63 protein-coding genes and 1 tRNA gene (2 of these 64 cut by a window edge) are annotated in these 53,886 nt (G+C 63.2%); 27 read left to right on the plus strand and 37 right to left on the minus strand.

Annotated elements, in window-relative coordinates; genetic code table 11:
• A protein-coding gene (gene rsmI / locus AC1Q6C_RS01555) for a 16S rRNA (cytidine(1402)-2'-O)-methyltransferase (RefSeq protein WP_003946264.1) crosses the window boundary here: on the minus strand, positions 1-19 show its 5' portion. It extends 812 nt beyond the left edge of the window; only the first 19 of its 831 coding nucleotides appear in the window; its start codon is at positions 17-19; its stop codon lies off the left edge, out of view.
• 74 nt (positions 20-93) lie between these two features.
• Here rsmI and AC1Q6C_RS01560 point away from each other — a divergent pair, with 74 nt between their 5' ends.
• Positions 94-1,602, plus strand: coding sequence for a dolichyl-phosphate-mannose--protein mannosyltransferase (locus AC1Q6C_RS01560; RefSeq protein WP_003946230.1), 1,509 nt, complete (start codon positions 94-96; stop codon positions 1,600-1,602).
• A gap of 72 nt (positions 1,603-1,674) precedes the next feature.
• On the opposite strand, the gene AC1Q6C_RS01565 is transcribed toward AC1Q6C_RS01560, so the two are convergent.
• From AC1Q6C_RS01565 to AC1Q6C_RS01580, 4 genes are all read right to left on the minus strand, one after another.
• Entirely contained in the window at positions 1,675-3,309 is a 1,635-nt protein-coding gene (locus AC1Q6C_RS01565) for a BCCT family transporter (RefSeq protein ID WP_003946258.1), read from the minus strand.
• Positions 3,310-3,393: 84 nt separating this feature from the next.
• A complete protein-coding gene (locus tag AC1Q6C_RS01570; RefSeq protein WP_003946228.1) occupies positions 3,394-3,825 on the minus strand; it encodes a DoxX family protein in 432 nt (143 codons plus the stop codon).
• 48 nt (positions 3,826-3,873) lie between these two features.
• The gene (locus AC1Q6C_RS01575; protein ID WP_492666345.1) at positions 3,874-4,233 is read right to left on the minus strand and encodes a GntR family transcriptional regulator; all 360 of its coding nucleotides are present in this window, start codon (positions 4,231-4,233) and stop codon (positions 3,874-3,876) included.
• Between the two features lie 42 nt (positions 4,234-4,275).
• A complete protein-coding gene (locus AC1Q6C_RS01580) occupies positions 4,276-4,959 on the minus strand; it encodes an SDR family oxidoreductase (RefSeq protein WP_003946268.1) in 684 nt (227 codons plus the stop codon).
• A 94-nt stretch (positions 4,960-5,053) separates the two neighbouring features.
• Between AC1Q6C_RS01580 and arsC the strand changes: the two genes are divergently transcribed.
• A complete protein-coding gene (gene arsC, locus AC1Q6C_RS01585) occupies positions 5,054-5,407 on the plus strand; it encodes an arsenate reductase (glutaredoxin) (protein WP_003946209.1) in 354 nt (117 codons plus the stop codon).
• 13 nt (positions 5,408-5,420) lie between these two features.
• Here arsC and arcA read toward each other — a convergent pair whose 3' ends face one another.
• Positions 5,421-6,638, minus strand: coding sequence for an arginine deiminase (gene arcA, locus AC1Q6C_RS01590; RefSeq protein WP_003946210.1), 1,218 nt, complete (start codon positions 6,636-6,638; stop codon positions 5,421-5,423).
• 99 nt (positions 6,639-6,737) lie between these two features.
• Here arcA and AC1Q6C_RS01595 point away from each other — a divergent pair, with 99 nt between their 5' ends.
• Together AC1Q6C_RS01595 and soxR are read left to right on the plus strand one after the other, a co-directional pair.
• Positions 6,738-7,226, plus strand: coding sequence for a heme-binding beta-barrel domain-containing protein (locus tag AC1Q6C_RS01595; protein WP_003946270.1), 489 nt, complete (start codon positions 6,738-6,740; stop codon positions 7,224-7,226).
• A gap of 5 nt (positions 7,227-7,231) precedes the next feature.
• Positions 7,232-7,711, plus strand: a complete 480-nt coding sequence (gene soxR / locus AC1Q6C_RS01600; RefSeq protein WP_050654499.1) for a redox-sensitive transcriptional activator SoxR — start codon at positions 7,232-7,234, stop codon at positions 7,709-7,711.
• Here soxR and AC1Q6C_RS01605 read toward each other — a convergent pair.
• The 3 genes from AC1Q6C_RS01605 to AC1Q6C_RS01615 all read right to left on the minus strand — a co-directional run bounded on the left by AC1Q6C_RS01605 (position 7,697) and on the right by AC1Q6C_RS01615 (position 9,374).
• Complete coding sequence (locus tag AC1Q6C_RS01605) at positions 7,697-8,179, minus strand: DUF2505 domain-containing protein (protein ID WP_030536322.1); 483 nt, start codon at positions 8,177-8,179, stop codon at positions 7,697-7,699. The genes soxR and AC1Q6C_RS01605 overlap by 15 nt on opposite strands.
• A 48-nt stretch (positions 8,180-8,227) precedes the next feature.
• A complete protein-coding gene (locus AC1Q6C_RS01610; RefSeq protein WP_050654498.1) occupies positions 8,228-9,073 on the minus strand; it encodes an SDR family oxidoreductase in 846 nt (281 codons plus the stop codon).
• 145 nt (positions 9,074-9,218) lie between these two features.
• Entirely contained in the window at positions 9,219-9,374 is a 156-nt protein-coding gene (locus AC1Q6C_RS01615; RefSeq protein ID WP_003946253.1) for a hypothetical protein, read from the minus strand.
• A 479-nt stretch (positions 9,375-9,853) separates the two neighbouring features.
• On the opposite strand from AC1Q6C_RS01615, the gene AC1Q6C_RS01620 reads away from it, so the two are divergent.
• Positions 9,854-10,270, plus strand: coding sequence for a helix-turn-helix domain-containing protein (locus tag AC1Q6C_RS01620; RefSeq protein ID WP_003946231.1), 417 nt, complete (start codon positions 9,854-9,856; stop codon positions 10,268-10,270).
• A gap of 60 nt (positions 10,271-10,330) precedes the next feature.
• Here AC1Q6C_RS01620 and AC1Q6C_RS01625 read toward each other — a convergent pair whose 3' ends face one another.
• Positions 10,331-11,332 carry a hypothetical protein gene (locus AC1Q6C_RS01625; protein WP_003946245.1) on the minus strand — a complete coding sequence of 334 codons (1,002 nt, stop codon included), beginning with the start codon at positions 11,330-11,332 and terminating at the stop codon, positions 10,331-10,333.
• Complete coding sequence (locus AC1Q6C_RS01630) at positions 11,329-11,829, minus strand: ImmA/IrrE family metallo-endopeptidase (RefSeq protein WP_003946241.1); 501 nt, start codon at positions 11,827-11,829, stop codon at positions 11,329-11,331. Before AC1Q6C_RS01630 ends, AC1Q6C_RS01625 begins: the two co-directional genes overlap by 4 nt.
• Before the next feature lie 178 nt (positions 11,830-12,007).
• On the opposite strand from AC1Q6C_RS01630, the gene AC1Q6C_RS01635 reads away from it, so the two are divergent.
• Both AC1Q6C_RS01635 and AC1Q6C_RS01640 read left to right on the plus strand, forming a co-directional pair.
• Entirely contained in the window at positions 12,008-12,766 is a 759-nt protein-coding gene (locus AC1Q6C_RS01635) for a hypothetical protein (RefSeq protein ID WP_492666346.1), read from the plus strand.
• A gap of 2 nt (positions 12,767-12,768) precedes the next feature.
• The gene (locus tag AC1Q6C_RS01640; RefSeq protein ID WP_158656603.1) at positions 12,769-13,023 is read left to right on the plus strand and encodes a hypothetical protein; all 255 of its coding nucleotides are present in this window, start codon (positions 12,769-12,771) and stop codon (positions 13,021-13,023) included.
• A gap of 292 nt (positions 13,024-13,315) precedes the next feature.
• On the opposite strand, the gene AC1Q6C_RS01645 is transcribed toward AC1Q6C_RS01640, so the two are convergent.
• The 5 genes from AC1Q6C_RS01645 to AC1Q6C_RS01665 all read right to left on the minus strand — a co-directional run bounded on the left by AC1Q6C_RS01645 (position 13,316) and on the right by AC1Q6C_RS01665 (position 17,449).
• Positions 13,316-13,391 (minus strand) — tRNA-Ala (locus AC1Q6C_RS01645).
• A gap of 102 nt (positions 13,392-13,493) precedes the next feature.
• On the minus strand, positions 13,494-14,228 hold the full coding sequence (gene sepX / locus AC1Q6C_RS01650) for a divisome protein SepX/GlpR (protein ID WP_007727521.1): 735 nt from the start codon (positions 14,226-14,228) through the stop codon (positions 13,494-13,496).
• Between the two features lie 267 nt (positions 14,229-14,495).
• Entirely contained in the window at positions 14,496-15,131 is a 636-nt protein-coding gene (locus AC1Q6C_RS01655) for a GNAT family N-acetyltransferase (RefSeq protein ID WP_007727523.1), read from the minus strand.
• 21 nt (positions 15,132-15,152) lie between these two features.
• On the minus strand, positions 15,153-16,412 hold the full coding sequence (glp, locus tag AC1Q6C_RS01660) for a molybdotransferase-like divisome protein Glp (RefSeq protein ID WP_007727526.1): 1,260 nt from the start codon (positions 16,410-16,412) through the stop codon (positions 15,153-15,155).
• A 125-nt stretch (positions 16,413-16,537) separates the two neighbouring features.
• Positions 16,538-17,449, minus strand: a complete 912-nt coding sequence (locus AC1Q6C_RS01665) for a UTP--glucose-1-phosphate uridylyltransferase (RefSeq protein WP_003946415.1) — start codon at positions 17,447-17,449, stop codon at positions 16,538-16,540.
• Between the two features lie 59 nt (positions 17,450-17,508).
• Here AC1Q6C_RS01665 and AC1Q6C_RS01670 point away from each other — a divergent pair, with 59 nt between their 5' ends.
• The 4 genes from AC1Q6C_RS01670 to mscL all read left to right on the plus strand — a co-directional run bounded on the left by AC1Q6C_RS01670 (position 17,509) and on the right by mscL (position 19,856).
• A complete protein-coding gene (locus AC1Q6C_RS01670) occupies positions 17,509-18,087 on the plus strand; it encodes a 5-formyltetrahydrofolate cyclo-ligase (RefSeq protein ID WP_193595062.1) in 579 nt (192 codons plus the stop codon).
• A 111-nt stretch (positions 18,088-18,198) separates the two neighbouring features.
• On the plus strand, positions 18,199-18,510 hold the full coding sequence (locus AC1Q6C_RS01675; protein WP_042921300.1) for an FmdB family zinc ribbon protein: 312 nt from the start codon (positions 18,199-18,201) through the stop codon (positions 18,508-18,510).
• A gap of 77 nt (positions 18,511-18,587) precedes the next feature.
• On the plus strand, positions 18,588-19,334 hold the full coding sequence (locus AC1Q6C_RS01680; RefSeq protein WP_073512730.1) for an SAF domain-containing protein: 747 nt from the start codon (positions 18,588-18,590) through the stop codon (positions 19,332-19,334).
• Positions 19,335-19,433: 99 nt separating this feature from the next.
• A complete protein-coding gene (mscL, locus tag AC1Q6C_RS01685) occupies positions 19,434-19,856 on the plus strand; it encodes a large conductance mechanosensitive channel protein MscL (protein WP_030536328.1) in 423 nt (140 codons plus the stop codon).
• A gap of 59 nt (positions 19,857-19,915) precedes the next feature.
• Here the strand turns inward: mscL and AC1Q6C_RS01690 are convergent, their stop codons facing one another.
• The 9 genes from AC1Q6C_RS01690 to mrf form a co-directional block, all read right to left on the minus strand.
• A complete protein-coding gene (locus AC1Q6C_RS01690; RefSeq protein WP_165639126.1) occupies positions 19,916-20,092 on the minus strand; it encodes a hypothetical protein in 177 nt (58 codons plus the stop codon).
• 6 nt (positions 20,093-20,098) lie between these two features.
• Complete coding sequence (locus AC1Q6C_RS01695; RefSeq protein WP_176720912.1) at positions 20,099-20,596, minus strand: MogA/MoaB family molybdenum cofactor biosynthesis protein; 498 nt, start codon at positions 20,594-20,596, stop codon at positions 20,099-20,101.
• An 80-nt stretch (positions 20,597-20,676) separates the two neighbouring features.
• Positions 20,677-22,203 (minus strand): S1C family serine protease, encoded by a 1,527-nt coding sequence (locus AC1Q6C_RS01700; protein WP_234551792.1) that lies wholly within the window; start codon positions 22,201-22,203, stop codon positions 20,677-20,679.
• Between the two features lie 226 nt (positions 22,204-22,429).
• On the minus strand, positions 22,430-23,809 hold the full coding sequence (locus AC1Q6C_RS01705; protein WP_020908630.1) for a HAMP domain-containing sensor histidine kinase: 1,380 nt from the start codon (positions 23,807-23,809) through the stop codon (positions 22,430-22,432).
• A 65-nt stretch (positions 23,810-23,874) separates the two neighbouring features.
• On the minus strand, positions 23,875-24,561 hold the full coding sequence (locus AC1Q6C_RS01710) for a response regulator transcription factor (RefSeq protein ID WP_003946387.1): 687 nt from the start codon (positions 24,559-24,561) through the stop codon (positions 23,875-23,877).
• A gap of 70 nt (positions 24,562-24,631) precedes the next feature.
• Entirely contained in the window at positions 24,632-25,243 is a 612-nt protein-coding gene (locus tag AC1Q6C_RS01715) for a trimeric intracellular cation channel family protein (RefSeq protein WP_003946409.1), read from the minus strand.
• Between the two features lie 18 nt (positions 25,244-25,261).
• Positions 25,262-25,435 carry a 50S ribosomal protein L32 gene (gene rpmF / locus AC1Q6C_RS01720; RefSeq protein WP_007727540.1) on the minus strand — a complete coding sequence of 58 codons (174 nt, stop codon included), beginning with the start codon at positions 25,433-25,435 and terminating at the stop codon, positions 25,262-25,264.
• Positions 25,435-25,689, minus strand: coding sequence for a type B 50S ribosomal protein L31 (locus AC1Q6C_RS01725; RefSeq protein ID WP_003946367.1), 255 nt, complete (start codon positions 25,687-25,689; stop codon positions 25,435-25,437). The genes rpmF and AC1Q6C_RS01725 overlap by 1 nt, the downstream gene beginning before the upstream one ends.
• Complete coding sequence (mrf, locus tag AC1Q6C_RS01730) at positions 25,686-26,939, minus strand: ribosome hibernation factor-recruiting GTPase MRF (RefSeq protein WP_003946410.1); 1,254 nt, start codon at positions 26,937-26,939, stop codon at positions 25,686-25,688. The genes AC1Q6C_RS01725 and mrf overlap by 4 nt, the downstream gene beginning before the upstream one ends.
• 104 nt (positions 26,940-27,043) lie before the next feature.
• Here mrf and rpmB point away from each other — a divergent pair, with 104 nt between their 5' ends.
• From rpmB to AC1Q6C_RS01765, 7 genes are all read left to right on the plus strand, one after another.
• A complete protein-coding gene (gene rpmB, locus AC1Q6C_RS01735) occupies positions 27,044-27,280 on the plus strand; it encodes a 50S ribosomal protein L28 (RefSeq protein ID WP_373937974.1) in 237 nt (78 codons plus the stop codon).
• A gap of 4 nt (positions 27,281-27,284) precedes the next feature.
• Positions 27,285-27,449 (plus strand): 50S ribosomal protein L33, encoded by a 165-nt coding sequence (gene rpmG / locus AC1Q6C_RS01740; protein ID WP_003946358.1) that lies wholly within the window; start codon positions 27,285-27,287, stop codon positions 27,447-27,449.
• 2 nt (positions 27,450-27,451) lie between these two features.
• A complete protein-coding gene (rpsN, locus tag AC1Q6C_RS01745) occupies positions 27,452-27,757 on the plus strand; it encodes a 30S ribosomal protein S14 (protein WP_003946379.1) in 306 nt (101 codons plus the stop codon).
• 9 nt (positions 27,758-27,766) lie between these two features.
• A complete protein-coding gene (gene rpsR / locus AC1Q6C_RS01750) occupies positions 27,767-28,024 on the plus strand; it encodes a 30S ribosomal protein S18 (RefSeq protein ID WP_003946414.1) in 258 nt (85 codons plus the stop codon).
• A gap of 129 nt (positions 28,025-28,153) precedes the next feature.
• Complete coding sequence (locus AC1Q6C_RS01755; protein WP_003946401.1) at positions 28,154-29,092, plus strand: AEC family transporter; 939 nt, start codon at positions 28,154-28,156, stop codon at positions 29,090-29,092.
• Between the two features lie 19 nt (positions 29,093-29,111).
• Positions 29,112-29,576, plus strand: a complete 465-nt coding sequence (locus tag AC1Q6C_RS01760) for a hypothetical protein (protein ID WP_007727550.1) — start codon at positions 29,112-29,114, stop codon at positions 29,574-29,576.
• A 154-nt stretch (positions 29,577-29,730) separates the two neighbouring features.
• Positions 29,731-31,092, plus strand: a complete 1,362-nt coding sequence (locus AC1Q6C_RS01765) for a flavin monoamine oxidase family protein (protein WP_007727552.1) — start codon at positions 29,731-29,733, stop codon at positions 31,090-31,092.
• Between the two features lie 36 nt (positions 31,093-31,128).
• Here AC1Q6C_RS01765 and AC1Q6C_RS01770 read toward each other — a convergent pair whose 3' ends face one another.
• On the minus strand, positions 31,129-32,646 hold the full coding sequence (locus AC1Q6C_RS01770; RefSeq protein ID WP_230358945.1) for a PucR family transcriptional regulator: 1,518 nt from the start codon (positions 32,644-32,646) through the stop codon (positions 31,129-31,131).
• A 169-nt stretch (positions 32,647-32,815) separates the two neighbouring features.
• On the opposite strand from AC1Q6C_RS01770, the gene AC1Q6C_RS01775 reads away from it, so the two are divergent.
• The 3 genes from AC1Q6C_RS01775 to AC1Q6C_RS01785 all read left to right on the plus strand — a co-directional run bounded on the left by AC1Q6C_RS01775 (position 32,816) and on the right by AC1Q6C_RS01785 (position 36,759).
• A complete protein-coding gene (locus AC1Q6C_RS01775; protein WP_003946421.1) occupies positions 32,816-34,246 on the plus strand; it encodes a gamma-aminobutyraldehyde dehydrogenase in 1,431 nt (476 codons plus the stop codon).
• A gap of 90 nt (positions 34,247-34,336) precedes the next feature.
• The gene (locus tag AC1Q6C_RS01780) at positions 34,337-35,236 is read left to right on the plus strand and encodes a universal stress protein (RefSeq protein WP_007727555.1); all 900 of its coding nucleotides are present in this window, start codon (positions 34,337-34,339) and stop codon (positions 35,234-35,236) included.
• Complete coding sequence (locus AC1Q6C_RS01785) at positions 35,233-36,759, plus strand: APC family permease (protein ID WP_003946397.1); 1,527 nt, start codon at positions 35,233-35,235, stop codon at positions 36,757-36,759. The genes AC1Q6C_RS01780 and AC1Q6C_RS01785 overlap by 4 nt, the downstream gene beginning before the upstream one ends.
• Here AC1Q6C_RS01785 and AC1Q6C_RS01790 read toward each other — a convergent pair.
• Positions 36,756-37,373: a TetR/AcrR family transcriptional regulator C-terminal domain-containing protein gene (locus AC1Q6C_RS01790; protein ID WP_030536334.1), complete on the minus strand. Its 618-nt coding sequence runs from the start codon at positions 37,371-37,373 to the stop codon at positions 36,756-36,758. The genes AC1Q6C_RS01785 and AC1Q6C_RS01790 overlap by 4 nt on opposite strands.
• 149 nt (positions 37,374-37,522) lie before the next feature.
• Between AC1Q6C_RS01790 and AC1Q6C_RS01795 the strand changes: the two genes are divergently transcribed.
• Both AC1Q6C_RS01795 and AC1Q6C_RS01800 read left to right on the plus strand, forming a co-directional pair.
• On the plus strand, positions 37,523-38,470 hold the full coding sequence (locus AC1Q6C_RS01795; protein WP_230358946.1) for a nitrilase-related carbon-nitrogen hydrolase: 948 nt from the start codon (positions 37,523-37,525) through the stop codon (positions 38,468-38,470).
• The gene (locus AC1Q6C_RS01800; protein WP_007727577.1) at positions 38,467-39,492 is read left to right on the plus strand and encodes an agmatine deiminase family protein; all 1,026 of its coding nucleotides are present in this window, start codon (positions 38,467-38,469) and stop codon (positions 39,490-39,492) included. The genes AC1Q6C_RS01795 and AC1Q6C_RS01800 overlap by 4 nt, the downstream gene beginning before the upstream one ends.
• A gap of 11 nt (positions 39,493-39,503) precedes the next feature.
• On the opposite strand, the gene AC1Q6C_RS01805 is transcribed toward AC1Q6C_RS01800, so the two are convergent.
• From AC1Q6C_RS01805 to AC1Q6C_RS01815, 3 genes are read right to left on the minus strand one after another with little or no spacing between them, the layout of a single operon-like run.
• Positions 39,504-41,441, minus strand: a complete 1,938-nt coding sequence (locus AC1Q6C_RS01805; protein ID WP_042449031.1) for a VWA domain-containing protein — start codon at positions 41,439-41,441, stop codon at positions 39,504-39,506.
• A 9-nt stretch (positions 41,442-41,450) separates the two neighbouring features.
• Positions 41,451-42,827 carry an ATP-binding protein gene (locus AC1Q6C_RS01810; protein WP_102999408.1) on the minus strand — a complete coding sequence of 459 codons (1,377 nt, stop codon included), beginning with the start codon at positions 42,825-42,827 and terminating at the stop codon, positions 41,451-41,453.
• A 54-nt stretch (positions 42,828-42,881) separates the two neighbouring features.
• Entirely contained in the window at positions 42,882-43,298 is a 417-nt protein-coding gene (locus AC1Q6C_RS01815) for a VOC family protein (protein ID WP_003946398.1), read from the minus strand.
• Between the two features lie 85 nt (positions 43,299-43,383).
• Here AC1Q6C_RS01815 and AC1Q6C_RS01820 point away from each other — a divergent pair, with 85 nt between their 5' ends.
• From AC1Q6C_RS01820 to AC1Q6C_RS01830, 3 genes are all read left to right on the plus strand, one after another.
• Positions 43,384-43,956 (plus strand): DUF4126 domain-containing protein, encoded by a 573-nt coding sequence (locus tag AC1Q6C_RS01820; RefSeq protein ID WP_007727593.1) that lies wholly within the window; start codon positions 43,384-43,386, stop codon positions 43,954-43,956.
• 27 nt (positions 43,957-43,983) lie between these two features.
• Positions 43,984-44,952 carry an alpha/beta hydrolase family protein gene (locus AC1Q6C_RS01825; RefSeq protein WP_230358947.1) on the plus strand — a complete coding sequence of 323 codons (969 nt, stop codon included), beginning with the start codon at positions 43,984-43,986 and terminating at the stop codon, positions 44,950-44,952.
• A gap of 450 nt (positions 44,953-45,402) precedes the next feature.
• Positions 45,403-45,624 carry a hypothetical protein gene (locus tag AC1Q6C_RS01830; RefSeq protein ID WP_003946391.1) on the plus strand — a complete coding sequence of 74 codons (222 nt, stop codon included), beginning with the start codon at positions 45,403-45,405 and terminating at the stop codon, positions 45,622-45,624.
• Between the two features lie 76 nt (positions 45,625-45,700).
• On the opposite strand, the gene purH is transcribed toward AC1Q6C_RS01830, so the two are convergent.
• The 4 genes from purH to AC1Q6C_RS01850 form a co-directional block, all read right to left on the minus strand.
• Positions 45,701-47,260 (minus strand): bifunctional phosphoribosylaminoimidazolecarboxamide formyltransferase/IMP cyclohydrolase, encoded by a 1,560-nt coding sequence (purH, locus tag AC1Q6C_RS01835; protein WP_003946407.1) that lies wholly within the window; start codon positions 47,258-47,260, stop codon positions 45,701-45,703.
• Positions 47,253-47,972, minus strand: coding sequence for a phosphoribosylglycinamide formyltransferase (purN, locus tag AC1Q6C_RS01840; RefSeq protein WP_030534875.1), 720 nt, complete (start codon positions 47,970-47,972; stop codon positions 47,253-47,255). Before purN ends, purH begins: the two co-directional genes overlap by 8 nt.
• A gap of 6 nt (positions 47,973-47,978) precedes the next feature.
• Positions 47,979-49,511 (minus strand): cell division protein PerM, encoded by a 1,533-nt coding sequence (locus AC1Q6C_RS01845; RefSeq protein ID WP_492666347.1) that lies wholly within the window; start codon positions 49,509-49,511, stop codon positions 47,979-47,981.
• 121 nt (positions 49,512-49,632) lie between these two features.
• Positions 49,633-50,688: a DUF5336 domain-containing protein gene (locus tag AC1Q6C_RS01850; RefSeq protein ID WP_042921326.1), complete on the minus strand. Its 1,056-nt coding sequence runs from the start codon at positions 50,686-50,688 to the stop codon at positions 49,633-49,635.
• An 86-nt stretch (positions 50,689-50,774) separates the two neighbouring features.
• Here AC1Q6C_RS01850 and AC1Q6C_RS01855 point away from each other — a divergent pair, with 86 nt between their 5' ends.
• Complete coding sequence (locus tag AC1Q6C_RS01855; protein WP_003946418.1) at positions 50,775-51,410, plus strand: IMPACT family protein; 636 nt, start codon at positions 50,775-50,777, stop codon at positions 51,408-51,410.
• Positions 51,411-51,452: 42 nt separating this feature from the next.
• Here AC1Q6C_RS01855 and sucD read toward each other — a convergent pair whose 3' ends face one another.
• From sucD to AC1Q6C_RS01870, 3 genes are all read right to left on the minus strand, one after another.
• Positions 51,453-52,355, minus strand: a complete 903-nt coding sequence (sucD, locus tag AC1Q6C_RS01860; RefSeq protein ID WP_003946432.1) for a succinate--CoA ligase subunit alpha — start codon at positions 52,353-52,355, stop codon at positions 51,453-51,455.
• A 15-nt stretch (positions 52,356-52,370) separates the two neighbouring features.
• A complete protein-coding gene (sucC, locus tag AC1Q6C_RS01865) occupies positions 52,371-53,540 on the minus strand; it encodes an ADP-forming succinate--CoA ligase subunit beta (protein ID WP_003946426.1) in 1,170 nt (389 codons plus the stop codon).
• A 179-nt stretch (positions 53,541-53,719) separates the two neighbouring features.
• On the minus strand, positions 53,720-53,886 hold the final stretch of the coding sequence (locus AC1Q6C_RS01870; RefSeq protein ID WP_492666348.1) for a hypothetical protein. Its footprint extends 1,675 nt past the window's final position; 167 of the gene's 1,842 nt are visible here — the last part of the coding sequence; the start codon falls outside the window, past its right edge — the gene reads right to left on this strand; its stop codon occupies positions 53,720-53,722.

Here is a 53,886-nt window from a genome sequence, read left to right on the forward strand (position 1 = left end):
GTACCAAGCGACCAGTCATACCTGACAGCCTACGATTGCCAGGTGACTGTGCAGACGGACGAGCGGCCAACGCCCGCCACGAGCGATCGGGTAATGCGTAGTCCCGGCCCGCTGGTACCGGATCCTGATTTCGGCCCGACCGACAGATTGCGCGGCTGGATCGTCACCGCTTTCGTCACCGCTATCGCGGCGATCACACGCTTCACGATGCTCGCCTACCCGACCGACGCCGGCACACCTGTCTTCGACGAGAAGCACTACGTTCCGCAGGGCTGGCAAGTTCTGACCGGTGGCGGCATCGAGGACAATCCCGGTTACGGATTGGTGGTACACCCGCCGATCGGTAAGCAGATGATCGCGATCGGCGAAGCACTCTTCGGTTACAACGGTTGGGGGTGGCGATTCTCGTCGGCCCTGGTCGGAACCCTGATGGTCCTGCTGATCATCCGGATCGTGCGCCGCATGACGCGCTCCACGCTGATCGGCGCGATTGCCGGAATCCTGCTCATCGTGGACGGCGTCACCTTCGTCTCCTCACGCCTGGGGATGCTCGACATCTTCCTGGCTTTCTTCGTCCTCGCTGCTCTCGGATGCCTGGTGGTCGATCGCGACCAAGTCCGCGAACGGATGGCGAAGGTATACGAAGAGGGCCGAATCGGCGACTCTGCCTGGGGTCCGCGGCTGGGTTTCCGGTGGTGGAGGTTCGGCGCCGGCATCCTGCTCGGCCTGGCCTGCGGCACCAAGTGGTCCGGCATGTACTTCATTCTGTTCTTCGGATTGCTCAGTGTTGCCTTCGACCTGTCAGCGCGCCGCGCCTACCGCGTGCAGCGCCCATGGGTCGGCACTGCAGTTCGCGACATCGGGCCGGCTCTGTATGCGTTGGTGATCATTCCGCTCGGTGTGTACCTCGCGAGCTACTGGGCCTGGTTCACCAGCGAGACCGGCGTCGACCGTCACGCCGTCGGGAACGAGATCGGTGAGGGTGGCACATGGAGCTTCATTCCCTCCGCACTGCGTTCACTCTGGTACTACAGCGGAAACGTTCTCCAGTTCCACGCCGGTCTGACCAACTCCGCCGGAAACCACCACCCGTGGGAGTCGAAACCGTGGACGTGGCCGATGGGGCTACGACCGATGCTCTACTACTACGCCGACGGCGAGCAGGTCACCGGTTGCGGGGCCGCCAGCTGCGTCAAGGCCGTGATGCTGATCGGCACACCGGCGATGTGGTGGCTGGCCCTACCGATGTTGGCGTGGGCGATCTGGCAGACGTTCGTGCGCAGGGACTGGCGATACGCCGTGGTCCTGACCGGCTACGGTGCCGCTTACCTCCCGTGGTTCGCGACGCTCGACCGCCAGATGTACTACTTCTACGCAGTTGCACTCGCCCCGTTCATGGTCATGGGATTTGCGCTGGTCCTCGGCGATGTACTGGGCAAGGCGAGCGCGTCCGTCGAGCGTCGTACCACCGGACTTCTGGCAGTCAGTCTGTACATCGGTCTGGTCGTGGCCAACTTCGTCTACCTCTGGCCGATACTCACCGCCATGCCGATCACGCCGGAATCGTGGCAGAACCATCTGTGGTTGCCCAGCTGGAAATAACCGGACGACAAAAGGGGCACCGAACCGCAGTTCGGTGCCCCTTCACGGTTCAAGTCCTACTCCGCTCAAGTCCTACTCCACTGACTTACCCACACGGCGTCCTCGGCGCGGGCGTAGGAGAGCACGTTTCTGCTCCTTCGCCGCAATGATGATCGGGTCGTGCGAAAGATCCTTGTACAGCGAGAAGCACAATCCGATCATGACCAGCACGAACGGCGCCGCAGCGATGATCGTCATGGTCTGCAAGCCGTCGAGCGCTTCGGAACCACCGGTCCACAGCAGAAGCGCCGCGACGCCACCGGTCAACATGCCCCAGAACACCACGACCCAGCGACTCGGTTCGAGCGTTCCGCGCTGCGAGAGCGTCCCCATCACCATCGACGCAGCGTCGGCGCCGGAGACGAAGAACACTGCGACGAGCAGCATGACCAGGACAGTCGTCACTCCGGCCAACGGCAGATTGTCGAGCATGCCGAACAGTTGAGCCTCTTCCGAGCCTCGGCCGGACAAGCCGATTCCGTCGCGTTCCTCGCCGATGCCTGCGCCGCCGAAGATCGCGAACCAGAGCAAGCTGACAGTCGTGGGAACGGCGATGACGCCGACGATGAACTGGCGGATCGTGCGGCCGCGGCTGATGCGGGCCAGGAACATGCCGACGAACGGCGTCCAGGACACCCACCATGCCCAGTAGAAGATCGTCCACGACGAAAGCCACGCGCCGGTTTCAGGATTCGACGATGCACCCGTGCGGGCCGACATCTGGGCGAGGTCGGAAACGTATGCACCAATGGTCGTCGGGAGCAGATTGAGAATCAGCACGGTCGGCCCGAGAACGAACACGAACAGGGCCAAGATCAATGCGAGCACCATGTTGATGTTGGAGAGCCACTGAATTCCCTTGGCCACACCGGAAACTGCCGAAGCGACGAACGCCAGGGTCAGTACCGCAACGATGGCCACGAGCAGGAATACGCCGGCTTCTTCCATCCAGCCGACTACCTCGAAACCGGAGCCGATCTGAAGTGCGCCGAGCCCCAAAGATGCTGCGGTGCCGAAAAGTGTCGCAAAGATTGCCAGGATGTCGATGACCTTGCCGATCGGCCCTTCGGCTTTGCGACCGAGCAACGGGATGAAGGCCGAACTGAACAGTTGCTTGCGTCCTCGGCGATACGACCCGTACGCAATGGCAAGGCCCACAACGGCATACATCGCCCAAGGATGAAGACCCCAGTGAAACATGGTGGTAGCCATGGCAGTTCCGACGCCACCGTCGGTGCCGGGAGGCGGAGTCACGTAGTGCGCAAGCGGCTCCGCGACACCGAAGAACATCAGGCCGATGCCCATGCCGGCACTGAACATCATGGCGATCCAGCTGACGGTTCGGAACTCGGGCTTCTCACCGTCTTTGCCCAGCGGAATGTCGCCGAATCGACTGACAGCGAGGTAGATGGAAAACAGCACGAAAGCAGAAGCTGCGAGTACGAAGAGCCAGCCGATGTTCGTCACCAACCAGCCGAGAACACTTCCGGTTACCGAGTTCAGGTTGTCGGGAGCTACGAGACCCCACACGACAATAGCCAGCACCGCTGCGGCCGCCACGGAAAACACCACGTAGTCGGTCCGAACGCCTACCCGAGTAAAGCCCGTCTCCGGGCGCTCTTCGTTGGCCCCGGAATCTTGTTCGGATCGATCAGATTTCGTCACCATAGATGACTACGTTCGTCACTTTGTGGGCCAAAAGCAAGCTGGAAGGCGGGCTCAACAGCCGTTGAACCCGCCTTCTCACCCCGATCAAGCTGGGGTTTTAACCCAACCGTTGCCCTTGCCGATCAATCCGTCGATGCTGATGCGTCCTGCGCCGATAACAGCGATCAAGAGCGAACCGACACCGAGTGCGACGACGAGTTCATAGCCGCCGTTGTCTATGAAGACGCCCTTGTCGGCGTGCACGATGAAGAACGCGCCGACCATGTCGAGGAACAGCAGTGCGCCGACGAGCGGGGTCAGCAGACCCGCGATGAGCAGGATGCCGCCACCGAGTTCGATGGATGCTGCCAGAACTGCAGAAATCTTGGGGAGCGGGGCGCCCATCCCTTCGAATGCGGCCTGCGTTCCGGCGATCTTGTAGGTGAAGAACTTCTGCCAACCGTGGGCGATGAAGATGATCCCGAGGCCGACACGGGCGATGAGGAGTCCGAGGTCACGAGCAATCGACGAATTCATGAGCCAAGACTGACAGCTTTAAGTTGAAGCGTCAACTTAATCAATGTGTCACGCACCTCTCAATGCCGACTCCACCATGGCGACGATCTCAGTGTCGGAGTACCCGAGCGAGCGGACCTTATGCGCAAACGCGTTCGCCGCCTGCTCCGCCTGCGCCTGCACCGGATCGGTCCCCGAAGCGATGAACGTCCCTTGCTTTCCCCTAGTCTCGATCACGCCCTGATCGCTGAGCGCGCGATAAGCCTTCGCGACGGTGTTGGCCGCCAATCCCAGCTCCGAGGCCAATGCACGCACCGTCGGGATCTTGGTTCCCGCAATCAATCCGCCGCCGTGAACCTGCTCGATAATCTGTTGCCGCAGTTGGTCGTACGGAGCTGTGGAGGAATCGTGTTCGATCGCGATCTTCATCGTCACCCTCGTCGTATCTTCTCGGTCACAGCATCTTCTCTCTCACAAACCCTCGATCGCTTCGCGGATCGTATGCGGGCCGGAGGTCAGAACCAATATCTTGCCGACACTGGACGGCGCGTCGATGAGCGCTTCGATCACTGCGGCGACATCTGCACGAGGCACAGAGCCTCGATCGACGGGTGGCTCTGCAAGAAGGACTTCACCGGTGGGGTCGTCGTCTGTCAGAAGGCCTGGCCGAAGAATCGTCCAATCCAGCGAAGTCCTTGTCTTCAGGTCTTCCTCTGCTGCAGTCTTCGCCCGCAGGTAGGCGGCAAAAACCTCGTCGGTGTTCTCCGGTATTTCGTCACCAGCACCCATGGCGCTGATCTGTATGAACCGACGCACTCCCGCTTTCTCGGCGGCATCGGCCAACAGCACCGCCGCAGCTCGGTCTACGGAGTCCTTCCGCTCGATCGAGCTACCAGGTCCGGCGCCCGCGGCGAAGACCGCGACGTCGGCACCGTCGAGTACCTTCGCAACTTCCTCGACCGTGGAGGATTCCAGATCGATCACCACGGGGAACGCGCCGAGTGTGCGGACCGCACCCTCGTGCGCGGAGTTGCGGATCAGCGCTACCGGCCGATCACCATGTCCTGCCAGCAGGTACGTCAGGTGCTGCGCGATCTTGCCGTGCCCACCGGCAATGACCACGCGCCGTTCGTCCACACTTCGATGTTCCGTCATCGTTTTCTCCTCACAAGTCGGTACTTCAAGTGCAGCGCGCCGGAGGTGTCCGTTGTTCCCCTGTTTGTCCCACGAGTTCGGACACAGAGGCAGAATGACGGACATGGCATCTGCAACCATCTTCCACAATCAACGGTGCAACACGTCGCGGACTGTTCTCGGACTTATCCGCGACGCCGGCATCGAACCGACCATTGTGAAGTACCTCGATACTCCGCCTACCCGATCCGAGCTGGAAAAACTCCTCGCCGACGCCGGCCTCGAGCCCAGCCAAGCCGTTCGCAAGCGCGAAACGCAGTACAAGGAACTCGGGCTCGCCGATGCATCCGAATCCGAGATCCTCGACGCGATGATCGAGCACCCAATTCTGATCGAACGCCCGTTCGTGGTCACCGACAAAGGCACCGTCCTCGCGCGGCCTGCAGCCAAGGTGGAAGAAATTCTCTGACAGCGTCGACGGCTTACAGCGGATCGCGGGCGATCGGGCAGGACATGCACCGAGGACCACCTCGGCCGGACCCCAGTTCCGAACCCGCGATTCGCAAAACCTCGATACCCGAGGCCTCCAGCCTGGCGTTCGTTTCGACGTTGCGCTCGTAAGCGACGACGACGCCAGGCTCGACGGCGAGGGTGTTGTTTCCGTCGTCCCACTGCTCACGCTCGGCAGTCACCGTGTCGAGTCCGGTGTCGATCACACGCAGTTTTCCGATTCCCATGGCGTCGGCCGCCGCTTCGAGGAACGGCGTCGCACCGCGAATACTCACCCCGTCGTCTTCCTTGCGCAGAGTGAACGCCGCCAGGGTGTCCTGAATGGCCGGATACATGACGACCGCGTCGGCCTCGACCATGGTGCAAACCGTGTCGAGATGCATCGACGCTCGGCGTTGCTCGATCGGAACAACCAACACCGTGTGGGCGAGGCCGTCGTCGAACACGCTACGCGCCAATGCTTCTGCTCCGGCGGGTGACGTACGTTCACCGACACCGATTGCGATCACCCCCGGCGCGAGAAGCAGCACGTCACCTCCCTCGACAGGAGCCGTGTGCGACTCGTACGCGCGGCGCACGCCTTTGAATCGAGGGTGATGCGCGTAGACGAGATCCGTTATCGAGGATTCGCGAGCTCGCGCTGACAACGCCAAGGACGTGATGATGACCCGTGGCCCGACCCAGAACGACGAATCACGGGTGAAGAGCAAGTTGGGCAACGGGTCGATCACGAAGTCACCGCCGTGATGCATCCTGCGCACCAACGAGGTCGAGTCGGCATCGATCGGCAATTCGTCGAACGTCATTCCTGCAGTAAGGATCGACGAAAGCTCCTTCGGCTCCACCTTTCGCAGGTAGGCGGCCAGGTGTTGCCCGAGCGCGTGGCCGATCTTGCGTGCGTCGACGGCGGCCGCGATTCCCTGGATCCTCGCTGCGCCACTGACCTCGAGCGCCTCGGTGAGGAGATCGGACAAAAGCAGTACCTCGACGCCGCGCTCACGAAGGACGGTCGCAAACTGATCGTGTTCTTCCTGCGCGCGGTCCACCCACGGCAACGCGTCGAACAGCAGCTCGTCGTTGTTGCGCGGAGTCAATCGTTTCAACTCGTCGCCAGGACGATGAAGAATGACCGATCGCAATCGGCCCACCTCGGAATCGACACCGAGGGGGACGGAGCCAGAAGCGTTCATGAGTGAACACTAATCCCGTAGGCCCCACCCAGCAGGGACAAGCAGCTGTCGTACCGGTCCGCGTAACGTCTGATCCGACGCAGGCGAGAGGACCAGGCAATGAGTAGTACGGATCAGGCGGCGCTGAACGGCGCCGGAATCGAGAGGTTCACCGGGCGCTGGGTCGGCGCTGGAGCCGGACATTTCCCCACCATCGACGACTTCGAGTACTCCGAGGAGATCGAGTTCGCGCCCACCCCGAAACCGTTTCTCACCTACTCGTCGCGCACTCGTGGGCTCCCCGACGGACGACCGCTTCACATGGAATCGGGATACCTGCGCCCAACACCGGGTGGTGAGCTCGAATTGCTGGTCAGCCAGCCCACCGGATTCGTCGAGATCCATCGCGGCACCCTCGACTCCGAAGGCACTCTCGCCTTGACCCGTCTCACGCTCGCAGCATCACCCGACGCAAAACCGGTTCACGACGTCCGGCGAGTCATGCGCGTTCAGGGCGACACGCTGACATACGACTTGTGGATGGCGCACGGTGACACCCCGCTGACACATCATCTCCACGCCACCCTCCACCGGGCGACGGACCGGTAGTCGCCATGGAGATGCCGTCGTGGAAGGCAAAGGAACTCACGCCCGGCCAGCTCTCCGAGCGCAGCGGTGTCGCCGTCTCGGCCCTGCATTTCTACGAACGAGAAGGCCTCATCGTCAGTCGCCGGACCAGCGGAAACCAGCGCCGATACCAACGAGACACGCTTCGACGCGTCGCCTTCATCAGAATCTCGCAACGCGTCGGCATTCCGCTGTCGGAAATCAGAGAGGCCCTCGGCACACTTCCTGAAGGCCGTACCCCGAACCGCGCAGATTGGGAAAGATTGTCGACCGGGTGGCGGCGCCACCTCGATCTACGCATCGAGCAACTGGAACGTCTACGGGACAACCTCACCGGTTGCATCGGTTGCGGGTGCCTCTCGTTGGAGGGGTGCGCCCTCGCCAACCCGCACGATCAACTCGCATCCGCCGGCCCGGGTGCGCGCGTTCTGGAAGTAGATTTCGGTGCAGACTCAGGCGAGAAATGACTCGACGGCGTCCCGATCGCGCCCCAACAAGTCCTCGACGGTCTTCTTCAGCAACTTCTCGATCTGGCCGCCGATGATCGGCATCTTCACCTCAGCCGTTCCGTCGACGACCAACCGCGTGCAGGACTCGGCGGCGGTGAGATCGAGCGTCGTCTCGATTCGGATCGGCAGTCCCCGCGCGATTCCGGTGACCGACCCTGCTGCACGCCCGTCCGACAGAGGTCCCCACCGATCGACCCGTTTCAGACCGAGCCGACTCGGCGCAACCTTGGCGACCAGGCTCGGGAGGGAGGCGGAGTCGATTTCCTCGGACACGGATACTTCGATCGATCCGTCTCGAACTTCGATGTCCGAGGTGGCATAAAGGTCTCCGAGTCTGCCTTTCCAATAATTCGGGTCGGTCAAAGTTCGATGCACGTCGTCGATCGGATATTTGAATTCGATATCGAAGTGAAAACTCTTCGGCATGACTTTGGTCCCTATTCGACTAGATAAAAGTCCCGGCGGAGTTAACGCTCATCGCTTGAGCAATTTACTGAACTGGTCGTTCGCTTTTTGCATCACGAACTCGTAAGGCAGGGCGAATTTGCGCGCCCACCAGTATCCGAATCGGATGTCATTGGACGTATATACGAGGTACGTATTCTTCTCGATTCCCCGCAGAATGCACGACGCCACCTTCTCCGGGGAGACAGCACGCGCCTCGAACCGGTGCGTGAGTTTTTCGACCCGCGGGTCGTTCCTGTCGATACCCGCTATTTCCACGGTCCCCACCAATGGCGTCTTCACCCCACCCGGCACAACCAGACTGACCCCGATTCCGTGCCGCTTCAGATCGAATCGCAGCACCTCGGACACCCCGCGAAGGCCGAACTTGCTCGCACTGTAGGCGGCGTGCCACGGCAGGGCCAAAAGTCCGGCAGCCGAAGACACGTTGACCAGGTGTCCACCCTTGCCGGCACGAATCATGGGTGGAACAAACGTCTCCATGACATGTATCGGCCCCATCAGGTTGACGTCCACCATGGACTTCCAATGCCGATGTTCGAGGTTCTCGATAGTTCCCCACGCTGAAATGCCGGCGATATTCATGACGACATCCATCGCAGAGAATTGAGTGTGAATCTCGGTACCGAATTTCACGACCTCGTCGTAGTCCGAGATATCGAGTGCCTTCGCCATGCTGACCGTGCCGCCGCCGGCGCCGACCATCGCGACCGTCTCTTCCAATCCGACGCTGTTGATATCGGTGAGAAACAATTCGGCGCCGACCTCTGATGCACGCAGCGCAGTTGCACGTCCAATTCCACTACCGGCGCCGGTGATCAGGCATTTCTTGCCGTCGAGCGACCTTACAGACATGGATGAACACTCCCCCGCACTCGTACTGTGGACATGCGGGAAAGTCTACGCACGCACGGTGCGGCCGCCCTGAAACACGCAAGACGACCTGCGGGGCACGGCCGTACTCCGCGCAAACACCGCACAGAGACGACCGCAGCGAGCATTAGAGACGCTGCATCATCTGCTCTTGATAGCCCTTGACCGTACGGTCGAGTTCTTCCGCCGCTACATCGTCCCCACGCTTGCGTGCGTCGTGGGCTCGATCCTGAATTTCACGGATTGCGCGGCGCAATTCATCATCGCTCATCGTGTGTTTCATGTCACAATTCTGCACCCACTCGGAGGGTTTAGCTAGCACAGATCGCAATCCGGCAAACCGTTCAAGGTTCAACCCCGAGGTGATCCGCATGACATCGCAACCAGCCACCCTGATCGCGACCCCAAACCTTCAAACATCGCTTGAACTGCAGTTTTTCAATCGAAATAGTTGTGAAAAACCAGGCTAACGCATAGCTAATATCGCCAAAACGGGTAAAAGGTTTGATATTGGGCGGATTGGCCAAGTACTGGAAGGTTCGAATAGCGCAGTCGTAGCTGCACATTTCCGTGTGGCGGAAACTCAATGTGCGCTGAGACATAGCTGAGCACTCATTGGGCGGACGAATCGAATCTCGGACACATTTGACAACTAGTCCACTAAACAGACTACGGTGAGCTACCGATCGGTTATCCGCGTGATACCGTAGGATTCACTGAACGGACAATTGCTAGCTAGAGAGGATTACGGGGCGGTTCACAATGGCTGACTTTGCAGAACGATTGAACAAACTGTTCGACAGTGTTCATCCTCCGGGGCGCAAACCCCATACCAACGCCGAGGTTGCGGCAGCGCTCATCGAAGACGGCCATCAGATCTCCAAGCCGTACATCTCGCAGCTCCGCTCGGGACAGCGCACCAACCCCTCAGACGAGACAGTCGCAGCCTTCGCCCGGTTCTTCAAGGTGAAGCCCGACTACTTCTTCAACGACATCTACGCAGCCAAGATCGATCACGATCTCGAACTGCTCTCACAGCTCCAAGGCTACGGGCTTCGCCGCCTCTCGAGCCGTGCATTCGACCTCTCGGAAGAATCGCAGAATCTACTCACCACGATGGCTGAAAAGCTCCGCGCGAGTGAAGGTTTGCCAGAGGTTCCGCCTGACGCGTCACGCTGATGTGAACGTGCTGAAGCACTGACTCGATCTCGAGCACTGCAATGACATGGAGTAGGTCGACTACGAACGTCGACCTACTTTTGTCGTTTCATCGAGTTCTTTCGCCAACAACAACACCCATCGGCGCGCCGACATCTTCTCAGGAGGCGCAATCCACCTGGTGTCCAACACATCCGAGGCCAAGGGATCGGCGATCCACCCCGCCAAAATCCCCGCGTGTGCAGTGACGGCCCGCGGCGGTTCCTGACCACCGACGTCGAACATCCCGGCGCCGGACTGGATGTACATCGCATCCATGATCTGCGCGATCATGTCCGATGCCCGCAGCACAGACGTACTCCCGGCGCTGTCCGCGTCGACTACCTCGGGGAATCGCTTGACGAGAAGCGCGTGCATCCGCCGCAGCCGGTACAGATCTCGTCGCGCACGTAACCAGGTCTCGAGAAGCACCCACGTGATGCCCAGCGCAATCAGAACACTCGAGGCAGCGATGAACCACACCCCTGCGCCCGTCCAGATATCCGATTCGAGTGCGCCGGTGCCACCGATCGATTCGACAAGCATCACGACGACCACGACGAGCAGGATCGACGAACCGGTCACGATCAACGCGATTCCGCGCCCCAACGGCGCCCACGCAACGTGCCGTAGCCCCGTCGAAATGACAAGGGACAGAGCGACGATGATAAAGATCAGAGCCGGCGCCGGGTAGCCGAAGAGAACCGCGATCGCCACCAGGAGCCCCACCGAGTACAGCACGGTGGCGAGGCCGCGCATAGCCGGACGTGACATCACCGGCCACGCAGACACGGCGCCGACTGCACTGGCCGCAGACAACGCTGTCCACAAGACGATGACGATCATCGCGGCGGCATGCTGCTCCGGCGCAATGCGATCGACGATGTCCCATACCGCAGGCACCATGACCGTCGACGACAATGCGACCGAGAAGCCGGCGAAGACCATCGACATTCGCAACGGCGTCGCGGTGCGCGCGACAACTCGACCCAGTCTCGCGCCGGCTGCAACCCAGACGAGAAGGGCCACAGCCCAAAAGATCATCCGATCGCCTCGTCGTACCGCAACACCGACAGCGGTGTCCCACGGCCACTCATCGTTCGCAGACGCATGATCAACATCGACGCAAACGTCTCGGCTTCCCACTCCGCGATGTCGTCCATCGGCACGGGTTCGTTGCGCCGCAGAGAACGTTGACTCAACATGTAGGCGATCAAATCGTCACTGACCTCGAGCGTCGCCTCGGCGATCTCGGCACCCTCGTGGCGAAACACTATGTGCCCCAACTCATGTGCCAGAGTTCGCTCGACATTGGGAAGTCCGGGGGCCAAGACGATGACGTCGTGGTCGTCGTAGGCTCGGCGCTGACCGCACACTCCGGTGGCGAGAGGGGTTTCCAGATCGATCTCGATCGGGCGCCCACGCTCGCGGGCGACTGTCTGCACTACCGTCAGCAGTGACACTGCCTCCGACGACGCTGCTGCGTCGCATACGGCATCCACCGCGGCCAGAACGCGGCGATGTGAACGTCTGTCCGGCACGACTCACGCACCTCCCTGTGATCCGGGTGCCAGGAATTCGGCACGCGCGGCAGCCAATCGTGCCTTCTGCAGCGATGCTCCGCGGAAAGTCAGTGCTCCCGCACCGGCCGCTACCACTGCCATTCCGCCTACACCGCCGGCGACGGCGGCGGCGTTGAGAATCGGCGGAAGCCCTTGAGTGAACGCCGTCGGAAATGCCTGCGGGTTGTCAGTCGGAGCCGCGACGTTCGGAACGTTCGACGGTACCTGCGGAGCTACGGGTGCGGGTGCGGCCAGAACCTCGGGTGCGGAAGGGGCTGCGACTGCGCCCGGCGCAGCGTTTGCCGGTCCACCGGCAGAGGGTGCAGGCGCTCCGCCGCCCGCTGACGGTCCCTGCGGATCAGACGGTCCAGCCGGCGGAGCCGCTACCGCGGACGACTGCTCGGAACTCGGCTGCGATTCGGAAGGAGACTGTGTCTCGGAGGGTGCTTGGCTCGAAGGACTCTCGGTCTGCGAAGTTGCGTTGGTCGCGGGGGAAGCGCTGCTGCTCGGACGTTGCGACGCCGAAGGGTTGGTCGTGGGCTCAGTCGTCGTGGGCTCAGTCGTCGTGGGCTCAGTCGTGGTCGTGGGCTCAGTCGTCGTGGTCGGCTCAGTCGTGGTCGTCGGCTCAGTCGTCGTGGTCGGCTCAGTCGTCGTGGTCGGCTCAGTCGTCGTGGTCGGCTCAGTCGTCGTGGTCGGCTCAGTCGTGGTCGTCGGCTCAGTCGTGGTCGTCGGCTCAGTCGTGGTCGTCGGCTCAGTCGTGGTCGTCGGCTCAGTCGTCGTCGGCTCAGTCGTGGTCGTCGGCTCAGTCGTCGTCGGCTCAGTCGTCGTCGGCTCAGTCGTCGTGGTCGGCTCAGTCGTCGTGGTCGGCTCAGTCGTCGTGGTCGGTGTCGGAATTACGGTCGTGCCGCAGTTGTGACGGTGACAATGCCAGCCATAGTTGCCGTTGCCGTTGTTGCCGCCACCGTTGCCGTTGTTGCCGCCACCGTTGCCGTTGTGACCGCCACCGTTGCCGTTGTTATTGCCGCCGTTGTTGCCGTAATTGCCGTTTCCATTGCCGTTGTTGCCACCACCGCTGTTGCCGCCAGGTTGGGCGGCGACGATGGCGGGGAAGACCGATACGGCAAGGACGCCGATACCCATCAGGCACATCACAGCAACAAGCATGATCGCTAGCCGTCGTGGCTGGCTCATCGACATTCCTCCCCGACACATACGTCCGACCTGCGGAAAACTGCGGCAGACTCACCGTGCCTATCGCACCGGACACACCCTCGTTACATTTCCGGCAAACATGTATCCGCCCAAGGATCATCCCTCACTTGGAAGCTCAACGGTCCGGATCAGCGGTCGCAATCGTATGAAACGGCGCACACTCAGATCGAATCTTCGCAATTCGGGCAGGCCCTGAAAATGCAGGAAAGGGTCGTTCAACTTTCGTTGAAAGACCCTTTTCGCTGGTACTTCTTGGTGGAGCTGAGGGGAATCGAACCCCTGACCTCTTCGATGCGAACGAAGCGCGCTACCAACTGCGCCACAGCCCCGTGCCACCGCCTCAGCGGTGCTCGGCAACTCTAACAGGAACGAATACTCCCGTTGGAATCACCCGACACGAACTTTCGGCCCGACAAGATCGGCCCAGAAGATCACTGACCGGACGCGCGACGCATCTCGGTGTGCCTGATCTCTTCTTCGTAGTGATCCAGGTGATCGAACACCGGATCTTCGTCGTCGACCTCGAGGACAACCGCTCCTGGCCGACGCAGTCGCGCCGGAATCAGGCGAAGCTCTTCGTCGGTGTGCGATTCGACTCCGAGTCGCGATCGGTTGAGGCGTTCGGTACGACGGCGGCGAATCTCCTGCTCGATCCGAACCTGCCGACGCAAGTACGCCATGTACCCGCCGAGGCCGCACACGGTCAGCGCAAACAACCACCACACCATCGGCGAGATGATCAATGCGAGAGCGCCCGAGAGAATCGCGACGAACGCAAGGCCCAGCAACGTCCGCTGACGGAATGCATACCGCGCCTCCCGGGCGATGGCATCCGCTTCGGGGTCGAATCCGCCTCGGCCGCGCCGAACCGGAACAAATTCTCCGACCGGTGCACGACCGCCGGCGTAGTCGTCTTCTGCGTGAGTGTCCATCTGGTCCTCCGCGTCGTAGCTGCTGCGCACTGGTTCTGGTTGCCAGTTCGGATCGCTTCGATGTCCTGCTGCCGGCCCGCGCTGAACAGGGTTGCTGTCGCCGCGGTGGAGTACTCGAGTCGCGAGTGCCGCGTCACTCGTCTGCCGGATCCTGGGGCGCTTGTTGACAAGCATCGGCACCAGGACGAACAGCCACACGGCCACCAGCCCGATCCACACGAATGAGCTAGGCATGCCGCGGCCTCCTCCCGATCACCTACCAGCACCTATGCCAGCCGTTGACGAGTCAAGGTTAACGGCCGACGCCCTCGCATCGTTGCCGACGCGCCGAACCCCACCATACTCATGTGTCACACGCGTACCGAACTGAACTTCCGGTTCAGTCCCAAAAGTCTCAAGTTCTGGTTGAATCAAAAACCACATTTTCCCGACCGAAAGTAGGACTACTCAGCGGTAACTGCTGTTTAGCTCGCGTTTCTCACGCTTCTGGCGCCGTCTTCGTCACACCCACGAAGCGCGTCCGGACCGCACCAATCTGTCGACGACGGTGGTGGGTACTTCCTCGATGGTCATTCCGACCAGAAGATGATCACGCCATTGGCCGTCGACATCGAGGTAGCGCTTGAGAAGACCTTCCTCCCGGAACCCCACGTTTCGTAGGACTGCGCGACTCGACGCGTTCTCCGGCCGAACAGTGGCCTCCACTCGATGCAGACCGACCTTCGAGAATGCGTGATCGAGTGTGAGTGCAACGGCAGCTGTGGCTACGCCCCCACCGGTCACGTGCGAGGCGACCCAATAGCCCACCCAGGCGGACCGCAGAGCGCCGCGCACCACATTTCCGATGGTGACCTGCCCGCAGTACTTCCCGTCGAGTTCGATCACCAGGGGAAGGATCCTGCCCTTGCGCGCTTCGGAGCGAAGGTTTCCGCACAGGGACGGCCAGACGGTGATGTGGTGGCGAGCATCCCAGGGCGATTCTCCGGTGGGCTCCCACGGCTCGAGGTGCTCGCGATCGCGAATGCGGAGACGACTCCACACAGCAGCGTCACGGAGCTTCACGGGGCGGACGGTCACCACTCCCGCGGGCACTCGCAGCGGGCCGAGATCTTCCGGCCATCCTGGATGGACTGACATCACACCCCACTCGGGTCGGCGTTACCCACGTTGGGCGAGAAAAGCTACGTCGACTTCTTCACCGATGTGCACTTCGGTGACGTCTCGATCGACCAGAACCAAGCAATTGGCTTCCGCCAAGGTCGCGAGGAGATGTGAGGACGCACCGGGCGCACCCCCGAGGGCCTGCACCAGGTACTCCCCTGTCGCTTCGTCACGCATCAGCTGACCACGCAGAAAACCCTTGCGATCGGCAATCGACGTGATCGTTCCCACTGTCCGCGCCTTCACTACTCGCCGCATCGGCTGGCGGCGTCCGAGCGCGATTCTGATCAGCGGGCGAACCATGACTTCGAATACCACCAGTGCGCTGACCGGGTTGGACGGTAGGAGAAAGGTCGGAACCTCGTCCCTTCCCAGCTTTCCGAAGCCCTGCACTGATCCCGGATGCATGGCAACGCGCTCCACCTCGAGTGTCCCCAGGTCGGCAAGCGCCTCACGAACCTCGTCGGACGCTCCGCCGCCCACGGCACCGGCGATGACAACGATTTCCGAGCGAATCAGCTGTCCCTCGACTACTTCGCGAAGACGACGCGAGTCGTTGCCTGCGATTCCCACACGGTTGACGTCGGCGCCGGCATCGCGCGCTGCGGCGGCGAGGGCATACGAATTGACGTCGTAAACCTGACCAGGTCCCGGCGTGCGATCCACGTCGACGAGTTCTCCACCGACGCTGATGACGGAGAGGCGCGGACGCGGATGGACGAGTACTTTGTCGCGGCCGACCGCGGCAAGCAACCCGACCTGTGCGGCTCCGATGATGGTGCCTGCCCGAACGGCCACGTCGCCCGGCTGGACGTCGTCGCCTGCACGGCGAACGTAATCGCCCGAACGCACCGGCTCGAAGATCCGAACGCGAGCGCGACCACCGTCGGTGTTTTCGAGCGGGAGCACGGCGTCGGCCAGCGTGGGCAGCGGCGCGCCCGTGTCGACTCGAACGGCCTGACGCGGTTGCAACCGGATCGGTTGGCGTGAGCCCGCCGTCACCTCACCGACCACCGGCAAGGTGAGATCGGTAGGCTCGCCGTCCTCGCCTCGGAGGTCGGCTCCGGCGCCGGCGACATCGACACTACGAACCGCGTAACCGTCGATGGCAGCTTGATCGAATCCCGGCAATGGGCGTTCGGTCACCACTTCCTCGGCACACAGCAGTCCCTGCGCCTCCGAGATGGCGACCCGAACCGGACGGGGTGCCACTGCAGCAGCGGTAACCCTGGTCTGCTGCTCCTCAACCGACCGCATCTGGTCCGCGTCCTCCTGTGTCTGGAAATTCGGTGATATCCGTCAGCTCATGATGCCTTGCCGCCGAAAAGGGACAAGCACATTGATACTGCGTTATCGGGCGATCAACCACCGTGGCGACACGCTCAGCGGTCGAGCCGATCCGCGAGCCACTTACGCAAGGACGGGCCGTAATCGTCACTGTCGAGCGCCAGGTCCACCGAAGCGCGGAGGTACCCGCCGGGGTTGCCCAGGTCATGACGCGTTCCGCGGTGCACCACCACGTGAACCGGATGGCCCTCGGAAATCAGGAGAGCGATGGCGTCGGTGAGTTGCAACTCACCGCCGGCTCCCGGCTCGATGCGACGAAGTGCGTCGAAGATCGCACGATCGAGCAGATAGCGACCTGCAGCGGCAAAGGTCGACGGCGCGTCTTCCACAGCCGGCTTCTCGACCATGCCGACGACCTTGAGGACGTCGGGATTGACCGCGTCGGGAACGATCTCGACGTCGAAGACGCCGTAAGCGCTGACTGCGTCTTTCGGGACGTCGATTGCACAGAGAACGGACCCGCCGCGCTTGGCCCGAACTCGCGCCATGATCTCCAGGACGCCACGCGGTAGTACGAGATCATCGGGCAGAAGGACCGCGATGGCGTCTTCGTCGTCGTCGAGAACCGACTCGACGCAACCGACTGCATGCCCGAGGCCGAGGGGCTGCTCCTGAATCACGGAGTCGACTTCGAGCAAACCCGGCGCTTTGCGCACCTTCGCCAGGGCAGCGAGTTTTCCGCTTGCTTCCAGCTTGCTTTCGAGCACGAGATCCTCGACGAAGTGGGCAACCACGCCGTCTTTGCCCGGGGACGTCACGATGACGAGCCGCTCGGCTCCCGAGTCCGCAGCTTCACCTGCCACCAGTTCGATACCCGGTGTGTCCACGACCGGCAGCAATTCTTTCGGAACCGTCTTGGTGGCAGGCAGGAAACGCGTACCAAGTCCGGCTGCGGGAACCACGGCCGTACGGAAGGCCCTCGTGCTGCTAGCGACAACGTCTGTCATGCCAACACCTTAGCCGCCGCTTGTTACCGCTCGGTCAGCACGACGAATATCGTTGCGGGGTGACACCTCAGACAAAAGCACAATGGCGACAAATCACACTCGCAGCACGTGATGCAGTCTCCGAGCACACTCGAAACACGGAAACTGCGGCGTTGATCACGCACATACGTTCAGTGATTGTCGACGGCTCGGTCGTCTGTGCGTACGTCCCCACCCGCACCGAACCAGGATCCACCGATTTGCTCGACGCCGTTGCCGAGATCGCTCAGCGTGTACTACTTCCGATCACCGGGGAGCCGGGACCGTTGTCCTGGGTCGAGTACAGCGGCGCGGACGGTTTGCGTCCCGCGAAGTACGGCATTCGGGAGCCTGTCGGACCCGTCTTGCCACCGGAGGCCCTGTCCGACGTGGAATGCATGCTTGTCCCTGCTCTCGCGGTGGATCTTCGCGGAACACGCCTCGGCCGTGGCGCAGGCTTCTACGACCGGACGCTCGGGTCGGTCGGACCACAGACTCGGCTCGTGGCAATTGTCAGAGACTCCGAACTCGTCGAGGCCTTGCCTGCCGACGACCACGACATTCCCATGGGCTGGGCATTGATGCCAAGCGGCGGTCTCACGCCGCTCCAAGGCGATTGATCTGCGGGAATAGATCCCTGATTAGCGCTGTTGGCACTGTCACTTGTAGAGTGCTAAAGGCTGCGGTGTAAATACGCGGCTGCTCGAACATCACAGTGCGGAGGAAGCCCGGTGCCCACCTACTCATACGCATGTACGGAATGTGACAACCGTTTCGACATCGTCCAGTCCTTCAGCGAAGATTCGCTGACGGTCTGCCCAGCTTGCTCAGGCAAGCTCCGCAAGCTGTTCAACTCTGTTGGCATCGTGTTCAAGGGCAGCGGCTTCTACCGCACCGACAGCCGCGGCGGCTCCGGGACTGCGAGCGAGCCCGCCAAGAGTGATTCGGCACCCGCTACGAAGTCCGAGTCCAAGTCGGACTCCTCTTCGACATCGAGTTCGTCGACCAGCACGCCGGCGCCCGCAAAGGCTGCCGCAAGCTGATTTCCACAACCTCCGGGTTGTCCACAGGTTCACATTGTCAGGGCCGGAAGCACCGCTTCCGGCCCTAACGTGCATGAATGCCGTCAGTACGTTCTCGTTCGCCGAGGCGCTCCCATCCATTGCGCGCCCAGCTCGATCTCACGCCGAACACCTTCGATCGCGTCGTCGAACTGACACGCGGCACACGGTTTCGCTCAGCGACCGTCCGCAAGATCGCAGCGGTCGTCCTGGCCACACTCGGCGTTGTTCTCTTCTTTCGAGGCGATCCCGCGACTGACACCGTCGCCGTAGTTGTCTCGAGCCGCGATCTCACTCCGGGGCAGGTGATTGCGGATTCGGACGTCGAGGTCCGCGAGATCGACTCGAAACAACTTCCCGAAGGAGTTGTCTCCGACACCGACCTGGTAGTCGGGAGAACCGTTGCCGGCCCGATTCGCTCCGGAGAAACCGTCACCGACGTGCGCGTTCTCAGCCCACGGCTGGCCGGGTTGTCGGTAGGAACCGACGACGCCCGCATCGTCCCCGTCCGATTGGCCGATGCGGCCGTCGCGGACATGTTGCGCAGCGGGGACGTCGTCGACGTCCTGACCGTCGGCCCTGACACATCCCGCCCAGACACACCCCACCCCGACACACCCAACGAATCAATTGCCGACAAGGCCCCGCAGATTCTTGCAGCGGGAGCAGTAGTCGCGTTGGTCACCACGTCGGAAAGTACACGTAACCAGCAGGAACAGGTGATTTTGCTGGCCCTGCCGACACCAGCAGCCAACGTCGTAGCCGCGGCATCTCTGTCCAATGCGATCACCGTGACATTCCGCTGACCGCACAAAGCGTCCGAAGCTCCTCTAGGATTTTTCCAGTCGGTTCGGTATCAACGGACCATCTGGCACTTGCCATCGGAGACTCGAGGGGACACCGACATGCTCAAGGGATTCAAGGACTTCCTGCTTCGCGGAAACGTGCTCGACCTGGCCGTCGCAGTGGTCATCGGCGCGGCCTTCACCGCCATCGTGACTGCCTTCACCAGCAATATCATCAACCCACTTGTCGCTTCGATTGGCGGAGCCAACGAATACGGGTGGGGCATTCAGCTGACGGGTGACTCCGCTGAGACGTTCCTGAACTTCGGTGCGGTCGTCACCGCGATCATCAACTTCATCATCATCGCAGCGGTCGTCTACTTCGTGCTGATCGTCCCTGCGAATGCGGCGAAGAAGAAGTTCGTCTCCGAGCCCGAGGACAAGGAAGCCAGCGAAACCGATCTGCTCATCCAGATCCGCGACATCCTCTCGGCCAATGCCGGTGGCGCCGACACGGGAGCGCACGCCAAGACTCTCGAATAGGCAGTGCCCACAGATCAAATCAGGCCCTCGGACAATTGTCCGGGGGCCTGATTTACTTCTCAACCCCCGTGGTGCGGGGGCCGCTGACTGCGCAGCCAGTCGTCGTCCGAGGACCGCGAGGATCCCTCGGGACCCCGCTCGTCCGACGTCGTCTCGGGAAAGACGTCCCCGAAGATGCGCGCCAGGCGCTTCTTGTCGACTGACGGCTTCTTCGGGGTATCTCGTTGCTCCGACAAGCTGTCTCAGCCCTCGAGGCTGGAGAGCTCGGCGATCACGTGACTCGCCAAAGCCGTCAGGGTTGCCATGCCGTCGCGAATTGCCGGCCTGGTCGACGCCAGATTGGCGACCACGGTGCTTCCCGAAACTCCGACGAGGCCGCGGGACAAGCCTGCTTCGAGCGATCCGGCCGAAAGACCGGAAGCACGAAGTGCTTCGGCAATTCCCGGGATCTCGCGATCGAGAACCTCAGCGGTCACGTCAGGAGTGACGTCACGCGGGGATACCCCGGTACCGCCGACCGAGATGACGAGGTCGACGCCACCGATGACTGCGGTGTTGAGAGCGTTGCGGATCTCCACTTCGTCGGCGGCGACGGCGACCGTCGCATCGACGAGAAAACCCGCTTCGTTCAGCAGTTCCGTGACCAGTGGACCGATGGAGTCGGTGTTGTCGCCGTGGGCTGTGCGATCGTCGACGATGACGACCAGAGCGCGGCCGGCCGATGTGGCTTCGAGTTCCATGACTCCTACCGTAGTGTCCGATCCCGACGCCGTTGCGATCTGGCCGAAGATCGGGTCGATCGTCTGCTGATCGCCGAACATCATCGACCGCCCTGCGCTGCCGCGGTTCCCAACGTGACGTCGACGGTCTTGGTCTGCCCGCCGTCGCTGTACGTGATCGAGACCTTGTCGCCGGGAGCATGTGAACGCACTGCCGCGATCAGCGAATCACCATCTGCGACAACACGATCGTCGACCTTGGTGATGACTGCACCCTTCGGGATACCGGCCTTGGCTGCCGGCCCGTCAGCAGTGACATCCATGACGGTTGCGCCGTCGGCGTTGTCCTGCGACGGCACGGTCACGCCGATCATGGCCTGAGTCGCCTTGCCGGTCTTGATCAGTTCGTCGGCGACGCGGCGTGCCTGATCGATCGGGATGGCGAAACCGAGGCCGATCGAACCGCCTTGGGTACCCGACGACGCTCCGAGCGAGGCGATCGCCGTGTTGATGCCGATCAGCTGGCCGTCCATGTTGACGAGGGCGCCACCGGAGTTGCCGGGGTTGATCGCTGCGTCGGTCTGCAGAGCGTCGATGACGGTGTTCTGGTTGCCGGACTCGCCGCTCGTGGACACCGGGCGATCGAGTGCGGAGATGATGCCTTCGGTGACCGTGCCGGCCAGGCCGAGTGGGGACCCGACGGCAACCACCTGCTGTCCGACCTGGACGTCGCCGGAGTTGCCGAGATCGATGGGGGTGAGGTCGTTGCGACCGTCGACCTTGATGACGGCGATGTCGGAGACGGGGTCGGCACCGACCAGAGTGGCCGAGGCCTTGGTTCCGTCGGAGAACGCAACGCGAAGTTGCGCTCCCTGTGCGCCGGCAACGTGGTTGTTGGTCAGGATCAGACCGTCGGAGGACAGGATGACACCGGAGCCCTCACCCCCCTGTCCCTGCGCGGTGGCTACCTCGATCTGCACGACGCTGGGCACGACCTTCGAGGCAACGGCCTGAACCGAGCCGGCGGGAGCGTTGGACGTGTTGGTCGCAGTGGGCTTCGGAGCGTTCAGAGAGTTGGTGACCGTCGCGGTTCCACCGTTGCGGTCCGCGACGACTGCGCCGACCACGCCACCGACACCACCACTGACCAGGACCAGGGCGAGAGCGCCGGCAACCAGCGCCATGCGTCCCGACTTCGGCTTTGTGGTGGTCGAACCGGAGTTCGGCCCCTGCAGCGGTGCGGGGATCTGGTTGTGGCCGCCGCCCGGGCCGTTCGGACCGCCGGGGCCACCAGGGTTGGGTGCGCCGTACGGGGCGCTCTGCTGGTACGCGGCCTCATGGGCACCGTGCGGGTGGCCGAAAGCCTGCGTGGGCTGCTGCTGCTGCGCCTGCCCGAAGGCTTCGGTGGGCCGGCCTTCAGTGGGTCGGGCTTCGGCGGGTCGGGCGAACGATTCGGTCGGCTGGTACGGCTGCTGAGGCGCCTGCCCCTGAGGCTGCTGCGGCGGCACGGGAGGCTGTGCCTGAGGTGCTGTCGGCTGTGCTTGAGGTGCTGTCGGCTGCGCCTGGGTGGTGGGCTCGCTGTTGGGCTGCTCGGGCCGGGTCGGCCCGACGTTACGGTCCTCGGTCATCGGCTCGCTTTCGTCTACGGTGACCACCGGACGGGCAGTCACAACTGTTCTGCCGACAATGCTGCCTTGCGCTGCTGAGAAGGCGCTGAGACGTGCCTGTCACTTTACCCAGAGTTCGACGTGAAAAACCGGTGTTGTCGGTTCGGCCCGAAAGACTTTCGGGCCGAACGCATTAAGCCGTGACGTCAGTCACCGAAGCGAGGGACCAACGGGTCTACAGAACACGCTACTCGGCACTCGGCCCCGGTTCACCGGGAAGCACGATACGAACAAGCGCTCCCCCACGATCGGATTCGTCGATCGCGATGGTGCCGCCGTGCTTGACGACGACCTGACGCACAATCGCAAGTCCCAGACCCGATCCCGGCATCGAACGTGCCGCAGTCGACCGGTAGAAACGATCGAACACCAACTCCCGATCCTCCTCCGGAATGCCAGGTCCCGCATCACTTACGGTCAATTCCAACAATCCTTGACCCACCGGACGCATTTCGACGCGTACCTGTTCGCCCTTCGGACTCCACTTCGCAGCGTTGTCGAGGACGTTCAGCACGGCACGCGACAGGCCCGCTTGATCTCCGTAGACGTACCACGGAGTGGTGACCGCCTCGAACTCGATTTCGTTGCGCCTGCGCCGCGCTCGTTCGAGCGCACGCTCGACGACGTCGCTGACGTCGACGCGCTCGTACACGGTTTCGGGTGCGTCTTCACGGGCCAGGTCGACGAGGTCGCCGACCAGAGTCGAGAGTTCCTCGATCTGCGCGACGACGTCGGCACGAAGTTCTGCCATGTCCTCGTCGGGAATCTGCGGCGCACCGGGGCGACTTGACGCGATCAGCAATTCCATGTTGGTGCGCAACGAAGTCAACGGCGTCCGCAACTCGTGTCCGGCGTCCGCGACGAGGCGCGACTGACGCTCACGGGACTCGGCGAGCGCCCGCAGCATCGTGTTGAAACTCTCTGTCAGGCGCGCCAATTCGTCGCTGCCGGTAACGGGGATCTGCGTCAGATCGTCGGTCCGAGCGACTCGTTCGGTGGCGGCAGTCAGCCTGGCAATGGGTCGTAAACCGGTGCGGCCCACGGTAGTACCCGCCACCGCAGCCAGGATGACACCACACCCACCGACCACGAAGAGCACCCAGGCCAGCCGATCCAGTACCGCAACGGTCGGCGCGAGCCGCTGACCGATCACCAAAGTGCTTCCGTCATGCGTTCGTTGAGCCAGCACTCGCTGGCCGTCGACGGTTCGCAGCGAAGAATCCGATTCACCACGCGCAACGGCATCTTCGGCTTCGCCGATCGGCACGTCGGAACCGGGCGGCTGGTACGTGCTCAGGTCCGAGAAGATCAGGGCCACACTGATGTCGGTGGTGTACAGCGTCGCACCGGAGATGTAGCGAGGATCGAATCGCACGACATTGCTGTCGATCAGCACCGCCGCCCTGGTACGCAACTGGTGATCGACGTCCGCGTAGAGCGCACGCGAAACCACCGCGTAGGCAGCGATCGCCATGACTGCGACGGCAATGGCCACCACCGATGCAGCGAGGAGCGTCACACGCCAACGCAATGACACCGAACGGGTCAGTGGCATCGGCGGGCGCATTTCGACGGACGCTTGGGTGGTGGAGGATTTCTTCGGTTCGGCGTTCTTGCCGAACGGAGCGGTGATCACGGAGGCGTCTCCCGCAGGACGTAGCCGACTCCGCGGACGGTGTGGATCAACCTCGGTTCGCCGTCGGCTTCCGTCTTGCGACGCAGGTAGCCGACATACACCTCGAGGGCATTGCCGGACGTCGGGAAGTCGTATCCCCACACTTCTTCGAGAATGCGTCCACGGGTCAGCACGCGGCGTGGGTTGGCCATGAGCATTTCGAGGAGGGAGAACTCGGTGCGCGTCAGGCTGATCGATCGTTCGCCGCGCTTGACCTCACGGGTGACCGGGTCGAGGGTGAGGTCCTCGAACGCCATCATTTCGGAATCGGCGTCCAGATCGGGCGCGGTGCGGCGAAGTAGTGCACGCAACCTGGCAAGCAACTCTTCCAAAGCGAAGGGCTTGGGCAGGTAGTCGTCCGCTCCGGCATCGAGACCGGCCACTCGCTCGCTGACCGAATCGCGGGCGGTGAGCACGAGGATGGGCAGGTCGTCGCCGGCACTGCGAAGACGACGGCACACTTCGAGTCCGTCGAGTCGCGGCATCATGACGTCGAGCACGACGGCGTCGGGCCGGTTGGCGAGGATCTTCTCGAGTGCGTCGAGTCCGTCGACCGCGAGCTCGACCGTGTAGCCGTTGAAGCTGAGCGACCGCCGAAGCGACTCGCGAACCGCCCGGTCGTCGTCGACCACCAAAATACGCATACCGACAGTTTGGACTGAAGTGCTGAGATGCGGCTGAGAGGGTCCGATTCCGGCCTCCGGCGTGTCGCGGTCAGTCCCGGGTTCGCCTCGGCCCGGGCAGGCTCCAATGACGCCATAACGCAAGCAGTCTGAACACCGCGGCGAACGCTGTGCCGCACACCAGCGCGGCGTTGGTGGACAGTCCGGCTTGCGAGACTGTGACCACCAACGCAGCGCCGAGCAGTGCGGGAACCGCGTACAGGTCCTTGTGCAGGAGCAGTGGCACCTCGTTGACGAGAACGTCGCGGATCACGCCGCCGCCGATCGCCGCGGTCGCACCGATCAACGTCGCCGCCAGCGAACTGGCGTTGTTGTCCAGCGCGATGACGGCGCCGGTGCTCGCGAACAAGCCCATCCCCAGTGCGTCGAGCGCCAGGATTTCACGACGCAGTCGATTGAGCGGCTCGTGGAGGTAGAACACGGCGAGTGAGGTGGCGGCGGCCGTTCCGAAGTACGGCCAACTGCTCAGAGAGCTGGGCGGATGGACGCCGAGGAGAACGTCGCGGACGATACCGCCGCCGATGCCGGTGAACACACCCACCGAGCACACCCCGAAGATGTCGAGTCGCTTGGTGACGCCCACCAGGGCACCCGAGGCCGCGAACGCCACGATGCCCACCAGTTCGAGGATCCTCAGCAGCACCGGCCAAGGATCGCACGGTCAGATGCGGCTCGGGTCGATCACCCCGAGTCGAACTGCTTTGACCAGTCGCCGAGGGACTCGGTGGGTCTGGCCGAAGGCCGTGACCTCGACCAGATCGGGCGCCGTCGCCTTCCACTGGGCACGACGGCTGCGAGTGTTGGAACGGGACATCTTCCGCTTGGGAACGGCCATCAGAGTGCCTTGCGCTTTCCGTAGCGCCGCTCGAACTTCTCGACGCGTCCGGCGGTGTCCATCACACGTTGCGCTCCGGTCCAGAACGGGTGAGAGTCGCTCGTGACGTCGACGACCAGCAGCGGGTACGTGCCACCATCTTCCCATTCGACGGTGCGCTCACTCGTCACGGTCGATCGGGTCAGGAAGCTCTTGCCGGTGCTGGCGTCCTGGAAGACCACCGGGTGGTAGTCGGGGTGCATCTGCTTCTTCATTCGTTTCCCTCTCGCGTTGATTCGGTTTCGGCATAAGGTGATTCGGATTCGTCACACGGGTCTTCGTGAAACTCGCCGAACGGGTCTTCCCACGTTGCCCACGACGCTTCGTCCGCCAATTCGTCGTCGGTGACCAAGGCGTGCTGCAGTGTTCGGTCGATCTCGAGCGGGTTCGCACCGCACGTCAGAACGACCATCGAGGTGTCGCGATCACCGAAACGCTCGTCCCATTTCAGGGCCGCGAGTGCACGGCGTTCAGCTGGAACGCGGTCTCGTTCCTCCGGCGTCATCGCGGCAAGCCAGGTGTCCGCGCTGGCAACTCGCAGGCCACCGCCCGCCGATTCGAGCCAGAGCGCTTCACCCGGTTGCGTTGCCACCCAGACTCGTCCGCGGGAGTACACGACGCCTTCGAGCAGGACGTCGATCGCCTCGTGCAGACGACCGGGGTGGAACGGCCGGTTCGCGGTGAACTCGACGAGCATCACTCCGCCGTCGTCGTCGAGCGGCGGCTGGCGACGCAACAGCGGTGAGTGAGCGTCGGCCAGTTCACCGCGTCGCGCATCCGCAGGCACCTCGAGGAGCAGTGCCTCGATGTCGTCTCCCTCATCGAAGACGGGTACCCGTGGAGCGATGCGCGCGAGAACCGCGTTCAAGCGGGACCGCTGCCAGCCGTCGAGCGCATCGGACCCGCGTAGGACGAGCGCGTCGGCGAAGTCGACCTGCCCGACGACGACCTGAGCCAGGGTGCGGTCGTCGTCGAGAGCTTCGTCGCCGGTGGCGTCTGCCAGCCAGGTCGCCGCGTCGATGCACGTCACGACGGCATCGACGCGGACGTCCCGCTGCGCCGGTCCGTCCAGTTGGCCGACGACGCCGGTCACGACGACGTGCTCGATCGCCCAGCACAGCGCCTCGGGCTCGAGTTGCCGGTCCAACAGCAACACGATCCGCTGCACCGAACTGTGCGAGTGAAGCCGGCGCAGGAGCGGCAGCAAGTCTTCGCGCAGGGTGCAGGAGACGCAGCCGTGCGCGAGCTCGAGGATCGTCTCGCGCTCGGACACAGTGCCGGCAGACCCGGCACTCCCGGTCATCGAGGTGACCGTCCGCCGGACCACCCCTTCACGGACGTGGCTCAGGTCGTGGTGGACCAGAACAGTTCCGGTCCGCAGCAACGCTCGTGCGGTGTGTGGGGTGGATTCGCTCATGCCGGCGACCAGGACCAGCGGAGTCCTGCCGTCCAAGATCGTGTTCACAGCGGGCCTTTCTGGGAATGATTGTCATTACCGAGGTTGAACGGTACATTGATCTCACCGCATTGTCGAAAATGATTGTCATCTGCAAGTTGAAAGGAACACCCATGTCGACTCACTGCCAAGTGACCGGACGTGTGCCGGGGTTCGGAAAATCCGTCTCGCACTCTCACAAGCGTTCGAACCGTCGCTGGAACCCGAACATCCAGCGCAAGACCTACCTCCTGCCCAGCGAGGGGCGTCGCATCACACTCACGCTCTCGACCAAGGGCATCAAGACGATCGACCGCGACGGCATCGAATCCGTCGTCGCCCGGATCCGCGCGCGCGGCGAGAAGGTCTGAGCAGATGGCACGCAACGAGATCCGCCCGATCGTGAAACTCAAGTCCACCGCGGGCACCGGGTACACGTACGTGACCCGCAAGAACCGTCGTAACGACCCCGATCGACTCGTACTGAAGAAGTACGACCCGGTGCTGCGAAAGCACGTCGATTTCCGAGAAGAGAAGTAGGCATGGCCAAGAAGTCGAAGATCGCGAAGAACAACCAGCGACGGGTCGTCGTCGAGCGGTACGCGGAGCAGCGGTCCGCTCTCAAGGAGACGATCCGCTCCCCGAAAAGCTCGGCAGAGGAGCGCGCGAAGGCCCAAGCGACCCTGCAACGTCTACCACGCGACGCCAGTCCGGTACGATTGCGCAATCGAGACGCTGCGGATGGACGTCCGCGCGGCCACCTGCGGAAGTTCGGGCTCTCCCGGATTCGCGTGCGAGAAATGGCGCACCGTGGGGAACTGCCTGGCGTACACAAGTCGAGCTGGTAAGGAAGTCGGATGGCAGTCAAGCGTTCACCGTCGAAGAAGCCACGCCCCGTAGAGGGTCGTAAGCCCAAGAAGAACCCGTTGTTCGCAGCGAAGATCACGCATGTCGATTACAAGGACATCAACTTGCTTCGCACGTTCATCTCGGACCGCGGCAAGATCCGCAGCCGTCGCGTCACGGGCCTGACCCCGCAGCAGCAGCGTCAGGTCGCCGTTGCAGTGAAGAACGCACGCGAAATGGCGTTGCTCCCCTTCACCGCCGCCCGGTAGTCATACGTGCTCAGTAGTCACACGTAGAAGTACCGAAGAGGTCGCGCAGTCACTCGACTGCGCGGCCTTTTTGTTGCCCGGACTAAGATTTCCCGAAGTCGTTCATTCCAGTCGAGAGGTGCCCGCAGCGTGTCGGGAGTTGTTGCGGGTTTCACCGTAATTTTTGTTGTCATCGCGGTTGGGTATCTCCTCGGCCGTCTCGGCACCCTCGGTAGCCAAGGACAGTTCGTTCTCGGTCGACTCGTCTTCTTCGTCGCGACGCCTGCCCTGCTGTTCACCACCCTCGCGTCGTCCGATCTTTCGGTGATCTTCTCGCCGACGCTCGCCGTTGCGTCGGCTACTGCCTTTGCCGTCGGCGCTCTGTACGTCGTCGTCGCAAAGATCTGGCTCAACCGGCCGCTACCCGAACTGACCATCGGCGCGCTGTCGGCTTCGTACGTGAATTCAGCCAACCTCGGAATCCCGATCGCGGTGTTCGTGCTCGGCGATGCCACGTTCGTCGCGCCGCTCCTGCTCTTCCAGATCGTCGTGTACTCCCCGATCGCCTTGACGATCCTCGATCTGACGGCCCTTCGCGGCGCGGATGCCGAGAAGCTCTCGTTGATCGACACCGTCACCGCCCCGTTCAAGAATCCGATCGTGCTCGCGGGCGCTGCGGGGTTGATCGTCGCGTTGATCGGTTGGGTACCGCCCCGGCCGCTGATGCAGCCTTTCGAATTGATCGGCGCGACGTCGGTACCCGGTGCGCTGTTGGCATTCGGGCTCTCGCTCTACGGCGTGCGGGTGCTGGAGAAGGGCTCGAGTCCACGCCGCGACGTCGCGCTGGCATCGACGCTCAAGATCGTGGTCCAACCTGTGCTGGCCTATCTGATGGCGCATTTCCTCCTCGGCATCGACGGTCATCAGTTGTTCGCCATCGTGGTCGTCTCGACGTTGCCGACGGCGCAGAACGTCTTCATCTACGCAAGCCGCTATCGGCGCGGAATGGTCCTCGCCCGAGACAGTGCCTTTGTCACCACTTTGGCGTCAATTCCGGCAATTGCGCTGGTCACAGCGCTACTCGCTTGAGCAGGGTTACGGTGGATTCATGCGTGTACTAACCCTCGCCGTTCTGGCCTGCCTTGCTGTGGCCGGATGCTCCGTCGGGGCCCAGACCACGGGGCCGGTTGCCGCACCGAATCCGATGGCGGCCAACGAAGCGAGTCCAGCCGACTGGTCGCTCGGAACCCCCGTTCCCGACGAGGTCGACGACAGCGAGATGGGCACGGAGTTCGACAGCCGCACCGACATCGTGGGTGCGACGGCCACGATGTTCGAATCGTGGTCCGAGGTCGACGATCACACGGTGGCCGTCCACTTCGTGACCGGCACTCCGGAGTGCTACGGCGCGTACGCAACCGTCGAAGAGACCGATACGACGGTGATCGTCACGCTCCGAACCGGAGCATTGCCGGAGGCCGCGGACAAGATGTGCATCTTGGTTGCCGTGTTCGGCAGCCTGGACGTTCCGCTGAGCCGACCGCTCGGCGATCGTCACGTCATCAACGGCTAGCTGCGCGCCTAAACGGCACAAGTTCGACGATTGAACACGCCGTTTCGTCAGGTGTGGTGTGCGTCTCCTCGGGACAGACTGAAAACCGACACCCGTTCACTCGCTCGTCGGCAGCTTTCGACTCGAGCGGTGCTCAACATGAAGGAGCTCGCAAGTGCCTACTCTCCAGAGAGACGTTGCAATCGTCGGCGCCGGCCCCTCTGGCCTGGCAGCTGCAACCGCGCTGCGCAAGGCCGGTTTGACCGTCGCTGTAATCGAAGCGCGCGACCGCGTCGGCGGCCGCACGTGGACCGACACCATCGACGGAGCAGTTCTGGAAATCGGCGGCCAGTGGGTCTCCCCCGACCAGACCGCGCTGATCTCCTTGCTCGACGAACTCGGCCTGAAAACTTTCGAGCGCTACCGCGAGGGCGAGTCCGTCTACATCTCGTCGGCAGGTGAGCGGACGCAGTACACGGGTGATTCCTTCCCCACGAACGACACCACGAAGAAGGAGATGGACCGTCTCATCGACGAGATGGACGATCTCGCAGCACAGATCGGCGCCGAGGAACCGTGGGCACATCCCCTCGCCCGCGATCTCGACACAGTCTCCTTCAAGCAGTGGCTGATCAATCAGTCCGACGACGCCGAGGCACGTGACAACATCGGCCTCTTCATCGCCGGTGGCATGCTCACCAAGCCCGCCCACTCGTTCTCTGCCCTGCAGGCCGTACTCATGGCCGCTTCCGCAGGTTCGTTCTCCCACCTCGTCGACGAGGACTTCATCCTCGACAAGCGAGTGATCGGCGGAATGCAGCAGGTATCGATCCGCATGGCGGAGGCCCTCGGTGACGACGTCTTCCTCAACGCACCCGTGCGAACGGTGAAGTGGAACGAATCCGGTGCAACGGTGTTGGCGGACGGCGATGTTCGCGTCGAGGCAAGCCGAGTGATCCTGGCCGTACCGCCCAACCTCTACTCCCGAATCTCGTACGATCCCCCGCTGCCGCGTCGTCAGCACCAGATGCACCAGCACCAGTCCCTCGGCCTCGTCATCAAGGTTCACGCGGTGTACGAGACGCCTTTCTGGCGCGAAGACGGCCTCTCCGGCACCGGCTTCGGCGCGTCCGAGGTAGTGCAGGAGGTGTACGACAACACCAACCACGAGGACGATCGCGGCACCCTGGTCGCTTTCGTATCCGACGAGAAGGCCGACGCGATGTTCGAGCTTTCCGTCGAGGAGCGTAAGGCCACGATTCTGGCCTCACTTGCCCGCTATCTCGGCCCGAAGGCCGAAGAGCCGGTTGTGTACTACGAATCCGACTGGGGCTCGGAGGAATGGACCCGCGGTGCGTACGCAGCGAGCTTCGACCTCGGAGGCCTTCACCGCTACGGCGCGGATTCCCGCACGCCCGTCGGCCCGATTCACTTCTCGTGCTCCGACATTGCGGCCGAGGGGTACCAGCACGTCGACGGTGCCGTTCGGATGGGTCAGCGAACCGCTGCCGACATCATCGCTCGCAGCAAGGCCTGACGGCCGCTTTGCCAAGTCTCGATCATTGCCCGGCAGTCACGATTGCCGGGCAATGATCGAGAGCAGTAGTTCCGCCCGAACCCTGGCCACTTCCAGCCGACAGTCGATTAGGCTCTCCACCTTCGCCATTCGGCTTCGCAGCGTGTGCCGGTGGACGCCCATCGTGATGGCGGCCGCTTCCCAGTGTCCGTTGGCCTCGAGAAATGCCCGCAGCGACGCCAGCAGTTCGGTGCCGTTGTCACGGTCGTAGTCCTCGATCGGTGTGATCATCGTTTCCGCCAGCGTGTTGAGCACTTCACGCGTCGAATCGAAAGACAGCAGCACACTTCCGGTCAGAGCTGCGAATTCCAAAGGCTCGCCACCGATTTCCGCCGCCGACGCACACAACTGGGACTGTTCGACGGCGACCGCCAGCGCAGCGACCACCCGTCGCGCGCTCAAGCCGACACGAAGCGCGCGAAGATCCGACCGCGATACCCCGCCGAGCAACTCTCGGGCGAACTCGACGTCGTCGGTTCCACGCAGCAGCACCGTGACGCGAGTGTCGTTGATCCGCGAGAACAACTGCCGCCCCGCCTTGTTCATGAACTCGGCAATCTCGGCTCCGACGCGTCCCGCTACGTCGGACGTGTCGGCAAGAACTGTCAATCCTCGGATCATTCCCTCACCGTCGGCGGCCTGCCTGATCTGTTGCCACGCCGGCGCCGGGTCGCGATCCTCGGTGAGCAGCAGCCCGAGGGCGTGCGAATTCAACTGATCCTGAGTAGCACGCAGACGCGCGGGTTTCTCGAAGTCCAACGCCAACAACGAGTTCGCGTGACCGAGCAGTATCTGATCGACGTAGCTGAGCGCCGAAGCACTGATCACCGCCAGGTATCCGTACGGCGTTCGCCCGACGCTGATCTGCTGCACCGCGATCGACGCTCCGGAACTGGCGAGCGTCACGCTGCTGGACGCGCCGCCCCCGAGAGTTGCTCGCAGTTCGTCGATCACGTCGTCCGTCGGCAGTTGAGGTGAGCTCTCGAGAACTCTTCCGGCGACGTCGAGAAGAAGCACCGTCGCCGAGGTTGCGATCGCCAGTTCACGCACGGTTGCGGCAGTTCCGCCGGAAATGACGGCACGCGTCATCCGCGGTTGCGCCCGCGACGCCCGGAGGACAGCTTCGTATTCCTGCTCTGCCAACCGGCTCATTACGCGCTTGACGACGGCAGCAAAAGGCGTCGGCAGCGGCACCTCGATGAGCGGCAGGCCGATCTCGTCGGCGACAGCCACCAGATCGGCCGGGACCTCGGGATACGAGAGTCCGGTCCCGAACCCGACCGCCGCCACACCTGCCGCGTCGAGCATTCGGAGATAACGGCCGCGCTTTTGCTGAGTGGACGGCAATCGGATGCCGGTGGTGAGGATGAATTCGCCGCCGGTCAACCATCGGAAAGGGTCGAGCAACTCCGTGGCGTGCGCAAATGTGATTTCGCGACCGACGCCCTGGGCGCCGCCTTTGAGTTCCAGCGCGAGGTCCGGCTGCGCCAACATCCACCGCACAGCGATCGTCATGGGCTGGACTGTACAACTCGGCGCGTCGGCGATCAAAGATTTCACCTTTTTGGCAGCTGCCTTTACTTGTGAGTCAGCGCACACTTGCTCACACACGCCCCACAAAGTGCGAGTTCCGTGCTGATCACCTCGGCCGGAACTCGTTCGACCTCGAGAGGAACCGGTACCGATGTCGATCGTCGTACTCGAGAACTACATCAACGGTGAATTCGTCGCCTCAGCCGCGACGGAAACACTCGACCTGATCAACCCCGTGGACGAGAGTGTGGTCGGGCGTACGCCGGTCTCCACGAAGGAAGACGTCGACGCCGCCGTCGAAGCCGCACAGAGAGCATTCGAGACCTGGGGCAAGACGACGCCGAGCGTGCGGCAGGCTGCACTCCTCAAGCTCGCCGACGCCATCGAAGCGCACAGCGACGAAATCGTCGCAGCCGAAAGCGCCAACACCGGCCAGGCCCACCAGATGATCGCCGACGAAGAGGTCAAGGTCGGAGCCGATCAGATGCGGTTCTTCGCCGGAGCCGCACGACTTCTCGAGGGCAAGGCGGCCGGAGAGTACATGGAGGGTTTCACCTCCTACGTCCGTCGTGAGCCGATCGGCGTCGTCGGTCAGGTCACTCCATGGAACTACCCGTTCATGATGGCGCTGTGGAAGATCGGGCCCGCCCTCGCGGCCGGCAACACGATCGTCCTCAAGCCCAGCGACACCACACCGGGCAGCACGCTGGTCCTGGCGAAGCTCTCGAAGGGCATCCTGCCGGACGGCGTGTTCAACGTCGTGCTCGGCAACGGCGGAACCGGCGCGACGTTGGTGGAGAACCCGGCCCTCGGTCTCGTCTCGATCACCGGTTCGGTGCGGGCAGGCATCGCTGTCGCCGTGTCCGCAGCACAGCAACTCAAGCGCGCGCACCTCGAACTGGGCGGCAAAGCGCCGGCGATCGTCTTCGGCGACGTCGACATCGAGAAGACCGCCACCGGCATCGCCGAGGCAGCGTTCTTCAACGGCGGCCAGGATTGCACCGCGGCCACTCGCGTGATCGTTCACGAGTCCATCCACGATCAGCTCGTCGAAGCCCTCGTCCGGAACGCCGAGAAGCTGCGCCCCGGAGCGCCTTCCGATCCTGATGCCTTCTACGGCCCGCTCAACAACATCAACCACTTCAACGCCGTGAGCGACAAGATCGCGAACCTGCCGGCGTCGGCCAAGATCGTTACCGGCGGAAAGCGTTCGGGCGAAACCGGATTCTTCTTCGAGCCGACCGTCATCACCGGCGTCGCACAATCGGACGACATCGTGCAGGAAGAGACTTTCGGTCCTATCCTCACAGTCCAGAGCTTCTCCGACGAGAAGGAGGCGATCACGCTTGCCAACGACGTTCGGTTCGGCCTGGCCTCGAGCATCTGGACCAAGGATCACGGTGTCACGCAACGCGTCTCCGCTGCTCTCGACTTCGGTGCGGTGTGGATCAACTGCCACATCCCGCTCGTCGCCGAAATGCCGCACGGCGGCTTCAAGTATTCCGGTTACGGCAAGGATCTCTCGGCCTACGGAGTCGAGGACTACACCCGTCTCAAGCACGTCATGAGTTCGCACGACTGAGTCGCCGCCCCTCCTGCTGTGCGCCTTTATCAACCCCCCGCGGTTAATAAAGGCGCACAGCAGATTCCTCCAATCCGGAAAAGAGCCACCATGCGCCTTATCGTCGGATACCTCGCCACACCCAGCGGTAAAGACGGGCTGGTCCTCGGGGCCCAGCTCGCGCGCAGTCTCGGCGCGCAACTCGACATCTGCATGGTCCTCCCACCGGATCGGACACTGCCGGCCAAGGTTCCCTCGGAAGCCGGCTACGACGACATCCTCGCCGCGCGTGCACACGACTGGCTCGCCGAGGCGAAAGCGTCGGTGCCCGAGGACATCCAGGTGGAAGTACACCTGAGCTTCCACGAGTCGTTCGCTCAGGGCCTGCTCGACGAAGTGGACCGACTGAATGCGCTCGCGATCGTGGTGGGAGCTTCCGGCGACGGTTTGCTCGGCCGTCACGCGATAGGTTCGGTCTCGACCGAACTGCTTCACTCCGCCCACGTCCCGGTAGCACTGGCGCCTCGCGGAACGCGGCACTCGGCGGCCACTGCGATACGAGAGGTCACCTGTGCACTCGGCACCCGTGTCGGCGCCGACATCGTCTTGAACACCGCCGTGCGCGCCAGCGAACTGATGCAGGTTCCGTTGCGACTGGTCTCACTGGTAGCGCTCGACCCCCAGAACGATCTGCGCGATCATCGCGACACCGCCGAGTCGGCCAGGGAGCGTGCACGAAATCACGCTCAGGACACACTCGACGTCGCAAGAGCCGCGCTCCCCGCGGAGTTCCCCATCGAGGTCATCATCGCCGACGGATCTACCGTGGAATCGGCAGTGCGTCAACTGGACTGGCAGGACGGCGACCTCGTGATGGTCGGTTCAAGTCGACTCGCACAGCCCCGCAAACTGTTCCTGGGCTCGACCGCCGCCAAGATGCTGCGCGTACTGCCCGTACCCATGGTCGTAGTGCCCAAGCACGAATTCACCCAGCCGGAGGCACTGTCATGACCAGCACCGAACTGAGTTCCAAAGGCCTCGCCACCGGCAAGATCGGCATGATCTCCGGCGCGGTGCTCGGAATCTCCTCCGTGGCACCGGGTTACACCCTGACGGCCAGCATCGGATTGATCGTCGCTGCGGTCGGTCTCAAGATGCCCGCCATCTTCATCGCCGGCTTCATCCCGATGTTCCTCACCGCGTACGCGTACCGCGAACTGAACTCCGACACTCCTGACTGCGGAGCGTCATTCACGTGGTCCACCAAGGCATTCGGACCGTACGTCGGCTGGATGTGCGGCTGGGGCATGGTGATCGCCACCATCATCGTGCTCTCGAACCTCGCTGCAATTGCCGTCGACTTCTTCTATCTGTTCATCGCGCGGGTGGCCGACAATCCCTCCATCGCCGATCTGCCGGGCAACAAATTTGTCAATGTCGGCACCACACTCGTCTTCATCGCCCTGGCCACGTGGATAGCGAGTCGGGGAATCACTACCAGCGAGCGCGTGCAGTTCGCACTCGTCGGCTTCCAGATGGTGCTGCTGGTCGTCTTCGCCGTCGTTGCACTGGTTCACGTCGGCGCCGGCGACGCCCCGGCCGGATTGTCCTTCGACCTGAGTTGGTTCAACCCGTTCAGCGGACTCGCCATCGGTGCGTTTGTCATCGGACTCACCGGATCGATCTTCGCGTTCTGGGGCTGGGATACCTGTCTCACGCTGGGCGAGGAGTCGAAGAACCCCAAGAAGACCCCCGGCCGCGCCGGTTTGCTCTGTGTCGCAACCATTCTCCTGACCTACCTGCTGGTCGCCGTTGCCGCGATGATGTACGCCGGCGTCGGCGAGGAAGGCCTCGGCCTCGGCAATCCCGACAACTCCGAGAACGTCTTCGGCGCTCTGGCCGACCCGGTACTGGGCAACTGGGGCGGAATGCTTCTGTTCCTCGCGGTCTTCGTCTCTTCAGTCGCCAGCCTGCAGACCACGTTCCTGCCCGCGGCACGAACCATGCTCGCCATGGGCGCATACGGGGCTTTCCCCAAGAAGCTCGCCGAGGTCTCGCCTCGGTTCCTGGTGCCGTCGTACGCGACCGTCGTGGCAGGCGCGGTAACCGCAGTGTTCTACAGCGTCGTCACGTTCCTGTCCGAAAGTGCTCTGCTCGACACGATCGCCGCACTCGGCATCATGATCTGCTGGTACTACGGCATCACCGCATTCGCGTGCGTGTGGTACTTCCGCAAGACGCTTTTCGAGAGCGTACGAAACTTCGTCTTCCGGCTCGCGTTCCCACTCATCGGTGGCCTCATGCTGCTTGCGGTGTTCGTCATTTCGGTCCAGGAGAGTATGAATCCGGACAATGCCAGCGGAGCATCCATCGGCGGAATCGGCCTGGTCTTCTTCCTCGGCTTCGGAATCCTCATCCTCGGCGCGGTCCTGATGATGGTCATGCGAGTGCGCAATCCCGAGTTCTTCGAGGGCAAGACCCTCAACCGCGACACGGAGGCTCTGCGCGACGAGAACGACCTCAGCGTGTCCTAGGAGACAGTAGATTCGGGGGCCTGCGCGATCAGGCCCGCCATCAACACGCGCAAGCCGAATTCGAAGGCGGCGTCGGCACGTTCGGGATTTTTCCCGGACGTTGCCAACGCCGCCTTCATCGCGTCGTTGGCTTCGGGTCCCGACGCCCACTGGACGTCCGGCGCCGCCAGGTCCAGGGCCGAACCGAGAACAAAACTGTCGACGGTCGTGATCGCGTGCAGTGTTTCGGTCGGGTCGAAGCCACCATCGGCAAATGCCTGCGCCAATGCGTTGTAGAGGGTGAACGCCACACCGGCCTGCACCGTCTGGGCCGTGAAGAGCGGAATCAGACGAGGATGCGCGGCGTAGCTTCGCCGGTACTCGGCTGCCAGCGCCGCGACGGTCTCACTCCAGGTCCCCGAGGCCGACTCGACGTCGATTCCTGCCATCAACTGCGCCCTCATCAGTTCGACGATCTCGGCTCGTCCGGAAACGTGGTTGTAGAGCGAGGACGGTCGAACCTTCAGTCTTGCGGCGAGTCCCGGCATGGTGAAGTCGCCGGATTCGTCCACCGACTCGATCGCTGCCTCGGTGATGATCGCCGGTGAGAGCAGTCGTTGCGATGGCCGCGGCATATGTCCTCCTGTAGTGATCCACACCGTTCGGGGCGCTGCAAAAAACAATTCCTCGAAAGTCCTTGATCAATCAGCGCTCACCCACCATACTTAACGAATCACATTCGTTTTACGTTGAACGTCGAATACCCGAGCACCGAGGAAACCCCATGCTGACGATCACCGCCCTCACCCCACCCGAGTCACCGGCCGCGACTTCGCCGTCCACGTCCACCCCTCTGCGTGTAGGTCTCGTCCAACATCGCTGGCACGAGGACCAAGACGACCTCCACGCCGAATTGAGCGAAGGCATTGCGTCCGCAGCGAAGCTGGGCGCTTCCGTGGTCTTTCTTCCAGAGCTGACGCTCAGCCGCTACCCCGCCTCCGCCCCGGCCGGCGACAATCCCGGACGCGCGGCGGAAGACCTGCTCACCGGACCCACTTTCGCCTTCGCCACCAAGGTCGCTGCGGAGAACCAGGTTCTCGTTCACGCGTCGTTGTACGAGCGCAGCGACGCCGAGGACGGCCTGGGCTTCAACACCGCGATCCTGGTCTCGCCCGGGGGTGAACTTCTCGGTCGTACCCGCAAGCTCCACATTCCGGTGACGGCCGGGTACTACGAGGACACGTACTTTCGCGGCGGTCCGTCCGAGGACGCATACCCCGTTCACGAGGCACTCGGCGCCAAGTTCGGACTCCCGACATGCTGGGACGAGTGGTTCCCCGAGGTCGCACGTGCATACTCCCTCGCCGGCGCCCAGGTCCTGGTGTACCCGACGGCGATCGGCTCGGAACCCGATCACCCGAACTTCGACACCCAACCGCTGTGGCAGCAAGTGATCGTCGGAAACGGTATCGCCAACGGCACTTTCATGGTTGTCCCCAATCGCCACGGCAGTGAAGGTCTCATCACCTTCTACGGTTCGTCGTTCATCTCGGACCCGTACGGACGCATCCTCGTTCAGGCTCCGCGCGACGAATCAGCCGTCCTGGTCGCAGATCTCGACCTGCAGCACCGTGAAGACTGGCTTGCGCTGTTCCCGTTCCTGGCCACTCGCCGACCCGACACCTACTCGGCCCTGACCGCACCGGTGAACACTGCAGGAGCCAACCGATGACATGGCGCATGCCCGCGGAAAGTGAGCCGCACGAACGTACCTGGATGGCGTACCCGAGCGCCGGATACTCTCTCGGGGACACTGCGGAAGAACAGCACGAAGCGCGCTCGACGTGGGCAGCCGTCGCCCACGCCGTCGCCGAATTCGAGCCGGTCACCGTCGTCGTCGATCCCGCCGAAGTCGAAGAAGCACGAAAGTACCTGTCCGAGAAGGTCGACATCGTCGAGGCACCTCTCAACGACGCGTGGATGCGCGACATCGGGCCGACGTTCGTCCTGTCCGACGAAGGCCGTCTCGGCGGAGTCGACTGGGTGTTCAACGGCTGGGGTGCACAGGATTGGGCGCAGTGGGACAAGGACTCGAAGATCGGCGCATTTGTCGTCGAACAATCCGGTGCCCAGTTGATCGACTCACCAATCGTCAACGAGGGCGGCGGTATTGCGGTCGACGGTCTCGGCACCGTCTTGGTCACCGAAACCGTCCAACTCGATCCGGGACGAAACCCCGACCTGACGAAGGCCGACATCGAGGCCGAACTCGCCCGCACCATCGGCGCCAAGCACGTGATCTGGCTTCCCCGCGGATTGACTCGCGATCAGGAGACCTACGGAACGCGCGGACACGTCGACATCGTCGCTGCCATCTCTTCCCCCGGAGTGGTACTCGTCCATGACCAACGCAATCCGGTGCACCCCGACTACGCCGTCAGCAAGACGATCATCGAGTTGTTCGAAAGCTCGACGGACGTCGGCGGTCGGCCGTGGAAGGTCATTCGGGTACCTGCGCCCGAGATCCTGCGCGACGACGAGGGATTCGTCGACTACAGCTACATCAACCATCTCGTGGTCAATCGCGGAGTGATCGCCTGCAGCTTCGACGATCCGGCCGACGCCGAAGCGGCCCGGATCCTTGCGGCCGCCTACCCCGGGCGCACCGTCGTCACCGTCGACGCCAGACCACTGTTCGAACGTGGCGGCGGCATCCACTGCATCACCCAGCACCAGCCCGCTGAACAAGACTGACGGCGGCAGAATTAGCGGCGACCTCGCATGTAGTCACTCACGACCGCGGCGCCGAGGCCGTCCAGGTCCGGCGCGATGACGCGTCCACCCACACGGTGCGCCATCCGGTCGACCACCCTGGCCAGACCTGGATCCTCACCGAGGCGGAAGAACGTGACCTTGGCGCCCAGCCTGGCCACCGCGTCGAGTGCTCGAACCGTCAAACCGAGGGTTCGCGCACTCGGCGGGTAGTCGAACCTGGCTTCTCCGTCCGCTTCGAGATGAGCCGTCGGCTCACCGTCGGTGACGATCAGTACCACCGGCTGTGCGTTGGAGTGGCGTCGAAGATGCCTGGCCGCCAACAACAGTGCGTGGTGCAGGTTGGTTCCCTGGTCCCACGCGCCGTCCAAACCAGCGAGCTCCGACGGGCTCAGCACGTGCGCGTGGCGTCCGAAGGCGATCAACTGGAGTTCGTCGCTGCGAAATCGCGTACTCACCAGATGATTGAGTGCCAGAGCGGTGCGCTTCATCGGTACCCAACGCTCTTCCATCACCATCGAGAACGACGTGTCCACCAGGAGAGCAACCGCGGCCTGACTGCGCTGTTCGGTTTCGGCCACCTCGACATCGACGACGCTCAGCCGCACCGGCATTCGGCCCGGGTCACGCAGGACGGCGTTGGTGATGGTTCTCGTGACGTCCCACGGTTCCGTGTCCCCGAATTCCCATTCGCGGGACGCTCCGGTCGGTTCACCCATCGCACCGGCCCGACGCGTATCGCGTTGACCGGTTCGCGACGACAGTTGCCCGGCGACATCGCGCAGAGCAGTCTGCCCGAGCTGTCGCATGGCTTTGGGCGACAAGCGCCATTGACCATCCGGTGCACGATCGAAGAAACCCTGTTCCTGCAAAGCCTTTTCGAGATCGGCCAGGGTGCGAGCATCAGCGGCGGCTTCGTCGCCGAGTTGCCGCGCGAGTAGCTCGGGGTCGATGTCGTCGAGCGCCGCGCCCGCGTATTGCTGCGACAGTTGATCCGCCAAGGATTCCAGCTCGGCGATGTCCTGCAGGGCACCGGTCCCCTCACCCAACCCCATTCCGTTGTCGCCGCGGAACTGTTGCGAACCTTCCCAGTCCTCACCCGGCCGAGCCGCCTGAAGGAACTGGTCGAGTTGACTCAGCTCACTCATCAGGCTCGGATCACCGAACGCCTGCTGCGCCAACGCATCCAACTCGTCACGCTGCTCCTGCGAGAGCGAGTTCCGCAATCGTTGTGCAGCCGCCGCGCGCTGCGCCAAAGAATCCAGAAGTTCCTCGACGTTGCGCGGGTTGTCCGGGAAATACTGCCCGTGCTTGTCCATGAACTCCGCGAACTGCTCCGCAGTGTCGACGCCGCGAGAGTGCGCGTCGAGCAGTTGATTCAGATCAGCCAGCATCTGGCGTATCTGCTCACGATCCTCGTCGGTGGCGCCCTCGAGTGCCTGCTTCATTCCCGAGAAGCGTTGATCGAGAACCTCACGTCCGAGCAGATCACGAATCTTCTCGTAATCCGCGCGAGCCTGTTCGCTGCGCCAGTTGTAGTCGGCCAGATCTTGCACGGCCTGAGCTGTCGACGGCGGTAACTCCTCGATCCGCATTTCGTTGAATCGTGCGTCGTCGTCGAGAGCACGTGCCAGTTCTTTGCGCTCTTCGAGCACCGCCTTGTCGAGAAGCTTACGAACCTCGTCGAGCGTTCCGTCGAGATTGTTGCGGCGTAGCAACTCACGTCGGCGCCGGTTCGCCTGGGCAGCAAGGTCGTCGAGCCCGCGCATGTCCCGGTTGCCTCGGCGCAGGAGCTCTCGGAGGGCATGGCGCGGCGACGTGCCCGACAACACGTCGTCGCCGATTGCTGCCAGGGCCTCGCGCAGATCCACGGGAGGCGCGAGCGGATCGGGACCACCGTCGTAAGGCCCGTACCGCGGATTGTGGATCATCACTGCCCCTTACGAATACACCGAGCGGCCGCCCGGGCCTTGATCTTTGGAGATCCGGCGCGCGAGGTAAAGCCCTTCGAGGGCAAGTTCGGCACCGGCGGCACGCTCGCCGTCGGATTGCGCGCCGAGGCGTTCGGCTACTTCGTCCAGGACCTCGAGGTCCGGAAGCTCGTCGAGAAATGCCTTGGCCGTGACAGATTCACCGGTGACGATCGTGTTGCCCATCTCCACCGCAGCAACCAGCATCCCCAGGTCGATCCCGCCGAGACGTACCCGAACCGTATCGGCCGTCGCGCGACGCAGCAGGTGCTCGAGCACCTCCAGTTCTCGTCCCTCTTCACCGGATTCGAACTCGACCTTGCCGCGAAGAACCTCGACCACGGACTCGAGATCGACGGGCCGCGCAACAGGATCGGCTTCGCCGAGCACCGCTGCCCGTCGTACCGCGGCGGCACTGACGGTTTCCGCGCCGGCGACGGCAAAGCGTGCCGACACACCCGATCGCTGGTCCACCGAGGTGGATTCGCGTAGCAAGCGCGTGAACCTGGCAAGAATTTCGAGAAGGTAGTCAGGCACCTCCGCGGCCAGGTGCGCCTCCTGCTCGATCACCGCGATCTCGCCCGCCAACTCGACGGGGTAGTGAGTGCGGATTTCTGCGCCGAAGCGGTCCTTGAGCGGTGTGATGATGCGCCCGCGGTTGGTGTAGTCCTCGGGGTTGGCGCTCGCGACCAGAAGAACGTCCAACGGAAGCCGAAGCGTGTACCCGCGGACCTGGATGTCCCGCTCTTCCATCACGTTGAGCAAGGAGACCTGGATGCGCTCGGCGAGGTCGGGAAGCTCGTTGATGGCCACGATTCCGCGATGCGCGCGAGGCACGAGGCCGAAGTGAATGGTCTCCGGATCACCGAGGCTCCGGCCTTCGGCAACCTTGACCGGATCGACGTCGCCGATCAGGTCGGCGACCGAGGTATCCGGCGTCGCCAACTTCTCGGAGTACCGCTCGCTGCGGTGTCGCCAGGCGATCGGGAGGTCGTCGCCCAGTTCCTTGGCTCGACGTATCGAAGCCGGGGTGATCGGCTCGTACGGGTGCTCCCCCAGTTCCGAGCCTTCGATGACGGGCGTCCACTCGTCGAGCAGGAGCCCGAGAGTGCGAAGCAGCCTCGTCTTTCCCTGACCTCGTTCGCCGAGCAGAACCACGTCGTGGCCGGCGATCAGCGCCCGCTCGAGTTGCGGGGCGACCGTGTCCTCGAACCCGACTATCCCGGGCCAGGGGTCACGGCCGTCCCGCAACGCGGCGAGAAGATTCTCTCGTAGTTCTTCCTTGACACTTCGCTGTACGTGTCCGGAGGCGCGTAGCTCTCCGAGGGTTTTTGCGACAGTCACCACTCCACGCTACGAGTGTTTGCGGGGTTTCGCCTCTCGCCAAGGAAGTTCGGTCGCTCAGCCCTCGATGTTCTCGGGATTCATCCAGATGATTTCCCAGATGTGGCCGTCGGGATCCTGGAAGCTGCGGCTGTACATGAAGCCGTGATCCTGCGTCGCGTTACCTTCGGAACCGCCGGTCTCGAGCGCCTTGTCGACGAGGGCGTCGACGGCCTCACGGGTCTCGGCCGAGAGACCGAGCAGCGCTTCCGTCGACGTCGAGGTGTCGGCGATGCCCTTGGTGGTGAAGGTCTTGAAGAAGGGCTCGGCCAACAGCATCACGACGATGGTGTCACTGATGACCATCGACGACGCGTTCTCGTCGGAGAACTGCGTGTTCTTGGAGTATCCGAGGCCCTCGTAGAAGGTGGTGGCCTTGCCGAGGTCCTTGACGGGCAGGTTGAGGAAGAACATCGGCTGCGGGTTTGTCGCCATGAAAGGTCCTTTCCGAGACTTTGCTGTGCGCCTTTATTAACCGCCGGCGGTTAATAAAGGCGCACAGTAGACCTAAACTCCACCCATGGATACCTGGGTGTTGCCCGCCATGCTCGGCCTCGGACTCGCCGCAGCGTCCGGAATGCGAACCTTCCTGCCCCTGCTGATGCTCAGCGCTGCCGTCCACTTCGAACTGTTCGGGATCACCGTCGGCGAGTCGATGCGGTGGATCGGATCGACCGGCGCGCTGGTGGCATTGGCAATCGCCGCGGTGGTCGAACTGGGTGCCGACCTCATTCCGTTCGTGGACAACGCACTCTCGGTGATCGGGAACGTCACGGGGCCGATCGCCGGAGTGATCGCGGCCTGGGCGGCCTTCAGCCATCTCGACCCTGCGATGGCCGCGTTGGCGGGCATCATCGTCGGAGCGCCGACGGCGTTGACGTTCAGCGCCGCGCAGACCGGCACTCGCGCGGTCAGTACGGCCACTACCGGTGGGCTGGCAAATCCCGTCGTTTCCGTCATCGAGGATGTGCTGACTTTCTTCACCTCCTTGATCGCGATGATCTTGCCGCTCCTGATCATTCCCCTGCTCGCCGCGCTCTTGTGGTTCAGCTGGCGTGGCTGGCGTCGTGTCCGGAGTCTGCGCACCGCCTGACCGCACCGACCTGGTAGACAAGTCGTCATGTCCGACACCGAGATCTCGTTCCAATCCGGCGACGTCACCCTGTACGGGAGTCTTCGCCTGGCCGCCTCACCCGACGCCCCTGCCCCGGCCGCGCTGATTCTGGCCGGCAGCGGCCCCACCGATCGCAACGGCGACAGCGCCCTCCTCGAAGGCGACATCGGAACTCTGCGGTTCATCGCGGATCTTCTTGAAAATCAAGGGATTTCAAGCCTGCGTTACGACAAGCTCGGCAGTGGCGAAACCGCCCTCGGCGACTACGACATCGAGGACATCGCCGATCTCGGCTTCAACACTTTTGTCGACGCCGCCTCCGACGGACTGGACTACCTCGCCGGGCAACCCGGTGTCGATCCCGAGCGCTTGTTCGTGGTGGGACACAGCGACGGCGCCGTAGTCGCACTGGCTCTCGCCACCGCGAAAGAGGGCACGAGAGTCAGCGCCCTCGCACTGCTCGAGCCACTCAGCGTCAGACTTCTCGATCTACTCACGACGCAGATTCACCGCCAGCTCGACGCCGTCGTCGGCGCCGGTCAGTTGCCGGTCGAACTGGCTGACGAACTGCGCGTCGCGCTCGCCGATGCCGTCGAGTCGCTGCGATCCGAGGGCACTGTTCCGGATGACCTGCCCGAGCCGCTGCAGAATGCGGGACTCGTACACGCCAATGCCAAGGCACTCGCCGAGGAAGACGCATTGGACCCGGTTGCGCTCGTGGCGGCGCTACCGGCGGGCATGCCCGTTCTCACGAGCTGCTCGGACAAGGACATCCAAGTCATTCCCGCCGATGTCGCGGCACTCGACGCCGCGCTCTCACATACAGCGCTGACTTCCGTGCGGATGCGCAACGCCAACTTCGTACTCAAGGACATCGGCGACGAACAGTCCACCGGTGCCGACTACGTCGCGCCGCTTCCGTACTCGGCAGAGTTCTCGGAGCCCTTCACAGCGTGGGTCCGTTCGTTCTCCTGATCACGTACAGACCGAACGTCCTCTTTTTCAGGTAGAAAGTTCCCTCCGCGAACCATCGCGGAGGGAATTCTGCTTTCTACGCCTGACCTGCAATGAAGACTCTTTCAATCCAGCGAACCTGGGGACAGAAGTCACCCGGAGTTTACGTTCGCGGCGCTTTTTATTGGTGCGAACCCTCGATCCGTGCTGTACGGTCATCCATTAACTAGCAACGCCACACAGAAAGGACCGGACATCATGTCGCTACACCCGCACGTCGTATCCGTACCTTCGTGGCGCAGCTGCACCGCAGACAAGCACATTTTTTCGGCCGCAATGTCGGCCAAGCACATGGGCAACAAGCGCGGTGTACCCCGAGAATGATCCCCAGTTTCACCGGATTCGTTCTCGGCACCCAGGGCAAACGCCTCGGGTGCCTTTTCTTTTACCTTTCACACGCAGGAGCACCACATGAAACTTCGAGTCAACCAACTGTCCATCGCGCCGCCGTATGTCGATCTGCCCGGTGACCTCACCGGATACGCCGTCACCCTGGATCTTTCACACTCCGATGCGGCCCACGAAGCTACCCTCGGCGCATTGATCAGCGAGATCCGCAGTCGCGGAGCCTCACGCGTCGTCATCACCGGCTCACCCCGCGAACTCCAGGGCACCCACAGCAGCGCCGCCTGAAAGACCCGGGCGGCCTGAATGCAGAACGGGCCCCGAACTCCCGTTGAGGAGTCGAGGCCCGCTACCGACGCAGGGGTCAGTGCGCGAAGTGGCGCGCACCGGTCAGATAGAGAGTGACACCGGCTTCCTTGGCTGCGGCAATCACTTCGTTGTCGCGAACCGAACCACCCGGCTGCACAACAGCCTTGACGCCGGCGTTGAGCAGCACCTGCAGACCGTCAGGGAACGGGAAGAACGCGTCCGAAGCTGCAACCGAACCTACGACGCGGTCACCGGCTCGCTGAACAGCCAGATGCGCTGCGTCGACGCGGTTGACCTGGCCCATGCCGACGCCGACAGAGGCACCGCCGGAGGCCAGCAGGATCGCGTTGGACTTCACCGAACGGCTGGCGCGCCAAGCAAATTCGAGGTCAGCGAGAGTCTCGGCATCGGCAGCCTCACCGTTGGCGAGGGTCCAATTGGCCGGGTTGTCGCCGTCGGCGTCCAGGACGTCGCGCTGCTGGAGCAAGGTACCGCCGGAGATCGGACGCAGTTCGATTCCGGTAGCGGTCGGAGCGGCTGCCTTCAGAACACGAATGTTCTTCTTACGCTGCAGAACCTCGACAGCTCCGTCTTCGTACGAGGGCGCGATGACGACCTCGGTGAAGATGTCGGCGATCTGCTCGGCCAGTTCGACGGTGACCTCGCGGTTGGCAGCGATCACACCACCGAAAGCACTGACCGGATCGCATGCATGCGCCTTGCGGTGGGCGTCGGCGATGTCGGTGCCGATGGCGATGCCACACGGGTTGGCGTGCTTGATGATTGCGACGGCCGGATCAGTGAAGTCGTACGCTGCGCGCCACGCTGCGTCGGAGTCCGTGTAGTTGTTGTACGACATCTCCTTGCCGTGCAACTGCTCCGCCTGAGCCAAACCTGCAGGCGCAGCCGGGTTTTCGTACAGCGCAGCGTCCTGGTGCGGGTTCTCGCCGTAGCGAAGAACTGCGCTGCGGTTCCAGGTAGCACCGACCCAGGCCGGAAACAGCGAACCGTCTTCGTCAGCGGCGATCGTGCTCGTCATCCAGCTCGCAACAGCGACGTCGTACGACGCAGTGTGCTGGAACGCCTGCGCCGCAAGCACAGTGCGCTCACGCAAGGTGAATCCGCCACCGGCAACGGCAGTCAGGACGTCGGCGTAACGAGCCGGATCGACCACGACGGCAACCGACGGATGGTTCTTGGCTGCAGCACGCACCATCGACGGGCCGCCGATGTCGATCTGCTCGACGCACTCGTCCGGGCTAGCGCCCGAGGCAACCGTCTCGGTGAAGGGGTACAGGTTCACGACAACCAATTCGAAGGTCGCGATGCCGAGTTCCTCGAGCTGAGCGAGGTGATCCGGCTTGCGGGTATCGGCGAGAACGCCGGCGTGGACGCGCGGATGCAGCGTCTTCACACGGCCTTCGAGGCATTCCGGGAATCCGGTCAGAGCCTCGACCGGGGTCACGGGGATTCCGGCGTCGGCGATCTTCGACGCGGTCGAACCGGTCGAGACCAACTCGACACCGGCCTCGTGCAGGCCCGTGGCCAGCTCGATCAGACCACTCTTGTCGTAGACGCTGACAAGTGCACGGCGCACAGCCTTGCGTTCACTCACTGGGGATCACGGCCTTTCGTCCATCGGAAACCACTCCGCGCGTAGCAACAGCGGCGATGACGTCCGCCAACAACCGTCGCTCCACAATTTTGATGCGTTCATGCAACGAAGACTCGGTGTCGTCGTCATGCACCGGCACAGCTTCCTGCGCCAAGATCGGCCCGGTATCAACTCCGCCGTCGACGAGATGCACCGTGGAACCGGTGACCTTCACGCCGTACGCCAGAGCGTCGGGAACCGCGTGCGCGCCGGGAAAGGCAGGCAGCAACGCGGGATGAGTGTTGATGATTCGGCCGCCGAAACGCTCGAGAAAGCTGGGGCCGAGGATTTTCATGAAGCCTGCACTGACCACGAGATCGGGTTCGTACTCGGCCACTGCTGCTGTCAGCGCCTCGTCCCAGGCGGCACGATTTTCGTAGGTCTTGATCGAGACCTTGAAGGACGGGATCTTCGAATCCGCAGCGTGCTCGGCGGCGAGGCAGTCACGATCTACACCGACGGCAACGATCTCGGCGGGGTATCCCTCGGCATGCGAAGCGTCGATCAGCGAAGTCAGCAGGGTTCCCGCGCCGGAAGCGAGTACGACTACCCGCGCGACAGAGTCGCGAAATTGGACCCTGTCGGGCATTGTCGGCTGCGGATTGTCGGCCGAGGCAGTCAGCGCACTACTCCTGAGAACTGGAAGATGATGCGGCCGGAGTATCGGCCGCATGACAGCCTAGTCGCTGGACTCCTGCGGCTTCGAGGGCAGGTCGGTCTCCGGCTCGGCCCCGGCTGTGGGGTCCGCCTCGGGTGCCGCGACAACCTCCGCGTCGACTACTTCGATCTCGACGGTTTCCTCTGTCACTACCTGCACGGGTTCGCCTGATTCTTCGACAATTTCGGCTTCGACGACCTTGGTCACTACCACCGCAGATTCCTGGGCGAGCACTTCGTCGGCGTTTTCGTCGTCCTCGCCATCCGTTGTGGCCGCGGCCGTGATCGCAAGTTCGGGCTCGGATTCTCGAGCCGGTTCAGCCGTCGGCGGCGCAACCTCGTCCTTCATGTGTCCGCGGTGTGAGAACCACATCGCGAACAGCGCCGAGACGGTTCCGAACAATCCCAGCCACGCGAAAGTCAGAAGACCGAAGCCCCACCACAGGACCTCGACGGTGCCGAACTGCCCGAGGTCTCCCCCCGCAGCAAGGGCAAGCAGAGCCATGACGACGCCGGCACCGGCAGCTGCCGTCAGCACTGCGAGCACACTGTCCTGCCCGGCGATGCGTCGAGCGCAATCACGGCCGAGCATCACACCCACCGCAGCCGGAACGACCAACAGCACCGGCCAGATTCCGCCGGCGACGCCTTCCGGAACCGCTCCGAGAAGGGGCAAGGGTGGCAGATCTCCACCGATGTTGCCGAACACGCTGATGGAGACGTTTCCGAAATCGGCCGTCGATCCCGTCATCACCGCGGCTGCACCGACCACGAGGTTCGGCAGGTAGAGCAGCGACAACACCGTCAATCCCAGTACGCCGACAAACCCGTTGCCGCGTGCGAGTAGGTCACCGACCGTCGACCACGACACGAGTAGCGACACCACGACGGCCACGGCGCCCGCAGCCAGCAGCGCTGCCGACGCAGCCACGGCCGGACGAACAGCGGCAGATGCCCACGGCGGAATCTCGGCGACGACGCGATCCCAGTGCGCAGCAGCAACACCGACGGACGCGGCGATCAGGTGAATCCCGGCGACCCAGCCGAAAGCGGCCAACGTGTTGGGGCTCGACAGCGGAATTGCCGCGGAGGCGTCGGCGACAACGGCGAGAGCGATTGCCGTGATAGTCAACGGTCCGGCTACCGCCGCCCCCACCAGGCGGAGGGTGTCGTCACGGGAGTCGGTGTGCACCGCAGTCGACGCGCATCGGCGTGCGACCACCCACATCATGACCGCCGTTGGAAGCAGTGGCAGTACACCGAGTTGGACGCCGCTGATAGTCGCCGGCACCTGGTGGATGGCCAACCATGTAGTGGCAATGGCGCCGAAGGTTCCGGTCAGATCGCTGCTCGCCGATACCAAAGTGACCACGACGACAGCCGCGATCAGCAGCATCGTCAGGCCCGACGGTCGGAAGGCGACGGTCAGCAGCTTGCGCGCCAGGTCCGGGTTCGGTCCCGGGCGACCGCCGCCGACGCGGCCGCTGCCAGTACGACCACGTCCGGGTCGTGAGGACGTGGGACGGGACCGGGTGCCATCAATCAAAGAACTCATCCCCTCGAGGGTTTCACTCGACAGTGCGCCGCGCACTCAGGCGCGCCGTCGGGCTCACGGAATGTGGCCTCCACCCGCAGCGGGTCGGAGGCCACATTCATGTTCGTGAAACGAAGAAATACTACTGCTGACGCTCGTCGGGGTTCTGCGAGCCGAAGACCTTGGTCTCGGCCGCGGAATCGCTGCTGCCCTGGTCAGGTTCCGCAGACGGCGTCGGCGCTTCGAAGGTAGGCGGCTCGAAGCCCGTCGGCTGCTCGGTCGAGCCAGTCTGCTGCTGGTTGTACGGCTGGCCGTAACCGCGTGGAGCGGTGAACTGATCCGACGAGTAACTCGGGTTCGGCTGGCCACCGGGCTGAGAGGTCAGCGGATAGTAAGACGACGTCGTCGCGGCCGACGAGTCGGTCTGTCCGGGATTTTGCACCGGGTTCTGCCCGTAGGGAGACGCAGTCTGGCCGTAAGGCGGCTGCGAAGCGGTCGGGTCGACGGGGGCGGCGTGCGCTCCCCCGTATCCCTGCTGCTGCGCCTGCCCGTACTGCGGATTCTGCTGGTACTGGCCCGGCTGCTGAGCCTGCTGAGGCTGGCCGTACTGAGCCTGTCCGTATCCCTGTGGCTGACCTGGCGCCTGCCCCGGCGCCTGGCCCTGGGGCTGGCCGTAAGGCTGCTGCTGACCGTACTGCTGAGCTACCGGTCGGGGCGCGGGCGCCTTCAGAATTCCGATCTCGAACAACAACGCGGCGACTGCGACGACGGTCTGCACGAACGAGAGGATCAGCACGATGATCAGGCCCCAACCGAGGCTGATGTCGACGTAGTCGCTGGTACCGACGGAGAACGCGGCGAACACCAAAGCGAAGAAACCCGTGAGGGTGAGCGCTGCGGCAATGCCTGCATACGACTGCTTCGGGAGGAGCGATACGCCCGCAACCACACCGCCGGCGAAAACGAATCCGAGGCCGTAGATGCTCGATTCGAAGAAACTCGAACTGGTATCCAGGCCGCTACCGATGCCGCTGCTGCTTCCACTGATCGACGTGAAGGGCGCAAAACCGAGCAGGAAATTGATCAGGCCGAGTGCCGCGACGGCGATGAGCAGGATGAATCCGAGATTCTTGGTTCCACCGCCCGCTGCCGGCTGATTCGGTGGCCCGAAGCTGGGCCCTTGCGGCGTGAACGTCATGACTTCTCCTCGTAGACGGTCTTCGATGGTTACCAGCGTATGTGTCTCGACTTCGCACGCTAACACCGACAGGAGACAATGGGCAGATGCCCTTCACCCTCGCGCCCGGCGCCGACCACGTCGTCGAAACCGAGGTGAAGCACTCACGATTCATCGCCGCGCTTCACCGGGTAGACGACGCCGAAGCCGCCACGGAGTTCGTCGCGGAGCAGAAATCGCTGTATCCCGATGCGCGCCATCATTGTTCGGCTTTCGTGATCGGATACGAGGCGAACTCACGCGTCGAACGTGCACACGACGACGGTGAACCGGGCGGCACTGCCGGGGTGCCGATGCTTCAGGTTCTCAAGTCTCGAGATCTGGTCGATGTGATTGTTGTCGTCACGCGCTATTTCGGCGGAATCAAGCTCGGCGCCGGTGGATTGGTCCGCGCGTATTCGGGAGCGGTCTCGGTGGCTCTCGATTCGGCCGAGCTTGTGGCCAGGGAGAGAAAGGTCCTGCGCACTTTGGCGATCCGGCACTCAGAGGCCGGTCGGGTGGAAGCGGAGCTGAGAGCGCGGGGCGTCTCGGTGCTCGGAACTACGTATGGATCGAAGGCGGTGATGACGCTCGCCGCCGGTGACGCCGACGATCTCGATTCGATCGTCGCATCCATCACATCCGGTGCCGGGCAGTTGGAACCTGCCGGGTCGATGTGGGTCGATACCACTGTGCGTGGTTAAGGAGTCCGGAAACTCCCTAACCACGCACGGGGGCGAAGCCCCTTACAGGGACTGAAGAATCTCGCGAGCGAGAGCAGCGGTAGCGGACGGCGTCTTGCCGACCTTCACGCCTGCAGCTTCGAGAGCTTCCTGCTTTGCCTGAGCAGTTCCCGAGGAACCGGAGACGATGGCACCGGCGTGGCCCATGGTCTTGCCTTCGGGAGCGGTGAAGCCTGCCACGTAGCCGACGACCGGCTTGGTGACGTTGGCCTTGATGTAATCGGCTGCACGCTCTTCCGCGTCGCCACCGATTTCACCGATCATCACGATGACCTTGGTCTCGGGATCCTTCTCGAACGCCTCGATGGCGTCGATGTGGGTGGTTCCGATGACCGGGTCGCCGCCGATGCCGATGGCGGTGGAGAAGCCGAAGTCACGGAGTTCGTACATCATCTGGTAGGTCAGGGTGCCCGACTTGGAGACCAGGCCGATGGGGCCGGTGCCTGCAATGTTGGCGGGCGTGATGCCGACGAGGGCCTCACCCGGGGTGATGATGCCGGGGCAGTTCGGTCCGATGATGCGGGTCTTCTTGCCCTTGGACTCGTTGTACGCCCAAGCGTAAGCGGAGTCCTGAACCGGGATGCCCTCGGTGATGACCACGAGGAGCGGGATCTCCGCGTCGATGGCCTCGACGATGGCGTCCTTCGAGAAGGCCGGGGGAACGAATGCGATGGAGACGTCTGCGCCGGTCTCCTTGATTGCCTCTTCGACCGTCGCGAAGACGGGGAGCTCGACAGGGGAACCGTCAGCTGCAACGTGCGAGACCGTGGTGCCGGCCTTGCGAGCGTTGACGCCGCCGACGACCTGGGTGCCGGCCTTGAGCATCAGAGCGGTGTGCTTGGTGCCCTCGCCGCCGGTGATGCCCTGGACGATGACCTTTGAATCCTTGGTGAGGAAGATTGCCATTGTTCTGTGAGTCCCTTACTTCGCTGCGTGAGCGAGTTCGGCGGCCTTGTCGGCGGCCTCGTCCATGGTTGCGACGACCGTGACCAGCGGGTGGTTGGCCTCGGCGAGGATGCGACGACCCTCTTCGACGTTGTTTCCGTCCAGGCGAACGACGAGCGGCTTGTTGGCCTCGTCACCCAGGGTCTTCAGTGCGCCGACGATGCCGTTGGCAACTGCGTCACACGCGGTGATGCCGCCGAAGACGTTGACGAACACGCTCTTGACCTGTGCATCGTTGAGGATGACATCCAGGCCGGCAGCCATGACTGCAGCGGAAGCTCCGCCGCCGATGTCGAGGAAGTTGGCGGGCTTGACGCCACCGTGGTTCTCGCCGGCGTATGCGACGACGTCCAGCGTGGACATGACCAGGCCTGCGCCGTTGCCGATGATTCCGACCTCACCGTCGAGCTTGACGTAGTTGAGGTCGTTTTCCTTGGCCTTGAGCTCGAGGGGATCGGTAGCGTCGCGATCCTCGAATGCCTCGTGGCCGGGCTGACGGAACGCTGCGTTCTCGTCGAGGGTGACCTTGCCGTCGAGGGCGAGGATCTGATCGTCAGGCGTACGAACGAGGGGGTTGACCTCGACGAGGAGTGCGTCTTCGCCGATGAAGACCTCCCACAGCTTCTGGATCGTCACGGCCGCTGCGTCGAGCACCTCTGCGGGCAGCTTTCCTGCCTCGGCGATGCTGCGCGCGAACGCGAGGTCGACGCCCTTGACTGCGTCGACGGGGATCTTGGCGAGAGCGTCGGGGTTCTCCTCGGCGGTGACCTCGATCTCGACGCCACCCTCTACCGAGCACATGGCCAGGTAGGTGCGGTTGGTGCGGTCGAGCAGGAAGGAGATGTAGTACTCCTCGGCAATGTCACTTGCCTCTGCGACCAGCAGCTTCTTGACGACATGGCCCTTGATGTCCAGGCCCAGGATTGCCTCGGCGTTTGCCACTGCGGCATCCACGTCGGGCGAGTACTTGACGCCACCGGCCTTGCCGCGGCCGCCTACCTTGACCTGTGCCTTCACCATCACGGGCTTACCGATTTCTTCGGCAATCTCGCGTGCGCCGGCGACTGTGTCTGTAACACGTCCAGCCGAAGTCGGCACTCCGTGCTTGGCGAAGAGTTCCTTCGCCTGGTATTCGAAGAGATCCATCTGCTCACCGTCTCGTCTGCGTTGTCACCCGCTCGAGGGGTAGGAGCGGGTCTGTTCTGGACTTTAACCAGTTGCCGCGTTCGGTTTGCGCCCGCATTGATGCTATGTGGCCCAAGTCACGCGCAATTGCCCGATGAGGCACGCCTCACCGATTCGGCAAGGTGGCCACACCGAATTTGTCAAGCATCAGTCTCACTGATTCTTGCGCTCGAGAACGCTGCAACGAGAAGCAACACTATGCCCGTGGCCGCTGTGATCGCACCCACCCCCACGGTTGCGTCCGATATGCGCGATGACGTGAGTGGCCACTCACCGACGTACACCAGAGCTGCCACGGCAGATCCGA

The organism is Rhodococcus sp. MT28 (assembly GCF_058792695.1).

What these genes read in the sequence shown, in the direction of transcription:
- AC1Q6C_RS01560 (WP_003946230.1), top strand. Translation starts at nt 94, where the DNA reads ATGCGTAGTCCCGGCCCGCTGGTACCGGATCCTGATTTCGGCCCGACC.
- AC1Q6C_RS01565 (WP_003946258.1), bottom strand. Translation starts at nt 3,309, where the DNA reads ATGGTGACGAAATCTGATCGATCCGAACAAGATTCCGGGGCCAACGAA.
- AC1Q6C_RS01570 (WP_003946228.1), bottom strand. Translation starts at nt 3,825, where the DNA reads ATGAATTCGTCGATTGCTCGTGACCTCGGACTCCTCATCGCCCGTGTC.
- AC1Q6C_RS01575 (WP_492666345.1), bottom strand. Translation starts at nt 4,233, where the DNA reads ATGAAGATCGCGATCGAACACGATTCCTCCACAGCTCCGTACGACCAA.
- AC1Q6C_RS01580 (WP_003946268.1), bottom strand. Translation starts at nt 4,959, where the DNA reads ATGACGGAACATCGAAGTGTGGACGAACGGCGCGTGGTCATTGCCGGT.
- arsC (WP_003946209.1), top strand. Translation starts at nt 5,054, where the DNA reads ATGACGGACATGGCATCTGCAACCATCTTCCACAATCAACGGTGCAAC.
- arcA (WP_003946210.1), bottom strand. Translation starts at nt 6,638, where the DNA reads ATGAACGCTTCTGGCTCCGTCCCCCTCGGTGTCGATTCCGAGGTGGGC.
- AC1Q6C_RS01595 (WP_003946270.1), top strand. Translation starts at nt 6,738, where the DNA reads ATGAGTAGTACGGATCAGGCGGCGCTGAACGGCGCCGGAATCGAGAGG.
- soxR (WP_050654499.1), top strand. Translation starts at nt 7,232, where the DNA reads ATGGAGATGCCGTCGTGGAAGGCAAAGGAACTCACGCCCGGCCAGCTC.
- AC1Q6C_RS01605 (WP_030536322.1), bottom strand. Translation starts at nt 8,179, where the DNA reads ATGCCGAAGAGTTTTCACTTCGATATCGAATTCAAATATCCGATCGAC.
- AC1Q6C_RS01610 (WP_050654498.1), bottom strand. Translation starts at nt 9,073, where the DNA reads ATGTCTGTAAGGTCGCTCGACGGCAAGAAATGCCTGATCACCGGCGCC.
- AC1Q6C_RS01615 (WP_003946253.1), bottom strand. Translation starts at nt 9,374, where the DNA reads ATGAAACACACGATGAGCGATGATGAATTGCGCCGCGCAATCCGTGAA.
- AC1Q6C_RS01620 (WP_003946231.1), top strand. Translation starts at nt 9,854, where the DNA reads ATGGCTGACTTTGCAGAACGATTGAACAAACTGTTCGACAGTGTTCAT.
- AC1Q6C_RS01625 (WP_003946245.1), bottom strand. Translation starts at nt 11,332, where the DNA reads ATGATCTTTTGGGCTGTGGCCCTTCTCGTCTGGGTTGCAGCCGGCGCG.
- sepX (WP_007727521.1), bottom strand. Translation starts at nt 14,228, where the DNA reads ATGCCTAGCTCATTCGTGTGGATCGGGCTGGTGGCCGTGTGGCTGTTC.
- AC1Q6C_RS01655 (WP_007727523.1), bottom strand. Translation starts at nt 15,131, where the DNA reads ATGTCAGTCCATCCAGGATGGCCGGAAGATCTCGGCCCGCTGCGAGTG.
- glp (WP_007727526.1), bottom strand. Translation starts at nt 16,412, where the DNA reads ATGCGGTCGGTTGAGGAGCAGCAGACCAGGGTTACCGCTGCTGCAGTG.
- AC1Q6C_RS01665 (WP_003946415.1), bottom strand. Translation starts at nt 17,449, where the DNA reads ATGACAGACGTTGTCGCTAGCAGCACGAGGGCCTTCCGTACGGCCGTG.
- AC1Q6C_RS01680 (WP_073512730.1), top strand. Translation starts at nt 18,588, where the DNA reads ATGCCGTCAGTACGTTCTCGTTCGCCGAGGCGCTCCCATCCATTGCGC.
- mscL (WP_030536328.1), top strand. Translation starts at nt 19,434, where the DNA reads ATGCTCAAGGGATTCAAGGACTTCCTGCTTCGCGGAAACGTGCTCGAC.
- AC1Q6C_RS01695 (WP_176720912.1), bottom strand. Translation starts at nt 20,596, where the DNA reads ATGGAACTCGAAGCCACATCGGCCGGCCGCGCTCTGGTCGTCATCGTC.
- AC1Q6C_RS01700 (WP_234551792.1), bottom strand. Translation starts at nt 22,203, where the DNA reads ATGACCGAGGACCGTAACGTCGGGCCGACCCGGCCCGAGCAGCCCAAC.
- AC1Q6C_RS01705 (WP_020908630.1), bottom strand. Translation starts at nt 23,809, where the DNA reads ATGCGCCCGCCGATGCCACTGACCCGTTCGGTGTCATTGCGTTGGCGT.
- AC1Q6C_RS01710 (WP_003946387.1), bottom strand. Translation starts at nt 24,561, where the DNA reads ATGCGTATTTTGGTGGTCGACGACGACCGGGCGGTTCGCGAGTCGCTT.
- rpmF (WP_007727540.1), bottom strand. Translation starts at nt 25,435, where the DNA reads ATGGCCGTTCCCAAGCGGAAGATGTCCCGTTCCAACACTCGCAGCCGT.
- AC1Q6C_RS01725 (WP_003946367.1), bottom strand. Translation starts at nt 25,689, where the DNA reads ATGAAGAAGCAGATGCACCCCGACTACCACCCGGTGGTCTTCCAGGAC.
- rpmB (WP_373937974.1), top strand. Translation starts at nt 27,044, where the DNA reads ATGTCGACTCACTGCCAAGTGACCGGACGTGTGCCGGGGTTCGGAAAA.
- rpmG (WP_003946358.1), top strand. Translation starts at nt 27,285, where the DNA reads ATGGCACGCAACGAGATCCGCCCGATCGTGAAACTCAAGTCCACCGCG.
- rpsN (WP_003946379.1), top strand. Translation starts at nt 27,452, where the DNA reads ATGGCCAAGAAGTCGAAGATCGCGAAGAACAACCAGCGACGGGTCGTC.
- rpsR (WP_003946414.1), top strand. Translation starts at nt 27,767, where the DNA reads ATGGCAGTCAAGCGTTCACCGTCGAAGAAGCCACGCCCCGTAGAGGGT.
- AC1Q6C_RS01760 (WP_007727550.1), top strand. Translation starts at nt 29,112, where the DNA reads ATGCGTGTACTAACCCTCGCCGTTCTGGCCTGCCTTGCTGTGGCCGGA.
- AC1Q6C_RS01770 (WP_230358945.1), bottom strand. Translation starts at nt 32,646, where the DNA reads ATGACGATCGCTGTGCGGTGGATGTTGGCGCAGCCGGACCTCGCGCTG.
- AC1Q6C_RS01775 (WP_003946421.1), top strand. Translation starts at nt 32,816, where the DNA reads ATGTCGATCGTCGTACTCGAGAACTACATCAACGGTGAATTCGTCGCC.
- AC1Q6C_RS01780 (WP_007727555.1), top strand. Translation starts at nt 34,337, where the DNA reads ATGCGCCTTATCGTCGGATACCTCGCCACACCCAGCGGTAAAGACGGG.
- AC1Q6C_RS01785 (WP_003946397.1), top strand. Translation starts at nt 35,233, where the DNA reads ATGACCAGCACCGAACTGAGTTCCAAAGGCCTCGCCACCGGCAAGATC.
- AC1Q6C_RS01790 (WP_030536334.1), bottom strand. Translation starts at nt 37,373, where the DNA reads ATGCCGCGGCCATCGCAACGACTGCTCTCACCGGCGATCATCACCGAG.
- AC1Q6C_RS01795 (WP_230358946.1), top strand. Translation starts at nt 37,523, where the DNA reads ATGCTGACGATCACCGCCCTCACCCCACCCGAGTCACCGGCCGCGACT.
- AC1Q6C_RS01800 (WP_007727577.1), top strand. Translation starts at nt 38,467, where the DNA reads ATGACATGGCGCATGCCCGCGGAAAGTGAGCCGCACGAACGTACCTGG.
- AC1Q6C_RS01805 (WP_042449031.1), bottom strand. Translation starts at nt 41,441, where the DNA reads ATGATCCACAATCCGCGGTACGGGCCTTACGACGGTGGTCCCGATCCG.
- AC1Q6C_RS01815 (WP_003946398.1), bottom strand. Translation starts at nt 43,298, where the DNA reads ATGGCGACAAACCCGCAGCCGATGTTCTTCCTCAACCTGCCCGTCAAG.
- AC1Q6C_RS01820 (WP_007727593.1), top strand. Translation starts at nt 43,384, where the DNA reads ATGGATACCTGGGTGTTGCCCGCCATGCTCGGCCTCGGACTCGCCGCA.
- AC1Q6C_RS01825 (WP_230358947.1), top strand. Translation starts at nt 43,984, where the DNA reads ATGTCCGACACCGAGATCTCGTTCCAATCCGGCGACGTCACCCTGTAC.
- AC1Q6C_RS01830 (WP_003946391.1), top strand. Translation starts at nt 45,403, where the DNA reads ATGAAACTTCGAGTCAACCAACTGTCCATCGCGCCGCCGTATGTCGAT.
- purN (WP_030534875.1), bottom strand. Translation starts at nt 47,972, where the DNA reads ATGCGGCCGATACTCCGGCCGCATCATCTTCCAGTTCTCAGGAGTAGT.
- AC1Q6C_RS01845 (WP_492666347.1), bottom strand. Translation starts at nt 49,511, where the DNA reads ATGAGTTCTTTGATTGATGGCACCCGGTCCCGTCCCACGTCCTCACGA.
- AC1Q6C_RS01850 (WP_042921326.1), bottom strand. Translation starts at nt 50,688, where the DNA reads ATGACGTTCACGCCGCAAGGGCCCAGCTTCGGGCCACCGAATCAGCCG.
- AC1Q6C_RS01855 (WP_003946418.1), top strand. Translation starts at nt 50,775, where the DNA reads ATGCCCTTCACCCTCGCGCCCGGCGCCGACCACGTCGTCGAAACCGAG.
- sucD (WP_003946432.1), bottom strand. Translation starts at nt 52,355, where the DNA reads ATGGCAATCTTCCTCACCAAGGATTCAAAGGTCATCGTCCAGGGCATC.
- sucC (WP_003946426.1), bottom strand. Translation starts at nt 53,540, where the DNA reads ATGGATCTCTTCGAATACCAGGCGAAGGAACTCTTCGCCAAGCACGGA.